Source organism: Syntrophobacterales bacterium (genome assembly GCA_031274925.1).
GTDB lineage: Bacteria > Desulfobacterota > Syntrophorhabdia > Syntrophorhabdales > Syntrophorhabdaceae > PNOM01.
On the sequence record JAISPL010000014.1, the window covers coordinates 1 to 57,183 of the forward strand.

61 protein-coding genes, 1 other RNA gene and 1 pseudogene (1 of these 63 only partly in view) are annotated in these 57,183 nt (G+C 48.5%); 33 read left to right on the top strand and 30 right to left on the bottom strand.

Features of this window, described 5'->3' with window-relative positions; translation table 11 throughout:
* Positions 1-402 precede the first annotated feature (402 nt).
* The 25 genes from LBQ00_02325 to LBQ00_02445 all read left to right on the top strand — a co-directional run bounded on the left by LBQ00_02325 (position 403) and on the right by LBQ00_02445 (position 18,107).
* Positions 403-1,125 carry a UPF0280 family protein gene (locus LBQ00_02325; GenBank protein MDR2017702.1) on the top strand — a complete coding sequence of 241 codons (723 nt, stop codon included), beginning with the start codon at positions 403-405 and terminating at the stop codon, positions 1,123-1,125.
* Positions 1,126-1,171: 46 nt separating this feature from the next.
* Positions 1,172-1,579 carry a 4Fe-4S binding protein gene (locus LBQ00_02330; protein MDR2017703.1) on the top strand — a complete coding sequence of 136 codons (408 nt, stop codon included), beginning with the start codon at positions 1,172-1,174 and terminating at the stop codon, positions 1,577-1,579.
* Positions 1,580-2,038: 459 nt separating this feature from the next.
* On the top strand, positions 2,039-2,242 hold the full coding sequence (locus tag LBQ00_02335) for an aminotransferase class V-fold PLP-dependent enzyme (GenBank protein MDR2017704.1): 204 nt from the start codon (positions 2,039-2,041) through the stop codon (positions 2,240-2,242).
* Between the two features lie 108 nt (positions 2,243-2,350).
* A complete protein-coding gene (locus LBQ00_02340; GenBank protein ID MDR2017705.1) occupies positions 2,351-2,746 on the top strand; it encodes a hypothetical protein in 396 nt (131 codons plus the stop codon).
* Positions 2,743-4,017, top strand: a complete 1,275-nt coding sequence (locus tag LBQ00_02345) for a MiaB/RimO family radical SAM methylthiotransferase (GenBank protein MDR2017706.1) — start codon at positions 2,743-2,745, stop codon at positions 4,015-4,017. The genes LBQ00_02340 and LBQ00_02345 overlap by 4 nt, the downstream gene beginning before the upstream one ends.
* A gap of 47 nt (positions 4,018-4,064) precedes the next feature.
* Complete coding sequence (locus LBQ00_02350; protein ID MDR2017707.1) at positions 4,065-4,364, top strand: YggT family protein; 300 nt, start codon at positions 4,065-4,067, stop codon at positions 4,362-4,364.
* 44 nt (positions 4,365-4,408) lie between these two features.
* Complete coding sequence (locus LBQ00_02355) at positions 4,409-4,675, top strand: DUF167 domain-containing protein (GenBank protein MDR2017708.1); 267 nt, start codon at positions 4,409-4,411, stop codon at positions 4,673-4,675.
* A gap of 130 nt (positions 4,676-4,805) precedes the next feature.
* Positions 4,806-5,324: a DUF177 domain-containing protein gene (locus tag LBQ00_02360; GenBank protein ID MDR2017709.1), complete on the top strand. Its 519-nt coding sequence runs from the start codon at positions 4,806-4,808 to the stop codon at positions 5,322-5,324.
* A 13-nt stretch (positions 5,325-5,337) separates the two neighbouring features.
* Positions 5,338-5,520 (top strand): 50S ribosomal protein L32, encoded by a 183-nt coding sequence (gene rpmF, locus LBQ00_02365; GenBank protein MDR2017710.1) that lies wholly within the window; start codon positions 5,338-5,340, stop codon positions 5,518-5,520.
* 3 nt (positions 5,521-5,523) lie between these two features.
* Positions 5,524-6,531, top strand: coding sequence for a phosphate acyltransferase PlsX (gene plsX, locus LBQ00_02370; protein MDR2017711.1), 1,008 nt, complete (start codon positions 5,524-5,526; stop codon positions 6,529-6,531).
* Between the two features lies 1 nt (position 6,532).
* Positions 6,533-7,696, top strand: a complete 1,164-nt coding sequence (locus LBQ00_02375) for an acyl-CoA dehydrogenase family protein (GenBank protein ID MDR2017712.1) — start codon at positions 6,533-6,535, stop codon at positions 7,694-7,696.
* Positions 7,696-8,634 carry an ACP S-malonyltransferase gene (gene fabD, locus LBQ00_02380; GenBank protein ID MDR2017713.1) on the top strand — a complete coding sequence of 313 codons (939 nt, stop codon included), beginning with the start codon at positions 7,696-7,698 and terminating at the stop codon, positions 8,632-8,634. Before LBQ00_02375 ends, fabD begins: the two co-directional genes overlap by 1 nt.
* A 28-nt stretch (positions 8,635-8,662) precedes the next feature.
* On the top strand, positions 8,663-9,388 hold the full coding sequence (gene fabG / locus LBQ00_02385) for a 3-oxoacyl-[acyl-carrier-protein] reductase (GenBank protein ID MDR2017714.1): 726 nt from the start codon (positions 8,663-8,665) through the stop codon (positions 9,386-9,388).
* A 42-nt stretch (positions 9,389-9,430) separates the two neighbouring features.
* Entirely contained in the window at positions 9,431-9,670 is a 240-nt protein-coding gene (locus tag LBQ00_02390) for an acyl carrier protein (GenBank protein MDR2017715.1), read from the top strand.
* 16 nt (positions 9,671-9,686) lie between these two features.
* The gene (gene fabF, locus LBQ00_02395; GenBank protein ID MDR2017716.1) at positions 9,687-10,928 is read left to right on the top strand and encodes a beta-ketoacyl-ACP synthase II; all 1,242 of its coding nucleotides are present in this window, start codon (positions 9,687-9,689) and stop codon (positions 10,926-10,928) included.
* Entirely contained in the window at positions 10,925-11,380 is a 456-nt protein-coding gene (gene rpiB / locus LBQ00_02400; protein MDR2017717.1) for a ribose 5-phosphate isomerase B, read from the top strand. The genes fabF and rpiB overlap by 4 nt, the downstream gene beginning before the upstream one ends.
* Positions 11,381-11,382: 2 nt before the next feature.
* Complete coding sequence (locus LBQ00_02405; GenBank protein MDR2017718.1) at positions 11,383-12,633, top strand: serine hydroxymethyltransferase; 1,251 nt, start codon at positions 11,383-11,385, stop codon at positions 12,631-12,633.
* 32 nt (positions 12,634-12,665) lie between these two features.
* Positions 12,666-13,109 (top strand): cytidine/deoxycytidylate deaminase family protein, encoded by a 444-nt coding sequence (locus LBQ00_02410; protein MDR2017719.1) that lies wholly within the window; start codon positions 12,666-12,668, stop codon positions 13,107-13,109.
* Entirely contained in the window at positions 13,106-13,570 is a 465-nt protein-coding gene (gene nrdR / locus LBQ00_02415; GenBank protein MDR2017720.1) for a transcriptional regulator NrdR, read from the top strand. The genes LBQ00_02410 and nrdR overlap by 4 nt, the downstream gene beginning before the upstream one ends.
* A 57-nt stretch (positions 13,571-13,627) precedes the next feature.
* Positions 13,628-14,731 (top strand): bifunctional diaminohydroxyphosphoribosylaminopyrimidine deaminase/5-amino-6-(5-phosphoribosylamino)uracil reductase RibD, encoded by a 1,104-nt coding sequence (ribD, locus tag LBQ00_02420; protein ID MDR2017721.1) that lies wholly within the window; start codon positions 13,628-13,630, stop codon positions 14,729-14,731.
* Positions 14,712-15,359 (top strand): riboflavin synthase, encoded by a 648-nt coding sequence (locus LBQ00_02425; GenBank protein ID MDR2017722.1) that lies wholly within the window; start codon positions 14,712-14,714, stop codon positions 15,357-15,359. Before ribD ends, LBQ00_02425 begins: the two co-directional genes overlap by 20 nt.
* A gap of 1 nt (position 15,360) precedes the next feature.
* Entirely contained in the window at positions 15,361-16,566 is a 1,206-nt protein-coding gene (locus LBQ00_02430; protein ID MDR2017723.1) for a bifunctional 3,4-dihydroxy-2-butanone-4-phosphate synthase/GTP cyclohydrolase II, read from the top strand.
* Between the two features lie 13 nt (positions 16,567-16,579).
* Positions 16,580-17,038 (top strand): 6,7-dimethyl-8-ribityllumazine synthase, encoded by a 459-nt coding sequence (ribE, locus tag LBQ00_02435; GenBank protein ID MDR2017724.1) that lies wholly within the window; start codon positions 16,580-16,582, stop codon positions 17,036-17,038.
* Between the two features lies 1 nt (position 17,039).
* Positions 17,040-17,480, top strand: a complete 441-nt coding sequence (gene nusB / locus LBQ00_02440; GenBank protein MDR2017725.1) for a transcription antitermination factor NusB — start codon at positions 17,040-17,042, stop codon at positions 17,478-17,480.
* 117 nt (positions 17,481-17,597) lie between these two features.
* Entirely contained in the window at positions 17,598-18,107 is a 510-nt protein-coding gene (locus LBQ00_02445; protein ID MDR2017726.1) for an NYN domain-containing protein, read from the top strand.
* Positions 18,108-18,592: 485 nt separating this feature from the next.
* Here LBQ00_02445 and LBQ00_02450 read toward each other — a convergent pair whose 3' ends face one another.
* From LBQ00_02450 to LBQ00_02485, 8 genes are all read right to left on the bottom strand, one after another.
* Entirely contained in the window at positions 18,593-19,618 is a 1,026-nt protein-coding gene (locus LBQ00_02450; GenBank protein ID MDR2017727.1) for a VacJ family lipoprotein, read from the bottom strand.
* On the bottom strand, positions 19,615-20,208 hold the full coding sequence (locus LBQ00_02455; protein MDR2017728.1) for an ABC transporter substrate-binding protein: 594 nt from the start codon (positions 20,206-20,208) through the stop codon (positions 19,615-19,617). Before LBQ00_02455 ends, LBQ00_02450 begins: the two co-directional genes overlap by 4 nt.
* A 19-nt stretch (positions 20,209-20,227) precedes the next feature.
* Positions 20,228-20,719: an outer membrane lipid asymmetry maintenance protein MlaD gene (gene mlaD, locus LBQ00_02460; GenBank protein MDR2017729.1), complete on the bottom strand. Its 492-nt coding sequence runs from the start codon at positions 20,717-20,719 to the stop codon at positions 20,228-20,230.
* Positions 20,716-21,966: an ATP-binding cassette domain-containing protein gene (locus tag LBQ00_02465; GenBank protein ID MDR2017730.1), complete on the bottom strand. Its 1,251-nt coding sequence runs from the start codon at positions 21,964-21,966 to the stop codon at positions 20,716-20,718. The genes mlaD and LBQ00_02465 overlap by 4 nt, the downstream gene beginning before the upstream one ends.
* An 8-nt stretch (positions 21,967-21,974) precedes the next feature.
* Positions 21,975-22,793: an ABC transporter permease gene (locus LBQ00_02470; protein ID MDR2017731.1), complete on the bottom strand. Its 819-nt coding sequence runs from the start codon at positions 22,791-22,793 to the stop codon at positions 21,975-21,977.
* 209 nt (positions 22,794-23,002) lie between these two features.
* On the bottom strand, positions 23,003-23,419 hold the full coding sequence (locus tag LBQ00_02475) for a secondary thiamine-phosphate synthase enzyme YjbQ (GenBank protein ID MDR2017732.1): 417 nt from the start codon (positions 23,417-23,419) through the stop codon (positions 23,003-23,005).
* Positions 23,420-23,680: 261 nt separating this feature from the next.
* Positions 23,681-24,436, bottom strand: a complete 756-nt coding sequence (locus LBQ00_02480) for an enoyl-CoA hydratase/isomerase family protein (protein MDR2017733.1) — start codon at positions 24,434-24,436, stop codon at positions 23,681-23,683.
* 194 nt (positions 24,437-24,630) lie between these two features.
* Positions 24,631-24,945 (bottom strand): MTH1187 family thiamine-binding protein, encoded by a 315-nt coding sequence (locus LBQ00_02485; protein ID MDR2017734.1) that lies wholly within the window; start codon positions 24,943-24,945, stop codon positions 24,631-24,633.
* A gap of 452 nt (positions 24,946-25,397) precedes the next feature.
* Here LBQ00_02485 and LBQ00_02490 point away from each other — a divergent pair, with 452 nt between their 5' ends.
* The 6 genes from LBQ00_02490 to LBQ00_02515 all read left to right on the top strand — a co-directional run bounded on the left by LBQ00_02490 (position 25,398) and on the right by LBQ00_02515 (position 31,065).
* Positions 25,398-26,000, top strand: a complete 603-nt coding sequence (locus tag LBQ00_02490; GenBank protein ID MDR2017735.1) for a recombinase family protein — start codon at positions 25,398-25,400, stop codon at positions 25,998-26,000.
* Positions 26,001-26,335: 335 nt separating this feature from the next.
* The gene (locus LBQ00_02495; protein MDR2017736.1) at positions 26,336-27,349 is read left to right on the top strand and encodes a hypothetical protein; all 1,014 of its coding nucleotides are present in this window, start codon (positions 26,336-26,338) and stop codon (positions 27,347-27,349) included.
* Positions 27,350-27,447: 98 nt separating this feature from the next.
* Entirely contained in the window at positions 27,448-27,687 is a 240-nt protein-coding gene (locus tag LBQ00_02500; GenBank protein ID MDR2017737.1) for a hypothetical protein, read from the top strand.
* 85 nt (positions 27,688-27,772) lie between these two features.
* On the top strand, positions 27,773-28,339 hold the full coding sequence (locus LBQ00_02505) for a hypothetical protein (GenBank protein ID MDR2017738.1): 567 nt from the start codon (positions 27,773-27,775) through the stop codon (positions 28,337-28,339).
* 695 nt (positions 28,340-29,034) lie between these two features.
* Entirely contained in the window at positions 29,035-29,199 is a 165-nt protein-coding gene (locus LBQ00_02510; GenBank protein MDR2017739.1) for a hypothetical protein, read from the top strand.
* 198 nt (positions 29,200-29,397) lie between these two features.
* The gene (locus tag LBQ00_02515; protein MDR2017740.1) at positions 29,398-31,065 is read left to right on the top strand and encodes a glycosyltransferase family 39 protein; all 1,668 of its coding nucleotides are present in this window, start codon (positions 29,398-29,400) and stop codon (positions 31,063-31,065) included.
* 38 nt (positions 31,066-31,103) lie between these two features.
* On the opposite strand, the gene LBQ00_02520 is transcribed toward LBQ00_02515, so the two are convergent.
* From LBQ00_02520 to LBQ00_02535, 4 genes are read right to left on the bottom strand one after another with little or no spacing between them, the layout of a single operon-like run.
* A complete protein-coding gene (locus tag LBQ00_02520; GenBank protein ID MDR2017741.1) occupies positions 31,104-31,994 on the bottom strand; it encodes a metal ABC transporter permease in 891 nt (296 codons plus the stop codon).
* 1 nt (position 31,995) lies between these two features.
* Positions 31,996-32,712, bottom strand: a complete 717-nt coding sequence (locus LBQ00_02525) for a metal ABC transporter ATP-binding protein (protein ID MDR2017742.1) — start codon at positions 32,710-32,712, stop codon at positions 31,996-31,998.
* Complete coding sequence (locus LBQ00_02530) at positions 32,709-33,662, bottom strand: metal ABC transporter substrate-binding protein (GenBank protein MDR2017743.1); 954 nt, start codon at positions 33,660-33,662, stop codon at positions 32,709-32,711. Before LBQ00_02530 ends, LBQ00_02525 begins: the two co-directional genes overlap by 4 nt.
* Positions 33,663-33,679: 17 nt before the next feature.
* Positions 33,680-35,116 carry a SlyX family protein gene (locus LBQ00_02535; GenBank protein ID MDR2017744.1) on the bottom strand — a complete coding sequence of 479 codons (1,437 nt, stop codon included), beginning with the start codon at positions 35,114-35,116 and terminating at the stop codon, positions 33,680-33,682.
* 690 nt (positions 35,117-35,806) lie between these two features.
* On the opposite strand from LBQ00_02535, the gene cysS reads away from it, so the two are divergent.
* Together cysS and LBQ00_02545 are read left to right on the top strand one after the other, a co-directional pair.
* Positions 35,807-37,270 (top strand): cysteine--tRNA ligase, encoded by a 1,464-nt coding sequence (gene cysS / locus LBQ00_02540; protein MDR2017745.1) that lies wholly within the window; start codon positions 35,807-35,809, stop codon positions 37,268-37,270.
* Complete coding sequence (locus LBQ00_02545) at positions 37,267-37,815, top strand: 2-oxoacid:acceptor oxidoreductase family protein (protein ID MDR2017746.1); 549 nt, start codon at positions 37,267-37,269, stop codon at positions 37,813-37,815. The genes cysS and LBQ00_02545 overlap by 4 nt, the downstream gene beginning before the upstream one ends.
* 460 nt (positions 37,816-38,275) lie before the next feature.
* On the opposite strand, the gene LBQ00_02550 is transcribed toward LBQ00_02545, so the two are convergent.
* From LBQ00_02550 to aspS, 18 genes and pseudogenes are all read right to left on the bottom strand, one after another.
* Positions 38,276-38,941: an ABC-type transport auxiliary lipoprotein family protein gene (locus tag LBQ00_02550; protein ID MDR2017747.1), complete on the bottom strand. Its 666-nt coding sequence runs from the start codon at positions 38,939-38,941 to the stop codon at positions 38,276-38,278.
* The gene (locus LBQ00_02555) at positions 38,938-39,870 is read right to left on the bottom strand and encodes an MlaD family protein (GenBank protein ID MDR2017748.1); all 933 of its coding nucleotides are present in this window, start codon (positions 39,868-39,870) and stop codon (positions 38,938-38,940) included. The genes LBQ00_02550 and LBQ00_02555 overlap by 4 nt, the downstream gene beginning before the upstream one ends.
* Before the next feature lie 25 nt (positions 39,871-39,895).
* Positions 39,896-40,654 (bottom strand): ATP-binding cassette domain-containing protein, encoded by a 759-nt coding sequence (locus tag LBQ00_02560; protein MDR2017749.1) that lies wholly within the window; start codon positions 40,652-40,654, stop codon positions 39,896-39,898.
* 31 nt (positions 40,655-40,685) lie between these two features.
* A complete protein-coding gene (locus LBQ00_02565) occupies positions 40,686-41,816 on the bottom strand; it encodes an MlaE family lipid ABC transporter permease subunit (GenBank protein MDR2017750.1) in 1,131 nt (376 codons plus the stop codon).
* 164 nt (positions 41,817-41,980) lie between these two features.
* The gene (locus LBQ00_02570) at positions 41,981-43,333 is read right to left on the bottom strand and encodes a sigma-54 dependent transcriptional regulator (protein ID MDR2017751.1); all 1,353 of its coding nucleotides are present in this window, start codon (positions 43,331-43,333) and stop codon (positions 41,981-41,983) included.
* A 123-nt stretch (positions 43,334-43,456) separates the two neighbouring features.
* Positions 43,457-45,076: a hypothetical protein gene (locus LBQ00_02575; GenBank protein MDR2017752.1), complete on the bottom strand. Its 1,620-nt coding sequence runs from the start codon at positions 45,074-45,076 to the stop codon at positions 43,457-43,459.
* A 1,087-nt stretch (positions 45,077-46,163) separates the two neighbouring features.
* Complete coding sequence (gene tyrS / locus LBQ00_02580; protein ID MDR2017753.1) at positions 46,164-47,372, bottom strand: tyrosine--tRNA ligase; 1,209 nt, start codon at positions 47,370-47,372, stop codon at positions 46,164-46,166.
* 21 nt (positions 47,373-47,393) lie between these two features.
* A complete protein-coding gene (locus LBQ00_02585; GenBank protein ID MDR2017754.1) occupies positions 47,394-48,167 on the bottom strand; it encodes a TIGR00282 family metallophosphoesterase in 774 nt (257 codons plus the stop codon).
* Positions 48,157-49,713 (bottom strand): ribonuclease Y, encoded by a 1,557-nt coding sequence (gene rny, locus LBQ00_02590; GenBank protein MDR2017755.1) that lies wholly within the window; start codon positions 49,711-49,713, stop codon positions 48,157-48,159. The genes LBQ00_02585 and rny overlap by 11 nt, the downstream gene beginning before the upstream one ends.
* Positions 49,714-49,876: 163 nt before the next feature.
* Positions 49,877-50,054: non-coding RNA, 6S RNA (ssrS, locus tag LBQ00_02595), on the bottom strand.
* Between the two features lie 29 nt (positions 50,055-50,083).
* Positions 50,084-50,314 (bottom strand): annotated as a pseudogene (locus LBQ00_02600) (cell division protein ZapA).
* 19 nt (positions 50,315-50,333) lie between these two features.
* Entirely contained in the window at positions 50,334-50,567 is a 234-nt protein-coding gene (locus tag LBQ00_02605) for a hypothetical protein (GenBank protein ID MDR2017756.1), read from the bottom strand.
* A gap of 3 nt (positions 50,568-50,570) precedes the next feature.
* Positions 50,571-51,699 (bottom strand): peptide chain release factor 2 gene (gene prfB, locus LBQ00_02610; GenBank protein ID MDR2017757.1). Its coding sequence is split into 2 segments (ribosomal slippage): positions 50,571-51,620 and positions 51,622-51,699, totalling 1,128 coding nucleotides; the frame shifts between segments, so codons are not numbered across the junction.
* A gap of 95 nt (positions 51,700-51,794) precedes the next feature.
* Entirely contained in the window at positions 51,795-52,946 is a 1,152-nt protein-coding gene (locus LBQ00_02615; GenBank protein MDR2017758.1) for an NADP-dependent isocitrate dehydrogenase, read from the bottom strand.
* Entirely contained in the window at positions 52,943-53,440 is a 498-nt protein-coding gene (locus LBQ00_02620; GenBank protein ID MDR2017759.1) for a 3-isopropylmalate dehydratase small subunit, read from the bottom strand. The genes LBQ00_02615 and LBQ00_02620 overlap by 4 nt, the downstream gene beginning before the upstream one ends.
* The gene (locus LBQ00_02625) at positions 53,406-54,698 is read right to left on the bottom strand and encodes a 3-isopropylmalate dehydratase large subunit (protein MDR2017760.1); all 1,293 of its coding nucleotides are present in this window, start codon (positions 54,696-54,698) and stop codon (positions 53,406-53,408) included. The genes LBQ00_02620 and LBQ00_02625 overlap by 35 nt, the downstream gene beginning before the upstream one ends.
* Positions 54,699-54,700: 2 nt before the next feature.
* On the bottom strand, positions 54,701-56,509 hold the full coding sequence (locus LBQ00_02630; GenBank protein ID MDR2017761.1) for a histone-lysine N-methyltransferase: 1,809 nt from the start codon (positions 56,507-56,509) through the stop codon (positions 54,701-54,703).
* Between the two features lies 1 nt (position 56,510).
* Positions 56,511-57,183, bottom strand: partial view of an aspartate--tRNA ligase gene (gene aspS / locus LBQ00_02635; protein MDR2017762.1) — the end only. It continues 1,088 nt past the right edge of the window; only the last 673 of its 1,761 coding nucleotides appear in the window; the start codon falls outside the window, past its right edge — the gene reads right to left on this strand; it ends in the stop codon at positions 56,511-56,513.

Below are 57,183 nucleotides of genomic sequence, written 5' to 3' on the forward strand. Positions count from 1 at the left end.
CTTATATCTGCAGGTCTCCTGTGTTTTGGAAAACGGCTTGATATCAGTTCATATTGAGCTTCGTTAATTTCCATATAGTATAGTAGGTATATTTCGTCTTATGGTGATAAAGCCCTAGCTTGATCTCATGTCGACACTATCTAAATCATGTTGGTTTTATTTTAGAGGGAAAGGTCAAGTCTTCATCATTATGTTAGCAGGGGAAAGGTCAGTTCTCATAAATCAGATTGCCGGTCCCGCGTTGGAGGAGCCATTTATTTGACTAATAGGATTCTGGTTGATATATTTAAGTCCGCATGTTCTATAGGATTAATGAGGGGAACCGGCGGTTCCAGGTGGTTATAGTGCCTCAAACAGGGGAATGATCGTATGGAAAGCTGGTGCTGAGGAAACGGTTGCCCCATGTATGAGGAAAGATTTTACCGCGGCATAGCGAAGCCCCCTGACCTTGCCTGCTACGAGGTGAAGATCAAGGAGACAGACCTACTCTGTTGTACCGCGGTGAACATAGAGGGCTTCATAAAAGAAAGAGTGCTCTTTTACCGAAATCAACTGGAAGAGTATATTCGAATCAAACCAGCGTTTAAAGATAGCCTTGTCCCAGTCGGGCATGACCTTTTTGCCCCCATCATGGTCCGAAAGATGATTGAGACATCCCAAGCTCTCGGCATTGGACCGATGGCCACCGTGGCAGGCGCCATGGCTGAATTCGTTGGAAACGATATTGCTCACCTTTCGAATGAATATGTGATAGAAAACGGAGGTGACATTTCCCTGTTCACGGAACGGACGAGGCTTGTTATGGTTTACGCCAAGGATTCCCCCTTCAGTGGGCGCATCGCAATCAGGATCAGACCTGATGATGAACCTTATGGAGTCTGTACGTCTTCAGGGACAGTGGGTCCGTCCATGAGCTTTGGTATGGCGGACGCAGTATGCATCCTCGGGCGTTCCGCGCTTTTTGCGGATGGACTTGCCACGAAGGTGGGAAACGCTGTGAAAAAGAAAGAAGATATACCGCAGGCAATCGACGAGGGAAAAGTATTTCCGGGCGTCATCGGCATACTTGTCATATTTGGTGATCACATCGGGTTGTGGGGCGATATGGAAATTACCGGATTGTAATACGGGGGTCTTTAAGCAGTGGACAGATTATAAGAGAGGGAATGTGATGAAGAAAAGAATCATCCTTAGGTTCAAGAGAAATACGATAAATAAGCCCATAGTCTACAGATTGGCGCGGGACTATGATCTGGTATTCAATATCCTGAGGGCGAATGTGTCGCCAAGGGCGGAATCTATGATGGTGTTGGAAATCGAGGGAACGGAGGAGAATTTCGACAAAGGCATGGGGTATTTGAAGAGCCTGAATATTGATGCTGAACCGATAGAGCAAGATATTCGGAGAAACGAGATGAAGTGTGTTCACTGTGGGGTATGTACTAGCGTATGTGCGCCGGAGGCTCTCTATGTGGATCGGAAGGACATGACGGTGGCAATTGATTACGAGAAGTGCGTTGCTTGTGAACTTTGTGTGAGGGTGTGTCCTGTAAAAGCGATGAATGTATGTTTTGATTGAGGGTGAAGAAATGTGAAGAGGATCTACTTTGACTACAACGCCACAACGTCGGTTGATCCCGTAGTAACTTCTCTGGCACAGCTTTTTCGAAGAACTGTTCGGAAACCTCTCAAATGTGCGCTATGCAGGCAAGGCGGTGAGGGGTTATTGCGAGAACGTGAGAGAGCAGGCAGCCGAATTTATTTGCAGTGATCCCAAGAGATCGTGTTTACGAACTGTGGGTAGGAAGGCGATAACTACTCCATAAAAGGGGGCTGCTTACTCAAGAAGGGACAGAGCAACTATATAATTCTACATCCGTTGAGTATCTCGCTGCGCTGAGTACATGCAGATATCTGGAAATCAAAGGTTTCGAAGTCACATACTTGCATGTTGACGACTACGGTTGGATTGAGTCTTGGGATGCGAAAGGGACAATAAGGGGCGACACTATACTCATTACGGTGATGTCCGCAAATAATGAGATCGGCACATGGTTCCGGTGAAACAGGTCGGCGTTGTTGCAAGAGAACACGGTGTTCTGTTGCACCAGGATATGTCCAGGCCTTGGGCAAGGTACCCATCAACGTGAATGAGCTTAATGTGGATCTTGCCAGTTTTTCGGGTCACAAGGTATGTACCCCGAAAGAGGTGGAGGTTCTCTTTATCAAGGAAAGAGATTGAGATAGAAATTTTCATCATGGAGGGAGTCAGGAGTTGTCCCGCAGGGTGGGCTGAGAATATGATCGGAATAACGCCTTCAGCAAGGCATGCGAAATTGCACGGTTCCACATGGAAGAACGAAATGCGACAATGGAGTCCCTCCGGCAGAAACTGTTTGAAGAGATTATGAACAGTATAAAGAATATGAAACTGAACGGAGATCCGGCGAGGAGGTTGCCAAATACGCTCAATCTAAGCTTTTACGGCGTGGAGGGAGAGCCTCTCGCCATCGTCGCCCTTGATTTGAACGGAATAGCAGTCTCATCGGATTCGGCGCGCTACAGAGCCCTCTTGTGTTCTCGCGGCCATGGGAATACTCTGCAAGGACGCTGTCCGCTTGAGCTTGGGCAAAGACAACAAAGAGGAAGATATGGAATATGCAATTTCGGTCTTTCCAGGAGTTGTAAACAGATTGATAGAGATGTTTTCCTGTTGCAAGCCGGACTTCCACTAAGACACTTATGAAATTCTTTGTCCATACTACGGGCTGCAAAGCGAACCAGTGGGATTCACATGTAATCATGAACAGACTCCAGGAAGCTGGTTTATCTCCCGACTCGCTTGCCGAAGCTGATGTAATTGTGGTGAACGCATGCGCATTGACGGAAGGTGCCGAGCGTGACACAAGAAGGTTCATTGGAGGGCTGAGAGAGAAGAACGGTACGGCCCGCATCATTCTTACCGGGTGTCATGGCCAGATATACCCCGAGAACTCGTTCGGAGCCGATACGGTCCTGGGCCAGGGGGAGAAATTCAAGATCGGAGAGTATCTCTACAAGAAGGGCAGGTTTGTCGCTGAAGCGACGGCCATCCCCATGGATGCTTTTGGAGTCCCGGAGCCCAGAGCGGATAAGACCCGATTTTTCTTCAAGATTCAGGACGGGTGCGACCATTTCTGCTCTTACTGTGTGGTTCCGTCAGCAAGAGGGAAGCCTAGAAGCAGACCCTTGCCGGAGGTGATGGAGGCGCTCAAGATTCTCAGAAAACGGGGTGTTAAGGAAGTTGTCCTTACCGGTATAGAGGTCTCTTCCTACCTTGATCAGACAACCGGAACGGACTTTAAGGGACTGCTCAGACTGATCGACGAAATAGAAACCCCCCCTCGAATCCGGCTAAGTTCCGTTGATCCGCTCTATTTGGATGATGAGTTTGCGGAGATTCTCGCTGGGTCTGCAAAGATAGCCAAGAGTCTGCATATCCCCCTGCAGAGCGGGTCTGACAAGGTACTGAGAGAGATGGGGAGAAATTACACCGCCGGGTATATAAGGACGGTAGTGGAGTTGCTGCTCGCAGCTGTCGATGGCATCGGCATAGGCATGGACGTAATTGCCGGTTTTCCAGGAGAAGGAGAACAGGAGTTTGCTGATACCGTGAGGCTTATAGAGACTCTTGACGTATATTACCTGCACGTGTTTCCTTTTTCTGCCAGACTTGGTACCCGCGCTTTCGCCATGGAATGTAAGGTGCCGACGGAAGTGAAGAAAAGAAGAGTATCTGTTTTGAAAAAACTTGATGCTGCGAAAAGGAGGAGATTCTGCCTGCGTTTTATCGGAAGCGAGGCGTGGATAATACCAGAAGGGAAGATCTATAAAGGAAATTTTATGAGGGGATATACGGACAATTACCTTCCCGTTTACCTGCGATGGAATAAAAATATTGAAAATAGTTTGATCAGAGTTAAAATAAGAGAGATACAGGGGGATATGCTGATAGGTGAAGTGGTTGGAAACCCATGATCTAAAAATTGTCGTTCCGTTTCCAAAATTTTGACTGTGGAGAAGTTATGTTTGTTTTTGGTAATCTTTTAAGTGGAATAGCGTATATAGTTAATCTACTGTTTGAGATATATTTGTGGATGGTAATTATAAGGACGATCCTTTCCTGGATCCGGCCAAACCCATACCATCCCTTGGTCAGGATTATTTATGGGGCCGTGGATCCTGTGACATACCGAATTTCAAAACTTCTTCCCATGAGGGCAGGCATGTTCGATATGGCGCCCTTTGTAGTCATACTGATCATCATTTTTCTCCAGCATTTTCTGGTAAGAAGTCTTTACGACCTGGCCGCCAGGCTGGGATAGGGAAACCCTTCGTTGTCCATGATGACGTTGGGTTTGCGTGTGATATGAACATAGAAATAAGGGTGGTGACAAGAGCAAAGAGGCAGGCGATCACGAGAGAAGGAACCTCCCTGAAAGTCAAGCTGACCTCGCCTCCAAGAGACGGCAAAGCAAACGAGGAACTCATCGGAAACCTCGCGACTTTCTTTGGTATCAGGAGGTCCGATATAGTAATTGTGAGAGGAGAAAAGGATAGGCGCAAGGTTGTCTCAGTCCCTCTGACTGAAGATGAGTTTATGGTAAAGATGGCGGGAATATCGGAGGGTAAATGAGCATGCCCTGTGAAAATACCATGGCCTCCCAAGAGGGCAAATATGGGAAAAAGGCAACGGTTACAACGAGTTAATTTGCTTGACAACCAAGTTTAAACCCATTATATTATCTAACTTTTAGAGAAGGTTAATGGTTATCAGAGTCTCTGAGATAGAAGGAGAAGTAAGAATAAAGGGTGCCGTGGAGGGTTTGAAAACTCCTGGCGCAGAAGAGGGCGCTGATGTAGTATTCCATACCCCGGTTGAATATGAGCTTCTGGTCAGAAGGAGTGGAGACATCATGCGTGTCAAAGGATCGGTAGGCTGTACTCTTACGTTGACATGCAGCAAGTGCATGGATGAGTTTGCCTTTCCGGTTGACGCGGAGTTGGATATAGAACTTGCACCGAAAACGCTGATGCTGTCGGCGTCGGAATTGGAACTTAAAGGTGAGGACCTTGATGTGTATTACTATGATGGGGATGAGATTGAGTTTGATCCTTTCATATACGACGAAATAATGCTCAACGTGCCAATCAAGCCTGTCTGCGGAGAGGATTGTAAAGGGTTGTGTGAGGTATGCGGAGCTAACAGGAATCATGAAGAGTGCCGTTGCGCTGTGACAGCGGGCACATTGTTTGGCGAGAAATTAAAATTTTTTTTAAATTAGCGAGGAGAGTGTCATGGCTGTTCCAAAGAGGAAGACGTCACAATCAAAAAGGGATAAAAGAAGAACCCATTATAAGGCCACCCCGGTGACGGTGGTTGCTTGCCCGAGCTGTAAAGAGCCTAAGCTTCCACATATGATCTGTCCCAAATGCGGGATGTATAAAGGGAAGAAATACCTGGAAGTAAAGGAAGCATAGTTAATGGTGAGGATTGCAGTAGATGGCATGGGGGGGGATTTTGCGCCTCATGCGGTTATAAGAGGGGCCGAGGCGGTACACAGCGCGAGGATCGCAGATGTAGTCCTTGTCGGCGATGAAGCGAGGCTCAGCCCCTTGGTACACGATTCGACCATCCAGATTGCCCATACCCCAGTTGAAGTGGGAATGGATGAATCACCCTCGAACGCCCTGAGAAAGAAAAGAGACTGTTCCATGAACGTAGCCTTGGAGCTTATGAAGGAAGGGACTGTCCAAGGAGTGGTAACAGCCGGAAACTCGGGGGCGGCAATGGGTTTTTCTATTTTTACTCTGGGGAGATTGTCCGGTGTTGACAGACCCGCCATTGCCACGCTGCACCCGAACGCAAAAGGTGGCACCACGGTGCTCATAGATTCGGGCGGCAATGTGGACTGTAAGGCAGGCCATATCGTTCAATTTGCCATAATGGGTGATATTTTCGCCCGATGCGCTTTTGGCTTTGCGGCCCCGAAAGTAGGATTGCTGAGCAATGCCACGGAGGAGACGAAAGGCAATGAACTTACCCGTGAGGCAAACAGCATTCTTAAGACCATGGACCTTAATTATCTCGGATACGTGGAAGGGACCGATATACACAACGGAAATACGGATGTAGTGGTGACCGACGGATTTGTCGGAAACGTGGCTCTCAAGATTACCGAAGGGATAGCCGAGATGCTGATGCTCTCCCTGAAGGAACAGGCAAGAGACAGAGCCAACGATAAGACCGGTCAGGCTGTACTCGAAGAAACAATGAAGCGGGTTAATCGGAGGTTTGATTACACCAACATCGGGGGAGCGCCCCTTTTGGGTGTCGACGGAATCTCCATTATTTGTCATGGCAGATCAAGCCATCATGCGATACGAAGTGCCATCATTATGGCAAAAAACTTTGTGGATAAGAATCTGAACCAGTCAATCAAAGAAACAATGCGGAATTACGAGTCGCTTCAGAAGATAAAGGAGAGATAGGATGGATTATTTCCTCACAGAAGACCAGAAACATATTCGTTCTCTGGCTCGCAGAATCGCGGAAGAAAAAATTGTGCCGATTAGAGCTGAGCTGGATGAAAAAGAGGAGTTTCCTTGGAGTACGATGAAAGTATGCGCCGAAACAGGCCTTTTTGGCGTGAGTATCCCGATAGAATATGGCGGATTAGGCGGTGGGTGTCTCGAAAACTGCATTGTTGTCGAAGAATTGAGTAAGGCATGTCTTGGCGTTTCGGTAAGCTATGCGGCGAGTCTGCTCGGTGCATACCCGATCCTGATCGGCGGATCTGAGGAACAGAAGAAAAAGTACTTGAGCCAGATCGCCTCGGGCAAGAAGCTAGGAGCTTTCGGCCTCACCGAGTCGGGTGCGGGGAGCGACGCCCAGGGTATCAGAACCGAAGCAAAAAAAGTGGGAGACTACTATATTCTTAATGGCACGAAGCAGTGGATTACAAATGGAGGGGAAGCAGACATTTACACGGTCGTAGCAAAAACCGATAAGACTAGAGGCGGAAGGGGTGCTACGGCCTTTATCGTGGAAAAAGGTATGGAAGGCTTCTCTTTTGGCAAGAAGGAAAACAAACTTGGCATCCGGGCATCAGCAACCCGTGAGCTCGTATTTCAGGATTGCAAAATTCCCAAAGAAAATGTTATAGGTAGAGAAGGAATGGGATTTATTTATGCTATGCGGACCTTTGATAAGACAAGGCCTGGCATTGGCGCCCAAGCTGTAGGGATAGCCCACGCTGCACTTGATGCCGCCGTGCACTATGCAAAGGAGCGGGAGCAGTTTGACAGGAAGATAGCATCCTTCCAGGCTATCCAGCATATGCTCGCCGACATGGCGACGCAGGTTGAAGCTGCCCGCGCTCTGGTATATTCAGTGGCGCGCTTTATAGATAGCAACCCGAAGGATACTTCGAAAGTTTCTGCCATGAGTAAAGTGTTTCCAAGCGATGTGGCGATGAAAGTCGTTGTGGACGCAGTGCAGATCTTCGGTGGTTACGGATATATGAAGGAATATCCCGTCGAAAAAATGATGAGGGATGCAAAAATATTACAGATTTATGAAGGGACGAACCAGATACAGAGAAATGTGATAGGGCTTGAGCTTATCAAGGAAGCGGCCCAGAAGAGAAGCAAATAATGAAAAAGGTAGGTATTGTATTTCCAGGTCAAGGCTCGCAGTATGTGGGTATGGGGAAAGAACTGTACGATCAGTTTGAGGATGTACGGACCCTGTACAAGACAGCGGATGCAGCCTTGGATTTCCCGATAACGGACCTCTGTTTCAACGGGCCAGAAGAGGAATTGAGACAGACGTACAACACTCAGCCTGCGTTACTCCTTACGAGTTATGCCGTGTGGCAGGTATTAAGGAAGGAGACTGGGATTGCCCCGCATATGCTGGCAGGACACAGTCTTGGAGAATATACGGCGATGCTCGCGGGCGGCTTCTTTACTTTTGAGGATGCTCTGAAGATAACGAAGAAAAGAGGTCTTCTTATGGAGGAGTCGTGTCCAAAAGGGAAGGGCGGTATGGTGGCGCTCATAGGGGCGGATATGGGGAAGGTTGAACCTGCACTCCAAGAAATTTCTCATGGAGACTATGTGGCTGTCCCGGCCAATCTTAACTCTGCCGATCAGGTGGTCCTTTCCGGCGACATTGATGCATTGAAAGAGAGTGTCGAGAAATTGAAGGGCATTGGATTCAAGAAGGCCGTTTTTCTGAATGTGTCCGGGCCTTTTCACAGCCCCCTTATGAAAAAGGGTGCGGATAGGCTCAGGGAAGAGCTTAATGCCCTGCAAAAATATGACACTATATATCCGGTTATTTGCAACGTGGATGCCTCACCTGAGCAAAGCGGTAACGCTATTGTGGAAAAGCTTTACAGGCAGATGTTCTCTCCTGTTCGCTGGGAGCAGAGTGTCCGGAGAATGGCGCAGGAAGGTGTTGAAATTTTCGTCGAGGTAGGACCTCAAAAGGTGCTTGCCAATTTGATCAAGAGAATTGAACCAGTCGTTCCCTGCTATAGCGTTGAGGGGATGAATGATATGGAAGTTCTGAAGAGAGCGCTTGCATGACACAAAAGCCCACAAGGAGTATTTCCCGATGAAAAATACGGTTACGATTGTTACGGGAGCCGCGCAGGGCATAGGGAGAGAAGTCGCCTCGTTTCTTGCCGAAAAAGGCGGAGATATCGCCATATTTGATATTGCGGATGCAGCGGAGACGGTGGAGAGGGTGAGGGTGCAGGGTCGCAAAGCCGAATTCTACCATGTGGATGTGACTGATTTTCGTGCGGTGGAGGTGGCGGTTGGCGAGGTTCAGAAAACCTTTGGCAAGATAAATGGTCTTGTCAACAATGCTGGTATCACTAACGACAAGCTTCTCATACGCATGAAAGAAGAAGATTGGGACAGAATCATCAATGTGAATCTGAAGAGCGCTTTCAATTGCACCAGGGCGGTGGTCAAATCCATGCTGAAAACAGGTGGGGCTATAGTGAATATCACCTCTGTCGTGGGCGTGATGGGGAACCCTGGCCAGGCCAATTACGCAGCCAGCAAAGCGGGGCTCATAGGGTTCACAAAGAGTGTGGCGAAGGAATATGGAGAGAGGGACATCAGGGTTAACGCGGTCGCGCCGGGTTATATAAGAACCAAGATGACGGACGAACTGACTGAGAGACAAAGGGACGAGATGCTAAGGGCAATTCCCTTGGGCAGGCTCGGAAAGACCACAGATGTTGCACGTATTGTTTATTTTCTTCTCTCGGAAAGTGGCGGTTACATTACCGGAGAAGTAATAAACGTAAACGGTGGTTTACATATGTAGTGGGAAATTTTTCCCCCTACTTATCATTGAGGAGGTGATTCGATGACAGTATCAGAAAAAGTAAAGAAAATGATAGTGGATCAGCTTGGAGTGAATGAGTCCGAGGTAATTCCCGAGGCAAAGTTTATCGACGATCTCGGAGCGGATTCTCTTGATATTGTTGAGTTGATCATGGCGTTGGAAGATGAGTACGGTATTGAGATACCCGATGAAGATGCGGAGAAGATAGAAACGGTAGGAGATGCAATCAGATACATTGAGGAGCATATGACGGAAAAATAACGAGGGGTGGACGGCATTGAAGAGGAGAGTAGTTGTCACAGGAGTAGGTCTGGTAACACCCTTGGGTAGCGCAAACGAGAGTGTCTGGAACCGAATACTGAAGGGTGAGTCGGGCGTGTCAACCATTACTAGGTTTGACACGTCCCGCTTTGACACGAAGATTGCGGGAGAGATCAAGGACTTTAGTCCGGAAGATCACATATCCCACAAAGAGATCAAGAAAATGGATCTTTTTATCCAGTATGTTCTGGTCGCAGCAAGGGCTGCCATAGGCGATGCAAAACTTGATATGAAGTCTGAAGATGCGACCAGAGTGGGAGTTGTTGTCGGCACAGGTCTCGGAGGTCTTCCAACCTTAGAAAAGTACCACACCATTCTTCTTGAGCGAGGCCCCAGCAGAATATCGCCCTTTTTCATTCCCATGTTAATTGCGAACGAGGCGCCAGGGCATATTGCCATTGAGCACGGAATCAAGGGTCCCAATCTTTGCGTGGTGACAGCCTGTGCGACGGGCGCTCATTCCATCGGTGATGCGTTCCGGATCATTCAATATGGAGATGCGGACGTCATGGTTGCAGGTGGTACGGAAGCCAACATCACCCCCCTTACTGTGGGCGGCTTTAACGCAATGAAGGCCCTTTCAAGAAGGAACGATGAGCCGGCCAAAGCTTCAAGGCCGTTTGAGCGAGACCGGGATGGATTTGTCGTGGCGGAGGGCGCAGGTGTTTTGGTTCTGGAGGAACTTGAGCACGCAGTGAAAAGAGGCGCGAAGATATATGCAGAGCTTGCCGGTTATGGCTATAATGGCGATGCGTACCACATTACCGCACCGCACCCTGATGGGGAAGGGTTTGTAAGATGCATGAAAATGGCTTTAAAGGATGCAGCAGCATCCGTAGAAGATGTGGATTATATTAATGCTCATGGGACTTCCACCGACATGAATGATCAAATTGAGACGATGGCGATCAAGGAAGTCTTTAAAGACTTTGCTTATAGGATACCCGTGAGTTCCACAAAATCAATGACGGGCCATCTGCTTGGCGCTGCCGGTGCCGTAGAAGGTGTTTTTACAGTTCTCGCCATAAGGGATCAAGTGTGCCCGCCCACCATTAACTATGAGAATCCGGACCCTAAATGTGATCTTGATTATGTGCCTAATATGGCAAGAAGCCATAAAATAGAATTGGCGATGTCAAATTCCTTCGGTTTTGGCGGGACTAACTGTACGCTCGTTTTTCGGAGATTCAAGGCGTGAAGGTAGCCATAGGTTCAGATCATGCGGGATACGAGTTAAAGGAATACCTGAAGAATATCTTGAAGTTGGGGGGCTACGAGTGTACCGATGTGGGAACAGACACGGAGGTGTCGGTGGACTACCCGGATTTCGGTCTGAAAGTGGCCGGACTTGTATCGTCCGGTGAGGTAGAAAAGGGTATTCTGGTTTGCGGTACCGGTGTCGGGATGAGCGTTGTGGCTAATAAAGTAAAAGGAATCAGGGCTGCACTCGCCCAAGACCTTTACGCTGCCATACAGAGCAGACGGCATCTAGACACAAATATCCTGGTTCTCGGGGGCCGTGTGATCGGCAAAGGCCTTGCAGAGGAGATCGTCAAGGTATGGTTCGATACTCCTTTCGAAGGTGGGAGGCACGGCAAGAGAATCGACAAAATTTTGGTATGGGAAGATAAACACCTCTTAAGGTCATAATAATGAAGAAAGAAGATTGCAAGGACCAGCAGATTTATGAGCTTGTAAGGCGTGAAATTGAGCGCGAAGAGCACAGTTTAATACTTATAGCTTCGGAAAATTACGTGGACGAGGAGATCTTGGATATCCAGGGCTGTGTATTGACGAACAAGTACGCTGAAGGGTATCCGAGCAAAAGATACTACAGCGGTTGCCGGTTCTTGGACGAGATTGAAGCCATTGCGATCAATCGGGCCAAAACACTGTTTCAGGCAGAACATGTGAATGTTCAGCCCCACTCAGGTTCGTCTGCGAACATGGCGGTTTTTTATGCGGTTCTGGCTCCTGGAGACAAGATTCTTGGCATGGATATTGCTCATGGAGGTCATCTTACTCATGGTGCCCGTGCCAGTTTTTCCGGCAAATATTATAACGCCATAGGATACAAGGTCTCATCAACGGATGAGATGCTTGACTATGACGAAATCCGCGCCATTGCCCTCAGAGAAAAACCGAAAATGATCATTGCGGGCGCAAGCGCCTATCCCAGGATTATAGACTTCAGGAAATTCAGAGAGATCGCCGACGAGGTTGGGGCATATTTGACGGTCGACATGGCCCATATCGCCGGACTCGTGGCGGTGGGTTGCCATCCAAGTCCTATGGAACATGCGCATTTTGTGACCACCACCACCCACAAGACGTTAAGGGGCCCCAGAGGAGGGTTGGTCTTCTGCAAGAAGGAATTTGCAAAGGCGATTGATTCAGCTGTTTTTCCTGGTCTGCAGGGGGGTCCTCTCATGCACGTCATTGCAGCAAAGGCGGTCGCGTTTCAACAGGCAATGACACCGGAATTCACGCAGTACCAGAAACAGGTTATAGCCAACGCAAGGCGTTTGTGCGGCAACATGGAAAAGAGAGGATACAGGATAGTATCTGGTGGTACGGACACACACCTGTTCCTTGTTGACCTCTCGGGCAAAGGAATTACCGGAAAAGAGGCTCAGGAGTATCTTGAGTCCAGCGGCATCATGATCAATAAGAACCTTATCCCCTTTGATTCAAAGGGGCCTAATATTACGAGCGGAGTTAGGATTGGGACTCCTGCAGTTACGACAAGAGGAATGAAGGAAGAGGAAATGGACGTGATCGCGGAGTTGATGGACAAAACCTTGACGAATCTTAACAACGAAGCGATCTACAGTGAAATAAGAGGCCAAGTGAAGGCCTTATGCGAGAGATTTCCTTTCTACTCCCGTATGCGTATGGTATGAGTATTTCCCGTCCTGGCTGGGATTCTTACTTCATGGAGATAGCGAGAATCGTCTCGAAAAGGTCTACATGTAAAAGAAGAAGCGTTGGGGCGTTGATCGTAAAGGATAAGAGAATTCTTTCCAGTGGATACAATGGTGCACCTATGGGGCTTGCTCATTGTTCTGACAGGCAGTGTCTCAGAGAGATACTCAAAGTTGCACCTGGGGAGAGACACGAGTTGTGCCGTGGTCTGCACGCCGAACAGAATGCGATCATCCAAGCTGCATATCATGGTGTCTCCATAAATGAAGCCCAGTTGTACACAACCCATTTACCCTGCTCAATATGTATAAAAATGGTTATGAATGCTGGCATCTCAACGGTTCTCTACATTGACGGGTACCCTGACGAGCTTGCCTCTGAGTTGATGAACGAATCGGCAATGATCATACGAAAAGTCAAGATGGCAGGAAGGGCCACCAAATTGCGGACATGAAATGTCCGTTTTGCAGTCACATTGAGAGTAAGGTGCTTGACTCAAGACTAAGCAAAGAAATGGATACCATAAGGAGACGGCGCGAGTGTCTCAAGTGTGGAAAGCGGTTCAGTACGGCTGAAAGACTTGAAGAAGGTTTGCCTCTCGTAGTTAAGAAGGACGGCAGGAGGGAGATTTTCGACAGGATTAAGATACTTGGCGGATTGAAGAAAGCCTGCGAGAAGAGACCGGTAAGCATTACAAATCTTGAAAAGATAGTTTTAAGAATAGAACACAATTTGCTCGAAAAAGGCGAAAAGGAAATCAAGGCGTCCGAAATAGGGGAGATGGTCATGGCTGAATTGAGGAAACTTGATGAGATCGCGTACGTCAGGTTTGCCTCCGTTTACAGGCAGTTCAGAGATATCAGTGAATTTATGGAAGAGTTAACGGATCTCGTGCTCCACAAGGGCGACAGTTAAACAGAGCAGAGTGTGCGGAGGGGTTGTGAAGCCGCATACCTCTTTAGAGGACCTACCGTGAAAGAAGAAGATTACATGCGCATGGCGCTTTCTCTAGGGAAGAGAGGGCTTGGCAGTGCGTCACCCAACCCCATGGTTGGCGCGGTTCTGGTGAAGGGGAAACATATTGTAGGAAAAGGGTATCACAAAAAGGCGGGACTTTTTCATGCCGAGATCGTTGCAATTAACGAGGCGAAGGAAGAAGCCCGTGGCGCCACACTTTTTGTGAATCTTGAGCCTTGTGCTCACGTGGGTAAGACGCCGCCATGCGTCGAGGCGGTGGTCAGGGCGGGAATAAAAAAAGTTGTGGTATCCATGCTTGACCCTAATCCTCGGGTGAATGGTAAAGGCGTTGAGGCGCTTAGGAACGCTGGAATAGATGTTAAAGTAGGTCTTTTGGAGGAAGAGGCTAAAAAGCTGAACGAAGCTTTTATGGTGAACATGGAAAAAAAGAGGCCCTTTTTTATCATGAAAGCCGCAGTGAGTCTCGACGGAAAGATAGCGACCAAGACTTGCGACTCGAAGTGGATATCAAACGAACAATCGAGACGCCATGTAAATCAACTCAGGTCGGTGATGGATGGGGTAATGGTGGGCATCAACACCGTGATATCGGATAACCCTCTGCTTGTTCCGAAAGTGGCGAAACCAAAAAAGATACCCATACGGATAATTCTTGATTCAAAGCTCCGGATTCCCCTCTCCTGCGACGTGGTAAAGACAGCCGAAAAATACCCTACCTGGATTTTTGCTTCCGAAGATTCCCGTCACGACAAAGAAATACGCCTGAAGTCGCTCGGACTTGACGTGATAAGAGTACCAAAAGATGACAATGGACGGGTCTCTTTGAAGCATGTATGCGATAATCTCCACCAGAGAGAGATGCAGAGCGTGCTCGTGGAAGGGGGAGGTGAGCTTAACAGCGGTCTCCTTAAAGAAGGGCTTCTGGATAAAATCCTTCTTTTTTATGCACCGATCCTGATCGGAGGCAAGAACGCTCTGAATCTCATAGGAGGAAAGGGGATAGATTTTCTGCGTGACGCCCATAAACTTGATGTTGTAACCGTGAAGCGGTTTAAGGAAGATATCTACGTAGAGGCCTATGTTCACAGGGATTATTGAGGATGTAGCAAGAATATCGGATATCAGGAAACTGACGGGTAAGTGGGAAATTTACATTCATACGAACCTGAATCCTCATGGCATCCGGGAAGGAGACAGTATCGCGATTGATGGTGTATGTCTCACGGCCGCTGTGGTTACAAAGGACGGGTTCCGTGCCGACGCATCTCTTGAGACCCTTCGTGTGACGACCCTGATGGAAAAGAAATCAGGAGATTTTGCTAATATGGAAAGGGCTATGGCTTCGGACGGCAGGTTCGGCGGGCACATCGTGATGGGCCATGTGGATGGGGTTGGTTTTATCAGGGACATAAGTGAATCAGGCGATTCGTTACGATTTGACATTGAGACGAGTCCCAATGTTGCCCGCTATATCGTGAGGAAAGGGTCGGTTACCCTGGACGGAGTGAGCTTGACAGTAAATGAACGAAATGATACCTTATTTACGGTTAACATAATCCCGTACACCGCATCAAAGACTGCAATAGGCGGCAAGAAACTGCGGGACAAAATGAATATAGAGACCGATATTATCGGTAAATATATAGAGAGTCTCATGAAGGAAGGCAAGGGTGGGGGCGTTGACATGCGCTTCCTTTATGAGCACGGATATATAAAAGGGGATTGATATGGCAGTGTCGAGTATCGAAAGTGTAATTGAGGATGTTAGAAAAGGGAAAATGATCATCATAGTCGATGACGAAGACCGGGAAAATGAAGGAGATGTCATGGTGGCGGCGGAAAAAGCCACCCCTGAGATGATCACTTTTATGGCCCGGTATGCCTGCGGCCTTATTTGTCTGTCCCTCACGGAAGAGCGGGTCAAAGGCCTTGATCTTCCTTTGATGGTACGGGAAAATACGTCGCCTCATAATACAGCCTTTACAGTATCCATAGAAGCAAGAAGAGGGGTGACAACTGGTATTTCGGCGCCTGACAGGGCTAAGACTATCCAGGTAGCCATCGACCAGGAGTCGAGACCGGATGATCTCGCGAAGCCAGGTCACGTATTCCCGTTAATGGCACGAAACGGTGGGGTACTGGTACGGGTTGGTCATACCGAGGCTTCAGTTGATCTGGCGAGGCTTGCGGGCCTGAAACCAGCAGGCGTCATCTGCGAGATTATGAAAGAGGACGGCACCATGGCGAGAATGGCGGACCTTGAGCGGTTTGCTGGGCAACATGACCTGAAGATCGTTACGGTGGCAGACCTGATCAAGTACAGGACCAAGAACGAAAAGCTGGTGAGAAGAGCCACGGAGACTAGGATTCCCACAAAGTACGGCGGAGAGTTTATGCTGGTGGGATACGAGAATGATGTCGACAAAGAGACCCATCTGGCCCTCGTGAAAGGTGATATCGGGCCTGATGACGTGGTCTTGGTGCGGGTCCACTCGGAATGTTTTACCGGAGATGTGCTCGGGTCCGTGAGGTGTGACTGCGGTGAGCAACTCCAGTCCGCCCTCAATATGATAGATAAAGAAAAGAAGGGCGTGTTCGTATACATGAGGCAGGAAGGGAGAGGAATAGGGCTCATCAATAAGCTCAAGGCATACAACCTTCAGGATAGCGGGCATGATACCGTGGAAGCAAATATTGCCCTCGGTTTTTCCCCCGACCTGAGGGATTATGGCATTGGCGCACAGATTCTCAATGACGTGGGTGTGCGAAAGATGAGACTTCTCACCAACAATCCCAAAAAAATAAAAGGGCTGGAAGGGTACGGTCTGACAGTGGTGGAAAGGGTGCCTCTGGAGATGTCCCCTACAAAAGACAACGTTGCGTATCTGAAAACCAAGCAAGAGAAACTTGGTCATATTCTGAACAATATATAAGGAAGGAGCCTGTATGGTATACGAGGGGAAACTGGATGCGAAGGGTCTCAGGCTTGCGATTATTGTCAGTCGGTTTAATAGTTTTATCACTGAGAGGCTCCTTGAAGGAGCGATGGATGCCCTGAAAAGACATGGGGCCAAAGATGGGCAGATAGACATCTATAAAGTCCCTGGCGCCTTTGAGATACCTCTTATGGCCAAGCGACTTGCGAAGGAGCCTGAGTTGGACGGCATCATATGTCTTGGAGCGGTCATAAAAGGCGCGACTGCACATTTTCATTACGTCGCCTCAGAGGTGGCTAAAGGCATAGCTCACGTTTCCTTGGAGAGTGAAAAACCGATCTCCTTCGGCGTGATCACCAGCGAGAATATTGAACAGGCAATCGAGAGGGCGGGGACAAAGTCGGGAAATAAAGGGTTTGATGCCGCCATGTCAATCATAGAAATGGCAAATCTTTTAAAAATGAGGTAATGTGCGCAGACGTAAAGCCAGGGAATTAGCGCTCAGAATGCTTTATCAGCTGGAAACAAATGGCAATGATCTTGAACAGGCCCTTCTGGCATATTGCGAGTCTTTTCCCTATCAGCAGGATATAGTGGAGTATGCACGGACGATTCTTTCCGGGATAAAGAGAGAGAAAGAAAAGATTGATGTATACATTGGACAGGCATGTGAAAACTGGAGGATGGACCGCATTACTCACGTAGATAAAGGGATTATGAGGCTGGGTGTCCACGAGATGTTGTTTTCTACCGATGTACCGCCGAAAGTCGCCATAGATGAGGCGATAGAACTGGCCAAGAAATACGGAAGCGAGGACTCCAGGGAATTTGTAAACGGAGTGCTTGACAGAATTATGAGAGAACATTACCGAGACCGGGAACCATCTGTGATCACCGGTACGCGCCCCTGACCGGGCATCCTCCCCTTAATTTTATCCACAAGAGGAACCGCACATAGCCGTTTTGTGGGAAGAAGTGCCTGCGGCAGGTGGAGCGGTCAGTATGAGGTTTAAGGAAGAAAGAGTCTTATGGTACATATTGTCATTGATGGATACAACTACATGATGAGGACTGTAGCCTCAAGGGTACAGAATGGCGCAAACCTGGATGTGTTGAGGCGAGGTGTGCTTGAAAAACTTTCCCGCTATAAGAGGCGTAAGGGTTCCAAGGTGACGATCGTTTTTGATGCGTATAACAGTATGTCCCCGGGAAGGCAAAGAGAGAGCTATCTTGGTGTTGACGTGGTCTATTCCAAGGAGAACGAGACAGCGGATGACGTTATTATCGGCTGGATCAGGGAGCGCCGGGCCGGCATGGTTGTGGTTACCTCCGACCGCGCGATAATAGATGAAGCGAAAAGAGCGGGCGTTGCATTTATCACTCCTAAAGCACTAGAAGAGATGATTGCGGACGGGATGACCGGCAAAGACGAGGGGTCCGACGACGAAGAAGAGATCTCCCCAAGAAAAAAGGGGAATCCGAGAAAGCTCCCAAAGAAACTGAGAAAAGCGACCAAGGCCATACTTAAAATCAGTTGACCCACCCCATCGGCGTTGTAACGCTGCCCGGTAGAGGCGGGCATAGACCTCACTTTAGAGCTGGTTCCATTCACCGTATTGTATGGTCACGCCATACCACATAAGCCAAGCGTCTTTAATCCCTGCTGGGAGGCGGGGCGCAAAAAGACATAAGACGAGCCCTACCCATTTTCTTATATGCGTTAATTCTTGTCCGCCCTTCAGGGCAAACTCTTGTTGCGCTTTGAATATCTGGTGTATGCTGCCATTAAAAAAAAGTACGTCCTTTGATAGCAGCATATTTTCCATAAAGATAGGGCACGATCAAAACCTGATTTGTTGTGAATGTTCTGGCATTATTAATCTCTACAGGTCTAATTCCCCGCCCCTTGGGACGCGCTTGCCTAATAGTCAGTTCGTAAACCCTTGGATTCCCCGCCGCTTATGGCGGGGAGGTTCATCTGTTAATCTGCCTTCACTCACCGTTGATGCCGATAAATTCTCCCTTATTCCTTGGTCATATTCTTCCGGTACTGGGCATAAAAATCCCGCATCGCCACGTAAGGGTCAATCGCGGCCATTTTCAACGCCTCGTAATCCCCGATATGAAACGATGTGTAGTTGACCTTGTTATGAGTAAAGAGTATGACGCTTAAGGGATTGATGAGTTCGTCTCTTGCACTGGACGGCCAGATGACATACGTCGTGGGTGTCAATAGCCAATCTCCGGCGAAACCGGCGGAATCGCGGATGCTTGATGGTCCTATGAAAGGCCATACGATATAAATCCCGAAACCAAGGCCGTATCTTCCAAGGGTCTGTCCGAAATCAGCCTCGCGCCCGGTTATCCCGAAACATTCTTTCGCACAGTCTCTGAGGCCTGCAACGCCGACGGTAGAGTTGATAAGGAGGCGCGTAAATTCGCGTCCCGCATCACCGGGTTTGCCTTGAAGGAGATTGTTTACGATGCGAATAGGGGCTTTGATGTTCTGGTAGAAGTTGCCGACCAGCGCTCTGATGTCTTCGGGGAGAATGTAGCCATATCCTTTAGCAATTGGTTTCAGGGCCCAGAAATAGAGCTTGTCATTAAAATGATACATGGCCCTGTTCCACGGTTCAATGGGGTCGTAAATCTGTACCTCGTCGCCGGTCTCCTGGCCCTCGGCGACATTTCCATACTCGTCAAGCGTTTTACCTTTGAGCTCTTCTTCGTCGACATCACCGTACTCGTCGGAAGATTTACATACACCCCCTTCTTTCATGGCGCAGGGTTTCTCCGATACATTCTGCTCTTGCACGTTACCATACCCATCGTACGGCTTTACGTTACCTGGTTGAGAATCGGGTTTTCCCTCTCCGGCGTTCCTTGCTGCCTGCGGCAAATCAGCGATACCGGGAACCTGTGCTGAAGGATCTTCTGCCCCATGAACATGGCAGGACCATGAACATATGACGACCATGACAATGAAGCACGCTGCTGCCAGGTGATGATGTACTTTTTTCCGTAAAGCCGCCTGGTCAATGCGTTTCATTTCTTGTCGGTTTTTTTGCGCAAGGAATCAAGCAGTGCCTCCGGAGGGTTATTTCCAAGAATATCCCTGAACTGGGTACGATAGTTGTTGATAAGGCTTACACCCTCAATAACCACATCGTACACCTTCCATTCGCCACCTTTATTGATAACCCTATAATAGATGGACACATTCCCCTTATTTCCAGTTACCACGCTCTGAACCTCCGCCATGTTGTCGGAAATGGGGATTTCCTTTGTGAAATCGACTTGCTCATTTGTATATGCCGTAATTTTATCGACATATGCGTCCTTGAGGATTGTTCTGTACAGGCTTACAAATTCCTTTCGTTGTTCCTGAGAGAATTTGTTCCAGTTTATCCCCAGCGTTCTTTTTGAGAGCTCAACGAAGTCAAAAAGCTTGTCCGCAGCGGCCCAGATTCGCTGCCCTTTTACTTTCTTACCTGACTCTCCCTTGAGCTTGGGGTCCGTGAGAATATCTAGCACGCTATTCACATTTGTCTTCACCGTATCAAGGGGAGCGGCCGAGAATGCGAAGGAACAAGAGATCAATGAAATTATCAATGTTGATGCGATCAGCCATTTTTTCATAGACATCCTCTTTTTATTTTTATTGGTTATCCTGTTGTGTGGGTTTTTTGGGAGCAGGTTCATTTTTGACTTCCCCGAAGGCCACTTTACCAATCAGATCTTCAATATCAGCCGGTACGGAGGTTTGAGTGATCAATCCCCCGGTCTTCAGAATTTCTCCGGCTCCGCCTGGATCTATTTTCACATACCTGTCGCCGATAAGACCTTGGGACTTTACCGTCGCGGATGCATCGTCGTATATCTCCATACCTTTTTTCACATTCATTTTGACAAGCGCCATCTGCCGCTCCGCATCTATGGTCAATCCAGTGATGTGTCCCACCTCAATACCGTAAACATCCACGGAGCTGCCTACCCTGAGTCCGGAGACCGAGGTAAACCTAGCATAAAGCGGGTAGGTGTCTTCGCCGAAGAGGTTAACTTTACCCAGTTTCATCGCCATGTAGCCTACGCAGATGATCCCGAACACAATAAAAATACCTACTATCGTTTCCATGGAATACTTCTTCATTGTACGTTACCTCCAGATTCGCATAGGTACGTTGCGACCGCTTCCTGCGTCTTTTTGGCTTTCTCGATGATCAGTTCAATCTCGTCTAACGGAGAGACTTCAGTGAACCCGGCAAATATGTAAATATTAACGCATGCTCCAGGGCCCAAATTTGCCAGAGCAATACCCTCAATACGGGCAAACACCTTCTCGTGCAAGGCCTCCGCAAAACCCGCAACAAGTCGCCGCGCCTCGTCGAGGCTTGTGTGCGGGAATATGGTCAGAATCTCGTCCCTCTTGTGCCTGGCGGAAAATCCTCCTATGGAGGTGAAGTGCCTGTTGGCATATTCACCCAGTGCTTTCAATATCTCGACAGCCGCTTGTGGTCCCATAGCCTCATGAAGCACATTTAGCCGGATGGAAAAGAGGGCGGCTGAGACCGTCGGCGGTTTCGCGATGTTTCCCAGCATGGCCGAATAATGCACCCGGAACGCCTCCCTCGAAAGCAGACCTGTAAGCTCGTCCTGGAAGCCCTCAAGGCTCCGAAGGAACTCATCAATGAGAGGAATCTTCCGCTTGGTCGCTTGTTCGTAGGTACCTTCGAAACCGATTGATCCTTCCCAGAGAATAACGAGCCGGTCGGAGACAAAGAAGATATCGGGAATATCGTGGCTTATCATCACAACGGTGAAACCGAATTTTCTCCTGGCGTGAGCTATCATGCTCAGGATCATGTTCTTCCTGATAGGGTCCTGGCCGGTAGTCGGCTCATCAAAAAGAACTATCTTGGGGTCTGTCACAAGGGCGCGGGCGAGGGCTACCCGTTTCTGCATTCCCCCTGAGAGCTCGGAAGGATATTTGTAAATGGCCTCGGTAAGCTCCAGTTCCTCAATTCTCTTCAACACCTTTTTTTCTATCTCTTGTTTATGAAGATTAGTTATCTGCCGGAGAGGCAGGGCCACATTTTCAAAAACCGACATGGAGTCAAGGAGCGCATTGTTTTGGAAGAGATAGGCGATATTGCTTCTATATTCTTCCCATTCTTTCCTTTTCATCTTGTTGATCGGTTTTCCCTGAAAAAGAATCTCGCCTTTCTCCGGCTTCAGGAGTCCTATAATATGTTTAAGGAGTACGCTCTTTCCGGTGCCGCTCTTTCCGATGATCGTCGTGATCTGGTTTTCGTATATCTTGAGATTCACATCATTGAGGATGGTTTTTTGGCCGAATCGCTTCGTGACGTTCCGAAACTCTACAAGAGGTGTCTCCATGCTCATTCTCACATAAGAAATGAAGTTATTACATAATCGGAAATAAGGATTATGACACAGGAAAGGACGACGGCCGAGATGGTCGCGAGCCCCACCGCTTTTGCTCCATAACCGTCAGGCCGCATGTGGCAGAAGTAACCCTGAAAACAGCAGATGCAGGATACTATAGCCGCGAAGACCAATGCTTTTATGAATCCGCCCCGGACATCTACCATGGCTACGGATGATTGAACGCGATACCAGTACGTGCCTCCGTTGGTACCGAGCATGAGCGCGCCGGTGATGTAACCTCCCAAGATTCCGATCAGATCGAAAAACGCGGTGAGAAAAGGAAAGCTAATGATTGAGGCGGCGACCCTGGGGCTTATAAGATATCTGATCGGATCAATCCTCATGGTGTACAGTGCGTCTATCTGGTCGGAGATGCGGAGAATCCCTATTTCGGCAGTCATGGCTGAGCCTGCTCTCGCGGTGATCATGATTGCGGTCAGGACCGGCCCCAGTTCTCTGATTAGCGCCAGGGATATGGCGGACCCGAGCGCTCCCACGGAACCGAACTTTACTAGAGTGTAAAAAAGTTGCAGTCCCAGCACCATGCCGGTGAAAAGGCCTACAAGAAGGACTATGAGGGACGATCTGGCTCCAATGTGGAACACCTGGTTTACAATCTCAAAAAGTTGTCTTCTCCTGAAGATATTAATGAAGGCCATAAAAAAGAATACGGCCATAGCGCCAAGGCTCCCTATCAGGCGTAACGCCTCTTTGCCTATGGACGGAAAAAAAAGTGCGAGAGGATTACTTCGAGACGTCGATTCAATCTCTTTCACGCTTTCTCCTTCTTGGTAATCTCAAAGATATAGCCTCTGACACCATATATTGTAGTATTTTTAGCCTTATCGGTCCTTTTAGTCAAGTCAAAAGAGTTGCTCTGCCGCCGCAAAACAATCTCCCGTTACACCTATTGGCGCTCCATCAGGATACACCCGTCTTCTTCCCATGGCCTACACTCCCTTCTTGGACAAAAAGCATAAGGGACTCACTCTCCTATTATTTTGACAAGCACTCTCTTTTTTCTTCTCCCGTCGAATTCACCATAAAAGATTTGTTCCCATGGCCCGAAGTCCAGCCTCCCTCCGGTAATCGCTACTACAACTTCCCTCCCCATTACTGAACGTTTCAGATGGCCATCCGCATTATCCTCTCCCACGTTGTGGCGGTAACGGGAAACCGGTTCATGAGGAGCCAATTTTTCGAGCCATACGTCGAAATCGTGATGAAGTCCTGATTCATCATCATTGATAAATACGGATGCCGTGATGTGCATGGCATTTACCAGAACCAATCCTTCCGTTATGCCGCTCTCTCCGAGGCACCTCTCTACTTGGTCTGTGATGTTTATGAACGCTCGGCGCGTCGGTATATGGAGCCATAATTCTTTCCGATAGCTCTTCATTGGGTCGCCTCCACCATGATTGTGCTTAAGTTTACCGCCTGCCTTGCAGGTAATGTTCACAAATAGACCGAACACCATATATTATGTCCGGTTTTGCAATCCCCGCCCGGGACCCCTGGGGTGGGGGGGTGGGTAAAAAAAGGGTGGGTAAAGGGCGCTATCCGTGAATATGTGCGCCCTGCCGGCGGTGGATTATGCCGTCTATTATCTTAATAATGTACCCAATATGTACCCTCCGGCCGCCTGCCCCTTTATCCTTTTTTACTTTTTGCTGAAAAACTGGTCAAGCCTTTCTTTGAATTGAGGTTTTCCTCCAAGTTCAGAGACGTAAAACCTTTCTTTGTCGAGATGGATGTCGAGACCCGTGTAGACCGAATGATTCACAAGATCCTTGAAATACGGTATGGTCTCCATGGGCAGGGCCGTCAGATCGGCAATCATTTTTTGAAGTCTTTCCTCGAAACTTTCTTCATCCCACACAAAATTTACAAGGCCCAGGTCAAGCGCTTCATTCATAGTAATGTTGCGGGAGAAGAGATAGAGTTCGCTGAACTTTTTTGCGCCTACGATCCTGGATAGAAAGATGCTGCCGCCGCCGTCGGGGGTGAGTCCTATTTTTCTGTAGCCCATATTCATGACCGTGTTCCGAGCGGCCACCGTGATATCACAGGCCAAGGCAAGGCCAAGCCCGGCCCCCACCGCAACCCCCTCAACGGCAGCCACAACAATAGCGCCCATTTTCCTGATAAGCAGTATACTTTTGTGAAGCTCATCCGCCATGAAATCAATCCTTGAGGCGGTATCTTCGCTCTGCCTGAATTCCACAATATCGCCACCGGCGCAAAACGCCTTTCCGGAGCCTCGGATAATGACGACCTGGCTCTTCGCTGCTTCCGCGTTCTGCAGAGCCTGATAGAGAGCAGGAAGAAGCTCTGAATCCATGGCGTTTTTCTTGTTAGGTCTGTTGAGTGTGAGTGTACAAATACCATCTTTGTAATCTTCTTTTACCGCATCCATTTAAACCTCCTCCTTCAAATCATAGTTTTTCCGACTTTGTCATGACCCAAAAAATCGTCGCCGGCCGACTATATCGCCTTCCGCCAACGCCTTTGTGTCTCCCTTTTCCATGCCTTCCATAACACTTACCGCGGGAACAGCGGTCTTTGTGAGCATAGCCGTTCCTTATTTTATTAAAAATGGTCCATTCTATCTTATTGCTTAACCTTTTTGCCGATCTTTTTCTCTACGGATTCAATTTTTTGTTGCAGCCTTCCATCTTTCCCTTTCCTTATGTCCAACTTGATGGAAGAGTAGACCCGGGCGCAATCCGGTTCCAGTTCCGAATATGAGCTGTCGATAATGGCGAGGGCTTCGGCAATGGTTTCCACTTCAGCAATCGTTCCCATCGGCGTCAGCTTATATGAGACCCCGCTTTCGTCTATTGCCTTTATTATTCTTCCCACATATTTGCTTACACTCTCGCCTTTATCGGTAGGAAACATGGCAAACTCCAACATAACGGACATGGACGCCTCCTTCGGATAGTTTTTTTAAGATTATACGCCCATGGTTTTCCCATTTCAATACAAGGACAGGATTGATTTCAAAAGACGGAATGGGTGCGGGGATACGACTGTTGCCCTTTAAAAACTCATTGTTGGAACAATACACCTTTTCCAATATGGCTTATTGTTATAATGACGGTTTCGCAGGCGGCAGATCCTGCCGGAGAAAACTGATTGGAGGCGGCAGCAAAGAGCAATGCCGGCAGTAATATTGAAAGATATGGCGAGCATCGGGTTTCTATGCTGAAGTCTTTTTTAGAAAAGAATATGTTCGTTATGTTGCTATAGCGAATAGTATTTGGAAGTTGAAACAAAGATGATGGTGTCTGAAGATCGAAAGATACAGGAGACCGGATTAATTACGGCGGGCGCGAATATGACCCTCCGTTTCGTGAAAGGAGATGATTTTATTGATGACCTACGGCTATGTACGGGTATCAGGCATTGATCAGAACGAGGACAGGCAAATGCTTGCCATGAACCGTCTTAACATACCAAAAGAGCGGATATACGCGGACAAAATGTCGGGCAAGGATTTTGAGCGTCCGGCCTACAAAGCGCTCGCCGAAATACTAAACCCAGGCGACCTTATCTATATCAAGAGTATAGACAGGCTGGGCCGCGATTATGACGAAATACAAAACCAGTGGCGCGTACTCACGAAAGAACGCGGTGTAGATATTTCCGTGATTGATATGCCTCTCCTTGACACGCGTAGCGGCAAAGACTTGATGGGTACGTTCCTCGCCGACATAGTCCTGCAAGTTCTGTCTTTTATAGCTCAAAATGAGCGGGAGACAATACGAAAACGGCAGGCAGAGGGTATAGCGGCAGCGCGAGCGCGGGCCATAATGTTTGGACGGCCCGTCAAAAGGCCGCCCCGCAGTTTTGAAGATTTGGTAATACAGTGGGAATGCGGGACGCTGACGATTGAGAAAGTCTTGAAGCAGACAGGCTTAAAAGAAGCCACGTTTTACAGGCGATTAAGGGAATACAGGCTTAAAAAAGACAAATAAACTTACTATCAAAAAGTACACATTTTGATAGTTCATTATTTTTTAAATTTTACACTAAAATTCCGCGCAGTCAAGTTCTATTTGTAAATTTTTTGGCATATTTTATGTGTTTTTTACTGTCAATCCACCCTTACACCCTGCAAATTGGCAACTATCAAAATGTGTACTTTTTGATAGTTGCTTCTAAGGGTAAATACTTAGATATTTAAGCGAGTTACATGAAAGGAAAGGAGGAGATGGGTTTTGTATAAAAACGGTGAGCCGTATATCCAGATGTAGACCGTTGCAAATGTGAAACAACACAGGGATTCACTTCCAGAAATAAGGAGATCATCATGATGAAAAACAGAAGAAACATGTGTTTGGGAATCATACTCTTATCAACAATGCTCATGCTCACCATAACGCCATTTATGGTGAGTGCGGATATGAGGGTGGTGGAGCTTGCGCAGAATATGGCGACGCAAATTACGCTTAACTATGCCTCTGTCACGGCTGACCTCCAGCAGGTGAAGGGTGCAGGCGGTATGGGTTCTTTATCCAACGCCAAGGCCATTGCCGCAGGAGGTGGTCATTCCCTCGCTCTTAAAGAGGACGGAACTGTATGGGCGTGGGGATGGAATGATAGGGGTCAGCTTGGCGACGGGACTACTACTAATCGCTCCACCCCCGTGCAGATACAGGGTTTATCCGATGTTAAGGCCATTGTTGCGGGATACAATCATTCCCTCGCACTCAAAGACAACGGCACGGTATGGGCGTGGGGAAGGAATGATAGCGGTCAGCTTGGCGACAGGACTACTACTAATCGCTCCACCCCCGTGCAGGTGAAGGGTGCAGGTGGTATGGATTTTTTATCCAACGCCAAGGCCATTGCTGCGGGACAAGTTTATTCCCTTGTGCTTAGAAATGACGGTATGGTGTGGGCGTGGGGATGGAATGATAGGGGTCAGCTTGGCGACGGGACTACTACTAATCGCTCCACCCCCGTGCAGGTGAAGGCCAAAGTTGTTGGAACGTTTATGGATCTAGCCGGTATTACAGCCATTGCTGGGGGAGACGCTCACTCTCTGGCCTTAGGAACCGGCTGGAAGGTATTTGCGTGGGGATATAATGCTTCCCCTTCCCACTGTAGCTCGAAGCGGATAATCGGTGGAAACACAGATCCCCTCACCTCCGCCGTGCAGGTGAAGGGTGCACTTGGTATGGATTTTTTATCCAACGCCAAGGCCATTGCCGCGGGAAACGGTCACTCTCTCGTCCTTAAAAATGACGGTACAGTGTGGGCGTGGGGATGGAATGGAGAGGGTCAGTTAGGCAATAACACTAATGACTCGTGTATCTACTAATTAAGACGTCCGTCAGGGCTTATTTAGTCCTGACGGACTTTACAAAAAAACAAAATACACAATATACGGAACTTACCTCCAGAAATAAGGAGATCATCATGATGAAAAACAGAAGAAACATGTGTTTGGGAATCATACTCTTATCAGCAATGCTTATGCTCACCATAACGCCATTTATGGTGACTTATGCGTCTGCCACGACAATTACGGCGGGAGGTATCCATTCCCTCGCACTTAAAGACAACGGCGATGTATATGCGTGGGGAGAGAATTCTAAAGGTCAGCTCGGCACCGGATATAGCGATAATAACCCCCCCACCATTTCCCTGTACAAGTGAGAGACGCGAACGGCGTGAGCTTTTTATCCAATGTTACGGCCATCGCTGCGGGATGGGGGTACTCCCTCGCCCTAAAAATGACGGTATGGTATGGGCGTGGGGGTCGAATTGGTTCGGCCAGCTCGGCGATTCCAAGACCGATGGTAACAATACCCCTGTACAAGTGAAAGGCGTGAACGGTGTGGATTTTTTATCCCATGTTAAGGCCATTGCTGCGGGAGGTATCCATTCCCTCGCACTTAAAGACAACGGCGATGTATATGCGTGGGGATGGAATAGTAGCGGTGCGTTAGGCAACGGAACCTTGGTTAATTATAAAAGTACTCCCGCTAAGGTAGTGAATCTATCCGGTGTGACGGCCATCGCCGCGGGACAAGGGCATTCCCTCGCACTCACAAGCAACGGCACGGAATGGGCATGGGGAAGTAATGTTAGCGAAGAGCTCGGCGATAATACCACTACAAGCAACTTAACTCCCCAGAAGGTGACGGGTTCATCCAATGTGACGGCCATCGCCGCGGGACAAGGGCATTCCCTCGCACTCACAAGCAACGGCTACGCATGGGCGTGTGGAGATAATAAATACGGTCAACTCGGCGATAATACCACTATTAATAGACCCACCTCCGTGCCGATAGTTGCGCCTTTTTGAATAATAAGGTTGGTTACCGCCATATCCCTGTCAAGTAGCTATTACAGCCTTTAAAGGGCATCCGAAGGCAGGCACCAAGCCACTGAGCCCGTCAGGTTTAGTCCTGGCGGGCTTCAGCCTTTTAAAAAGTCACACCGAAGAAAAGGCAGAGGAAGTGATCCGTCGAGTCAAAAGCAGACTCTTAGATGGACGCCAAGATTGACCTGGCTTAATCCAAATGGCATTTGTTGACACGACTGTTGGTCCTACACGGGTTAGAGGATGATCCATGCAAAGCCGAGGGAGGCTTTTTATCCTCCCCATGACACAAAAATTACAATGCCGCACAAAGAGCATTTCACCCCTTGGTAAGCGATGTTTTAGATGCATCATTTGATCCACTTCCATTCAGGAAATCCCATATAGCGGAAGCGAGGTTTGTACCCTTGCCATGCCATGGGGAGGCACATTATCTATACATGCGGCAACGCTCATGCTGGTTGCGGGATAGGGTCATTCTCTCGCACTGAAGAAAAACGGTACAGTTTGAGAATTAGGGGGGGGATAATTGGGCTGGCCAATTGCTCGGCGATGGGATTGGGTTTAGTGTTGATAAATATACCCCCGTGCAGGTGAAGGGCAGTGGCGGCAAAGGTTATTTAGTTCTGAAGTAATCCGCCTCTATATATGTCAAGAATGGCTGATGAGGTATACTTTTGGCGGCGGACTACAACAATGACATAGACGATGAGCAAAAGACTGTCGCGGCAGCGAGCTCGCCCGTTTCACAGGTGAAGGTTAGAGATATTTATTCGCTTGTGGAGGGTTGGCAATATATGGTCGGCTCGTGCATGCCGGTGAAGTCAAGGAAGACGGAATAAACTGAATAAGTCGCAACTCTCCGCGGGGCTGAAATATCAATCCCGCGGGGGCTTTTGTTTCCTGAAAGCTTAAGAGCTTCTCTTGACCAACTCTCCCTAAATATAGGCTGGACTCAAAAACTGTCCGGCAGGATGCTAACCACATGAAGGGCGTTACCCTTGCCACGAAGCCTATGTTTGTTGTAGAATAGGGGTCCTATGAACGAAAAAACACGTCAGACCGCGATGTACGGAATATTGCTTCTGGTTCTCCTTCTGCCCCTTTTCTGTCTTGGTGTAAGCAATCACGGACTGTGGACCGCAGATGAGCCCAGGGTTGCCGAGATCGGACGGGAGATGGCATTAACAGGAAACTGGGTAGTCCCTGCATTAAACCAACGCCCTTTTCTGGAAGAGCCGCCTCTCTATTATGCGTCGGTCGCCGCGGTTTTCAGGATTTTAGGGGGTGCGTCCGACAGGACTGCGCGGGTGCCTTCCGTGCTGTTTGCTCTGGGCGGATGTATTGCCCTCTTTTTTCTCGGTACGTTTCTTTTTACCCCCCGCATAGGCTTTCTCTCCTCCCTGATACTTGCTACTGGTTTTGAATACTTTCGGGTGGCCCACTGGCTTGTGGTGGACAGTGCACTCACATGTTTTATAATCACGGCCATGATGTTTTTCATAATGGGGTATATGGCGGAAAACAAGAGGAAGAAACTCCTTTTTTATATCCTTTTCTATATCTGCTGTACAGGCGCCTTCTTTACGAAGGGTTTCATAGGGCTGGCCGTTCCTGGTCTTGCGATCCTCGCGTTTCTGCTGCTTAAGCGCAACCTGAAAGAACTGTTAAGAATGCATGTGCCACTTGGGATCGTTGTCTTTCTTGCCCTCTCGCTGCCATGGTTCTTTGGCCTTTGGAGTCATGGGGGAGCCGAGTACCTTAAGGTCTTTCTAATCAAAAATCATATTCAGAGATTTCTTCCCGGCGGGTCTTCGGGCCACCACCAACCGTTTTATTACTATCTCTTTGGATTCCCGGAGGGTTTTCTTCCCTGGAGTATCCTCCTGATACCGGTCCTCATCTACAGCTTCAGAAAATCTGACGATTCCCTGCCACCACCGCAGAAGTCCGGGATTACCTGGCTTAAATGCTGGTTTATACTCGGCATAGTCTTCTTAAGCGTTGCGTCCACCAAGAGGATACTCTACCTTATGCCCGTATTCCCTCCCTTTGCCCTGCTTGCCGCCCGGTATGTGGACTCCACCTTCCTGACACGGTTATTTACAAAGACGGAAAAGGCGTTCCTCGCTATATTTGCCGGATTTCCTCTTATTCTTGGGGCCGCAATGACCCCCGTCTACCTCCTGGCGTCCGGGAAGTACCCTTTTATTGCGTCTCACTCTCTTTTTTTCACAGTGATAGCTGCCTCCGGGCTTGTTTTTGGACTCTCGCTCGTGTCTCTGAAATACTTCTTCGAAAAAAGAATGGACCGTTTCTGGATATCAAGCGGCGGAGCGTTATATGCCGTCATGATTTTTTCGCTGGTTGCCGTCATGCCTGTGCTCGACAATTTTAAGAGTTTTGTCCCTTTTACCGACCAAGTAAAATCAATTGTCACCGCTGACCATGATCTCTATGCCTACACTCCCGATGAGACGTTGAGAGCTATCATACCATTTTATACAAGTTTTTATCTGAAAGAGACGGACAACAAGGATTATCTTGCTGCACGCGTCGCCAAGGGAGACCGGATTTTTGTCGCCATCAGGGATAAGAAGGGCCGGTTTGAAGATGAACTGGTTTCCACCGGACTTTTTTCGGTCGTCGTCCGGCACGGTGCCAAAGAAGACAGGTCGTCCGTCCTTTTGTCGAATAGAGAGCGATGAAAATCTGATACGCGGCTATTTCGTATTTTGGATCCCCTTTATGTTCCGTTAAAACGTTTCGTGCGGCTGGATAGAAGCCTGGTAAGGAGCCAGACCGTCCCATAGAGTGAACTTAAGAGGCAGACATCTGTCGGACCGACAGGCAGATCCCACTTATAAGCTATCCAGAAGCCTAAGAACGCCGCTCCGCCTCCGATTAATGAGGCTAAGATCGTCAACTGTTTCATGGTACGGGCAAGAAGGTGAGCAGTGAGCGCCGGCAGAAGGAGGAAGCCGAATGTGATCAAAGGGCCGACACTGAGCACTGCCGTTGAAACAGTAAGGCCTATCATCAAATAGAGTAAAATGTCCCAGAAAATAACGTTTTTTCGAAGTGTAATCGCCATTTCTCGGTCGAAACAGACGAGAAGCAGTTCTTTGCGGCAGACTGCCAGCCCAATGAGGACGAGTGCGAGAGCTGCCGCCGTCACCACAAGATCGAGATTGGAGATGGTGACCACTTCCCCTTTTAGCAAGCCGAGCCACCCGATTTCACCGTAAGGATTTTTTGACAGGATTAGGATGCTGAGCGCCGCCGCCGTTACATATGCCGTCCCGATCCTGCCTTCCGGTTGCCCCTTGCCTCGCCGCTCCAGAAACGCCAGGACCATAATCGCGCCGAGAGAGAAGGTTGTGGCTCCCGCAAAGGCTAGGGCGTGCGGGCTTAGGGAGCCTTGGTTCGCCACATGAAATCCTAACCACAAGGGAAGGGAGAGGGCGACGGCGATGCCCGTCGAGGATATCTGCGGCAAAGCCACACCCATAAACACGAGCCGCCGCATTACGAGAAACACGCCCACAATGGGGCACGCGAACCCGATGAGCATGCTGGCATAGATGGAATTGCGCAACAGGAAGCCAGGCGAGAGAATCTGAAGAAGCGCATCCATATCAGCCGACCTGCATTTCAAGAGTATGTATCATCCGGTCAGGCGTAAGAATATCATCAACAGTACCATAGAGGATATTCTTATTGCGGAGCCATACGACATGCCCGGCGTATCGGCGAGCCGCCGCAAAATCGTGGGTGACGAGCAGTACGGCAAGCTTCCTTTCTCTGCGGATCATTGAAATGAATTCAAGCACTTCGTAGGCTGCTTCGTGGTCAACCCCGGCAGTGGGTTCATCAAGTGCGAGGATGTCGGGACGGGCAGCAAGGGCGCGCGCGATGAGAACACGCTGCTTCTGTCCCCAGGATAGTTCCGAAAACCGTCTCAGGGCAAACTGCTCCGCACCCGCTGCCCTGAGACACTCCCTGGTGAAAACGCGTTCGGCAGATGGGACAGCGCGGCCGGGCCTGATACGTCCGTACGTGCCCATAAGCGCCACGTCAAACGCGGTGAGCAAATAGACCGGATCGAAATGAATGGACTGAGGGACATAACCGAACATGAGGGTTGAGCCTTCCTGTGCCCTAATGTCGATACGACCACCGATGGGGGGAATGAGTCCGAGGATGGTCTTAAGGAGCGTTGATTTGCCTGAACCGTTTGCCCCCAGGATGGCAGTGAAACTGTCCACTGCTATGGAGAGCGATATTCCGGACAGCACAGACTGGTTATCATAGCCTACGCTCAGGTTGTCAAAGGTGATGAGCGGCTGGTTCATGGTTGTGTTCCGCCTTTTTCAGTATTTTTTACTGTTGCCGCAGAAACCATGGTTTTGATCAGGTAGTCCATCATCTTGATGTACGTCTCTGTGTTTGGGACACCGCCGGGCATGATCGGAAGCGTCACCATGGTGGCGCCGGTCTGTTCGGCGATACTTTTTGGGACCTTTTCAGGAAACTGCGGCTCACGCACGACGATGGATACATTTTCAGCCTTCATTGTTCTGATAATTTCCTCAATGTGACGGGCTGTGGGATCAATACCGGGTTTTAGCTCTATCATTCCGAAATAGACCATACCGAATCGCTCCGCGAAGTATGGCCAATGCCCGTGATAGGAGACGAACTTCACACCCTTGAGCGGTTTTGCCTCTTTCTCCAGCGCAGAGATCGTGGCACTCAGTTTTGCAAGATAGGTATCACGATTACGGGTAAATTCCGCCCGATGCTCTGGGGCAAAGGCCGCCAAGGAGGTGAAAATGTTTCCGATAGCGATCTTTGCCAGATTCGGATTGAGCATATAGTGCGGGTTGCCGTAAGGGTGAACGTCACCTGACGAGCGCTCGGTCGACAAGGGCATTTCCCGTGGAGTGATACCTTTCGAGCAGTCCACATAGCCCTGCTTGTCTTTTTGTATCCGGGGATTCTTGCTTGCCTCCAGCAGTGCAGGCAGAAAGGCGTGCTCGCAGTCAAACCCTACCAGCATCAGGAGATCTGCCCGGTTCATTATGGGAACGAAACTTGGCTTCATTGGTACTCCGTGCGTGCCTTCCACGCCGATGGCCAGGCTCCGGACTTCAACCAAATCTCCTCCGATGGCTCGGGTAAAGTCGGCCAGATCGGTGAGAGTTGTGACAACCCGGATCTTGGTCGCGCGGGCAGGCGCCGCGGCGAATAAGACCGCGAGAAGCGTGATTAGTATGATAAGGCTTAATGATTTCGATTTCATATATAGTTTCCTCTGTATTAGCGCTGCTGCCATCCGTGAGCATGGGAGCCGATAATCCAGGTCCATTGGAGATATATGGCGTTATTTGGACTAAGAAACGATGCGCTGTTGTGTTCGGTGCGTGTGAATTGCAGCCGCAGCCGATTCCAGTGGCTTAAGGACCAGGTAATATTTGCGGAATATGCGGCGGCAGTGTCCTGCTTACTCTCGGGATTTTGCAGCCACTCGTACTGTATGCCGGTTGTCCATTGCCGTTGGAACTTGTACGTGAGGTAGGAATAGAGGCCATATACCCCTACGGCCCTGTTCATCGTCCCTGACGGGGAAACCACATCGTAGCGGTTGTCGCTATATAATACCTCCGTACCCCAGGTGAGGGCTTGGAACTGGTTGTTTCTGAGAGGACGATAACTGACCACAAAGTCTGCCCCAAAGAGGCGGCGTTCCCGTTCTCTGTATAAGCTGTCATTTAATGCGAGGAAGACGCCGCCGCGATCAAATGTGTTCGGATTCCATAGACCGGAGATGCCCGGTTCAATGGAGATATCGGGTGTGAGGTCGAAATACGTGGATGCGCGGCCGAAAAAGTTGAGATTATTGAAAGAGCGGTACGAACCGACATTGTTCGGTATATCGCCGAACTGAGTCCCTGCTCCTGCGGTAAGGCTTACATAATGGGAGACGGGCAGCAGATAGTTGATCTGCACGCCGTCAGTTTTGGACTCTCCTCCTACATATTTATCAAGCACCAGCGGACGGTTCACGAAGGGCAGTTCGTGATCGTGGACATATGAGAGCCGGCCGAACTCACCGAAGAATCTTCCCGCCTTCATTGTCAGGTTCCACGGTAACGATGTAGTCTGGATCGCGGCCTCTGCGACAGAGACGTCAGTCTCTCCGGTGGCAAGGTTGACAGAGGCGTCGAAGACGGCATAGCCGCGGGCAAATGGATCTATCGACGCGGCTATATTGAGTTCAATGGATCGGAGGAGCGCATTGTAGCCACCGGGCTGGACACTCCCCGTCTGTGCCGACTTCCTGTTGTTATAGCTGAAAATGGTGTCGCTTACGAGTCCTATGGAAGGGTTGAAGACGCTTGCCACATCTTTCTTTTGAGCCTCCACCGCCTGCTCCACTTTTTCCTTAAGTTCCTTTATTTCCTGCTTGATTTCTCCGGAAGTTTCCTGCTCATTTCCTGTGATATTCATGAGGGGAGGAGGTTCTGATTTCTTCATTTGTGCTTTCAGCTCCTCAATCACATTTTGTTGCTCCCGTATCATTCGTTCCTGCTTCATCAACGTATCCCGGAGGGAATTGAGCGCCTCTATAGTCGCTTCCTGCTTTTTGAGCATTCCTTCAAGGCTTCTCAGCCGTTCCTCCATGGTCTGTGCCCCAGCATTTAGTGAAAATGACAGAAGCATACTCAAAAAGACAAATGTAGCCGTACTTTTCACGACAAGCACCTCCGTTCAGTCACTTCCTGATTGGAATTTTTTTGTTTTTCTCTGGTTAGGTGTGCGTCTTGACGGGCGGCGCTCTGTTCAAATAAGGAGTGCGGCATTGTCCGGAAAAACATACCCCGTTCTTTTCCGGAAAAATAAACAGGGCGTCAGAGGCAGGCGGACGGAGTTCCGGAGAAACCTGCAAAAGAGAATGTGAATAGCGGGAGACACAGGAACAGATAGAACAGTTCTCACGTGAGCCGCTGTCTCCATGATGATGGCATCCAAGAGCCAAAACGGCGAAAGAGATGAAAACAAGCAGGATTAATACATATTTTCTAGTCATCTATTATAATGTTAAAATATATTTTGGGAAAAGTAAATGAAAATCAATCCCATTTGGAAGTCAGGAGAAATGGGCGTCTCCTTAATTATTTATAAAAGATTCCGGTTTGCCGGATTGAACCAGTTTTTTGCTTAAGGATATTAGGATGAGATAAAAGGCGCTTGTCGAGCCCGTGCATACGGATGTCAACCCAAAACAGAACTTGCAGAAAAAAGGGGAGGGTACATAAGGGTCTAAGGGGTCCAGAAGATCTGGGCGGTCATACCTCTTGGAGGAAATGACAAGGTACGTGCGTGATATATGTCAAAAGATAAGTTTTGACAACAGACCGCGCGGTGTGATAAAAATACCAAGATATGTCTATAAAACTGTACAATACATTTACCGGAGCGAAGGAGGAATTTAAGCCTCTAAATGCGGGTCAGGTGAAACTTTATGTCTGCGGAGTGACCGTCTATGATCATTGTCATATAGGCCACGCGCGAAGTGCCATTGTGTTTGACGTGATCCACCGGCACTTGAAAACCAGAGGCTTTGATGTTGTCTTCGCGAAAAATTTTACCGATATTGACGACAAGATACTCAGAAAAGCGAATACAGAGGGCATTCCCTGGAAGGAAGTCGGTGAAAAGTATATAGGGTCGTATAAAGAGGACATGAAGGACTTGAACATACTGCCCCCTACGTTTGAACCGAAGGCAACGGACCACATTGATGACATGATACGTCTTGTGGAGAGCCTTCTCGAGAAAGGCCATGCATACCGAGTTGATGACGATGTCTATTTTTCGGTGAACAGTTTTCCCGGCTATGGCAGATTGTCCAACCGGAGCCTCGACGAGATGATGGCGGGAGCAAGGGTTGATGTCGATGAGAGAAAAAAGAATCCTCTTGATTTTGCCTTGTGGAAAGGTTCAAAGGAAGGAGAGCCTTTCTGGGATGCGCCCTTCGGCAAAGGGCGACCTGGCTGGCATATTGAATGCTCCGTGATGAGCGCGAAATATCTTGGCGTTCCTTTTGACATACACGGGGGAGGCAAGGATCTGGTATTTCCGCACCACGAAAACGAGCGGGCCCAGAGCGAGGCAGCCGATGGCCGACGGTTTGTCAATTACTGGATTCATAATGGATTTGTCAACATAGAGAAAGAGAAGATGTCGAAATCTCTTGGAAATTTTCTGCTTATAAAAGATTTTCTGAAGGATTATCACCCGGAAGTCTTGAGGTTGTTCTTTCTTGCGACTCAGTACCGGAATCCGGTAGACTATACGGATAAATCAATAGAAGATACGAATAGTGCGCTTCAGAGGCTCTATTATACGCTGACGAGGACTTACGAGATGGAGAAAGACAGGGGTATTGCGGCGAAGCAATTTCCTGAGGTTGCCGATCTCGAAAAGAAATACTACGATGCTATGGACGACGATTTTAATACGGCCTTGGCCTTGACCTCCGTGTTTGAGTTGTCTAAGATGATTAACAGGATGCTTGATGAGCATGATGAAAGCGGCTATCCTTCCGCACTCTACGCACGGGATACGCTTCTCTCTCTCGCACAGGGTATCGGGCTGTTGCACGACGATCTGACCGCATTTTCCGAGAAGGAAAAGACCAGGCATCTCGTCCTGGTGGACCTCAACGTGCCTGCTATTGAACGGATGATTGAGGAAAGGGTTCAGGCACGAAAGAATAAAGATTACACGAGGTCGGATGAAATCAGGGATTTACTCGCCAGAAAAGGTGTGCTGCTAAATGACACACCAGCAGGCACCGACTGGAGAATCAAGAGCGTGGTCATGGCAAAAGGAGAGAACAGATGATAGAGGTGAGGTTTCATGGAAGGGGCGGCCAGGGAGCCGTGACTTCAGCAGAAATAATCGCGCAGGCAGCGATTGCGCAAGGTAAATTTGCCCAAGCGTTCCCGAGCTTCGGTCCTGAACGCAGAGGGGCGCCTGTCCTTGCCTTCCTGAGGGTTTCCGACAAACCAATCAGACTCAGATCCAGAGTTTACAAACCCGATGCGGTAATTATCCTAGACTCTACATTGCTTGGGACAGTCAATCCCGCCGAGGGTCTGAAAGATGGTTTTGTCATCATAAACACCCACAAGCCTGCGGAGGATCTAATGATGTCTTTTCCCGGGCACAATATTGCCTATGTAGATGCATCTAAGATTGCCAATGAAGAACTTGGAGTGCCTATTACAAACACTACCATGCTTGGGACGCTCGTAAAAGTAACGAATGTGGTGGATTTAAAGGCCCTCGAAGAGCCTGTAAGAAACCGGTTCGGTATAAACGCTCAGAAAAACATCAATGCCTATACCAGGGCATACAATGAGACGGTGGTTTTGAAGGCGGGTTGAGTATATCCAGGCCACCGAAAAGAACGTCGGTAAGCGGTCGGCCGAACGAATGAATATGAGTTTCGTATAGTACGTGTATTTCTGGCAATATAGTCCAATGCGCTGAAGCCTGATATCTACCCATAGACTACGGAACGAGATCAAAATTCTATGCTAGTTCCTCCTAATTCACGAGTCTTGCCGTAATACTTGGAACCGTTATAGACTGGTCGCTTGACCCCGATGTCCGGTCCTTACGAGATTGCCAACCGCGCTTTCCTCTCTTTTTAGCGGGGGTATCTGCATAAGTTCCCGTAAAATGGTCTTGGTTTGCTTGAATCCCTCTTTGGCTGTGGGGGCACGAGGCCCGAAAGGTCCTTTTGATTTCTTATGACGCGGCAGGGAATGAATTCTCGCCGCCTCGCCATTACTAACTTTTTCTCATAGAAAAACTTTATCGCATGTTATGATGCAATACAATTCATTTACTCAGACGATGTATGGATGCGTAGATATCCCGCATGATCTCATCCGATAGTCTCTTCATTGAAGCCGACATACCTTGCGTAAGAGAAACCGGTGTCTGCTCTTTAATGGGTTCCTCGTGGCGGTACTTTTTTTGGAAGATGAGCCTCTTGGTGATCTCTGTCTGCGTGGTGTCAATTAGTGCTACATTGAGACAGAGCACGGCCCTCCCTTCTCTCTGTTCATCAACCTCGAGAAACTCCTCCACCCCACCTTCAAGGACAAATCTTGTGCTTTCCGACTCACGATAGGAAAAGACCCCGGCGAACATGCCCGAGTTTCTAAGGTCGCGTACGAAATGGTCGGTAACCATATCTCCCGGCATGACCCTCCAGCGATGGTAATCGTAGGAAGCAAGCTTGTAGGGCTCTGGTCTGTATGTCATGGACTGGTTGTTGTACGCCTGTGCTGCGGAAAACCGCTCAATCCTTATGGTGTACGGGAGCGGTGTACCGTTGTTGTATACTGCTGGCGGTGCGTACTCAATGGCATACTGCTCTGTGAGCTGCGGAGGCTTGTTTCCAGGGAGGCAGCCGAAGAGGCAGAGGATACCCAGAAAAAGAATTTGTGCCAGCACTGGGGCCACACGGCGGTTTGCTTTTGTCATATGATAGTTCCTCATCGTGGTCTCCCAGATGAATTTGGCGGTGAGCTGAAGATAAGCTCTGAGGGGTTCGCTTTTAGCCTTTCCAGGAGACTGTCAAGGGTCTCAGAAGAGTTGCGAAGATTTTCCATGGTAATCTGTGCTTCCGTTGCGACTGCGTGTGTCTTTTTCGTAATATTATCAAGGAACAGGTTGGTTCTTTTGGTTGTTTCAATCAAATCAATGGAATCAAGCTGCGTCTTGACGTTCCCTACGACCGCCCTTGCGTCTCTTACCGTCTCTCTTGCTTCAGAGATAACATCCTCCACCGCGCCGTCCTGTATTGCTTTGTTGATCTTGGAGGCCGAGCCGGCTAGATTGGTTGTAACTGTTTCGAGGTTGAGGATGATCCTTTTTGCGGAGGCTCCCCCGATAACTGTCTCCAGCGATTTGGTAGTGTTTACCAATTGGCTCGAAATGGCTTCAAAGTCAACTTTCTTGATCTTACCGACAATTTCATTTATGCCGGACGAAATCTGTTGTATATCGGACGGATGGGAGGGTATTACCGGGTATTGGGTCGGAAATGTGATCCTTGGTGCCATGGTGACCTCCTCAACCCGTCTCTGGTCCAGGTCGACAAAAACTATGCCTGTGATGCCAGCCATTTGAAGTTTGGCCACAGTATCCCGCATTACGTCACCTTTGAAGTCGATTTTCATAACCACCTCAATAAGCCTGTAATCAGGCGCTACCGCAATCCTTTCAACTCTTCCCACGTCGACCCCGCGGTACTTGACAATTGAATCGACCTGTAATCCCTGAACCGATTCGTCGAAATAAGTGACGAAGGAAGCACCTTTCTTGAAGTACTTGGCTGTACTTACCCATACAATCGCCGCAGACCCCAGAAGGATTCCGATGATCACGAAAAGGCCGACGGTAAAATATGTCTGTCTTTTAAGCATGGTATAACCTTTCGCCTCCGTTACATTACGCCGACTGTCGGTTAAAGAAATTTTTTACCATAGGATCGGTTGACTTCTCCTTGAGTTCCAATGGATTACCCACGGCGATAACACCTTTTTTACTCTTATCGAGCATGACGATCCTCTGGGCCACGGCGAAGATTGATTGCAACTCATGGGTGACGATCACCATTGTCGTTCCCATACCCCGATTCAGACTTTTTATGAGGTTATCAATTCCTGCCGCAGTAATCGGATCCAAACCTGCCGAAGGCTCATCAAAAAAGAGAATACGAGGGTCCATCGCCATGGCTCTTGCAATACCGGCCCTCTTCTGCATACCTCCAGAGAGTTCGGCCGGGAAGTGGTTTTCATATCCCGCCAAACCGACCATGCCTAGTTTCATCTTTGTGATAAGCTCTATCGTCTCAGCCGAAAGGTCAGTAAAGGTTGCAAGAGAAAGAGAGATGTTTTCGGCTATTGTCATTGAGCCGAAAAGGGCGCTTGATTGAAAGAGCATGCCGATTTCCTTCCGCAAGTCTTTTAACTTATCATAGGTCGCTGTAGTAATGTCAATACCGTTAATCACGACCCTGCCTCCGGAAGGTTTTGACAAGCCTATTATGTGTTTCAGCAGGGTCGATTTGCCGCACCCGCTACCGCCTGCAATGATAAGAATCTCCCCTCTGTGTACCTGGAGGCTTACATTATCGAGAATAGTATTCTCTCCGTAGCGAACCGTGAGCCCTTCTACCGATATGACGATGTCGCTATCACTGTTCATAGTATGCATATATCATTTTCACTTTAGCGCCTCATCGTATGTAATTGAGTATTATGGCAAACATTGAGTCTGTCACAATGATCAGAAACAGGGACGAAACAACGGCGGAGGTGGTCGCATTTCCGACGGCCTCTGCACTGCCCCTTACCTCAAAACCCCTCTGGCAGCCGATGCCAGCAATCAATATGGCGAACACGATGGACTTTACCGTTCCAGCCACTATGTCGAAGCTATCGAATGATTTTGCCGTCTGATGCAGGTAAGTATAAGGGGTGATCTCCAATCCCAGGACTCCCACGAGCAGGCCGCCGAATATTGCGAAAAGGTCGGAGAAGAGAGTGAGGATCGGAACAACGATCATGGCAGCAAAGACCTTTGGTATGGCGAGGAATCTCACGGGATCAAACCCCATGATCACCAGTGCGTCGACCTCCTCGTTTACTTTCATTGTGCCGATCTCGGCGGCAAACGCAGAACCAGATCTTCCCGCTACAAGGATTGAAGTTATAATGGGGCCCAACTCCCTGACCATGGCAAGGCCGACGAGGGATGCGACGTATATGTTTGCACCGAACTGTTTGAGTTGAAGGGAGGACATGAAGGCCATGATAAGGCCCAGGAGAAAACTAATGAGACCTAAAATGGGAAGACAGTCAACGCCGGCTTTCTTCATATAGTTCAGTACGGCCCCCCACCTGACAGTGGACGGTCTCAAGAGAGAAGTAAATATCTCGGAGATGAGCGTCCCGAAAAATGTGATGGACCTCGCAATATCTCCGAGAATGTCAAGGCTTCTCTCTCCTACCTGTTCCAGCAGAAGCATGCGTTTCTCAGGAAGATTGAGAGGAGGGGCGGTAAGCGCTTGCCTGTTGACAAGTTTCAGAATATTCCGCGCCTTCTCGGACATCTGCTCTATGGAAAAAGGAATCGCCTTTTGCGCCGCATCATCCTCAATTCTTAAGAGGAGAAGGGCTCCGGCGCTGTCCATGTATTCAATCCCCGCAAGGTCTACAATAACCCTGGTCGGCAGGAATTCATCAAAGACAGACAGAATCTGGGGCATCATTGTATCAATGCTTTCCAAGGTCATGGAACCCGATATGCTGAGTGTTATGGGACCTCGCTTATCTCCTTTGATGGAAAGATTATGGTTTCGTGCCATGCCTTGCATACCGGATTTGGACAAACGTGTTAGCCCCTTGACAGGGATCTGCTAATCGCCCTCTATAGGACCCTTTATATATAGGATATATCATAACAGGGTCCATGGAAAAAGTAACGAAAAAATACACTCCCGTAACACGCCGGAGAAGCATGAAGGTGGAATTACTGTTCTCTCGCGATACCGTACTTCTTCATTTTGTAGCGAAGCATTCTCTCGCTTATGCCGAGTTGCGATGCTGCTTTGATTTGGACCCACTCATTGAGCGTGAGGGCGTCTATAAGCATGCTTTTCTCGAGGGACTCCACTACTTCGTTCATGCTGCCTTTTATGGGAGCCTGGATTTTTCCCGAAACCGACGGAAGATCCTCAATGGAGATGTAATCGCCCCTCGTAAGGACTATTGCGCGTTCCACTATATTCTCGAGCTCCCTGACGTTTCCGGGATAATCATATTTGAGTAGTATATCCCTCGCCTCCCTCGTTACCCCTCGGATGTTCCGTTTATGTTTGTCGTTAAATTTCTTTGTGAAGTATTCGATGAGAAGAGGAATATCCTCCTTTCTATCCCTAAGGGGAGGCACAAGGATGCGTACTACATTCAACCTGTAATATAGATCTTCCCTAAAAGCCCCTTTTCCGACTTCCTCTTCAAGGCGCTTATTCGTGGCAGTGATGATCCTTGCGTCCACCTGTATCGTATGGAGTCCGCCAAGTCTTTCGATCTCTCTCTCCTGTATAACCCTCAGTAGTTTTGATTGAAGGATAGGGGGGATATCCCCGATTTCATCCAAAAAGATCGTCCCTTTATTAGCCAGTTCGAATTTTCCTATCTTTCTTTGATATGCTCCGGTAAACGCTCCCCTTTCGTACCCGAACAACTCGCTTTCAAGGAGAGTCTCCGGTATTGCCGCGCAGTTGACCTTGACAAGGGGGGCACTCTTCCTTCCACTTAGCTCGTGGATAAGGTTTACCACCACTTCCTTGCCGACACCGCTTTCACCCTCTATAATACAAGTGGAATCCGTTCGGGCGACCCTTACGATGAGACTTGCCACTTCATGCATCTTTTCGCCAGAGTATATGAAAGATTCAGATTTGAAGCGATCCTTCAGGGTCTCCTTCAGGACTCTGTTTTCACGTACCAGATGGGTCTTCTCTTCTATGCGTTTGATCTTGAAAAGAAGATCATCAAGCTCAATCGGTTTTGTCAGGTACTCCGAGGCTCCTGTTTTCAAAGCCTCTACGGCATTCTCGATACTGCCGAAGGCAGTGATCATGACCACCTCAACATCAGGATTTATTTCCTTCATTCTCTTGAGGAGAGAAAGTCCGTCGGTATCGGGCAGTTTATAGTCAAGCAGGGCTATTTCGATAGGAATATCCTTGAATGTGTTAATGGCTGTGGCTCCGTCGGGTGCTTCGTAGACCGAATATCCCTCCTTTCTCAGGAGGCCGGCGAGGAGCGATCTTTGAGTCTCTTCGTCTTCGACTATAAGTATACTTAATTTATCCATTGATCTCCCTCAGTGATTGCCCCATTTCAATTGGACGATTTATCATTTTACGGCAAAGTCGCTTCATTGTCCAGCCTGACCTTACGGCGCTTAAGCTGGATAGGTAGAATTGCAGCCTCCGGGCTACTTTTGAATCCCTTCCGGCATGGCCTCTCTGCGCGGTGTGGCAGAATCACCCGAAGGTGTGTGGGAGAGGGGAAGGGTGACTACGAAGGTGGCGCCGCTTCCTTCTTCGCTTATGGCCTTTATGTCGCCCCCGTGATCCTTGATGATCATATATGATATTGGAAGGCCTAGGCCCATCCCCTTATCCTTAGTGGTATAATAGTACTCAAATATGGAACGGAGATCTTCGGCCTTGATCCCCGGCCCCGAATCTTTTATGGTGAGGTCAATAACTTTGCCTTTTATATCGGCGGACAGTTCGATCTTTCCATTACTCCTGATTGCCTCTATGCCATTCAGGATAAGATTGTAAAGGGCCTGCTTCAACCGTTCTTTCTGACATTCGAGGGTGGTGGCGGGATTTATCCCGTTGATAAGCTGAATGTTCTGGGTGCGGGCCTTCTCCGAAATCATCGCAATCAATTCTTCGACGATGGTATGAAGATTTTCCTGAACAAACGGAACGTGAGACCTGGTGGAGAGAAGAAAGTCTTCAACGATTCTGTCTACCCGCAGAAGCTCTCCCCTCATAATATCGATAAACCTGTAATATTCTTCCTTGTCTTTTTCAGGGGTGAACTCTCTCTTCAACCTTTGTGCCGATATGCTGATGGCGTTAAGTGGGTTCCTTATCTCGTGGGCCATTCCTGACGCGACTCTGCCCAGCGAGACAAGCCTTTCTTTCAATTCCATCTCTTTCTGGATCTTTTTCATTTTCTTGGCGTGTTTTCGCTCCAGAAGAAATATAGCGTATGTGCTTGCCGCACCTGAAAAGGCGAGAAGGAGAAGCATGACGACAAAACTGATAGCGGTCTTCTTAAGGGTGTCTTCGGCCGGTTCTCTCGATATCAGGACCTCAACGGTTGCTCCCGGGAAGAACTTCGAGTCGAGCGGTTTGCGCAGTACAAAAACCCTGCCTTTCCTTTGGCCGACCGTAATATAAGGCGTTCCGGCAGGATCGTATATTGTGGTTCCTACGATGTTGAAACTCTTCTCTTCTTTCTCCACTATATCCTTCACAATTGACTTTTGCCTGAAGTGTTTCAACTCACTTTCTTCAAGGGCAAGGAATATAATGATGTCTTTTATTCTGAATCCCATGAGAAGAGAGTTTTCCTTGCTGGTGGGCATCCTAACCACCGTTGCCTCCTTGCCTGAAAGGAGTCTACTTTTAAACGCATGAGGCGCTGTGACCGAGCCTTTCTTAAAGACTATTCTCCCTTGATAATCGGTCACAAGAAGGTTGGGAAAAGGGATCTGCCGAAGTTGCTGTGGTGAAGAATCGGGCATACTGTGGATTAGTGTGTAAATATCTTCAGCTATCGCTTCGTCATAAGCCATGAGATTTACGATATTGGGTGTTATCAGGGCGGGTGACTTTCCCAGAAGCTCAAGGTATTCGAGGTTTATATCAATCTCCCGCTTCACGTGTTTTAAGAGTATTTCACCTTCACCTATCAAGAGGTCCTTGATGTTTGTCTGAGTCACTCTTATCTGCATGTAGCCGGTGATGGCAATATGGAGGAACAGAATGGAAAAGAGCAAGGATTGATAGACGATGGTGCGTTTATCTTCCATATCCTCTTGGCATGGGCTGGATTGAATGGCGGTTCGGAGGGCCCATCGGCCGGGTCAAAGGCGGTCCCACCGGCCGGTACATGGATGAAGGAGGAGCTCCGACGACTCTATTCTGGTGAGGATAAAACGGTTGATGTGAGGAGAAGGGTCTTTGATACCTGTACGAGGGTGGAAACGCGGAACGATTCATAGGAGGGTAACCCGGACGATTTGTCGCCATTTTTCTCTCGGAATCAACATAACTGTTATACCTGTTCCTTTGATTCTGATTGAGAGACCTGGAAAGATTGGCCCGATAATAATTGTACAGGTTATGTTTGGAATTTTCAATTACCCTCAATTCCCTCTGTAACCTTTCCCGTCTTTCCGGACTGGCGAACTGATTTCTGTTCAGCTCCCTGAGTTCAAGCCGCTTATTGATGGCTTTCTGGTTCAAATCCTGAAAATCATCCATATATTTTCTCTTTGTCTCTTCAATCTGCATTCTCTGCGATTCGGAAAGCTGTAGGTCTCTCTCCAATTCCGAATATCTGTCTTGAGCATACACGGGCAGTGCACTTACAAAGATAAAAATAAACAAATATACGATAATATATCCGTTCCTGTTCATAAGTTGTGCGTCTGTACCGGTCGGGATATTACCAGGGACAGTTCATGAGATGAAAGGCCAATTTCATCCATCTAAAGCAAACCTTATTGTTTAGTCTGGCTTGCGGTAAAGGTAGTGGCGTCAGTCGTAGACAGGATGCGCCGTCGTTTTCATTAAAACCTCTCCGGAATTTAAATTGCACAATTATTAAATTTTGCAATAGCGGTGCCAGAAGGTTACTGTCGTGCAACATGCTTAAATTGCATGAGTTATCTTGAGGTAGAGCCGCTATTACCCAGTCGACGGTACGGAAATAAATGTCGGCAGAATGGTCGGAGTTCGACAATACTGTCGAAAAAAGAGCTGCGGCCCGTTTTTCAAGGGAAGGGGAGATGACTCGCCGGAAGACGGTCAAAGAGGTGCGTTGAAAAACAATGGGTACCAAAGAGAGAACCTTAAATAGTTGCCTTTTTTACTTTTTAATACCCTGCAGGGTATTTATTCTTCTATGATCACCTTCTTGAAATTGCGTTTCCCCACCTTGATAATGAGTTCCTTATCAGGCGGGATGTTTTCCGTGGTTACCTTGACGCTGTTTATGGTCACTGCTCCTTGGGCGACCATCCGTTTTGCCTCGGAAGACGACGGAACCATATGTATTGTGGCGAGGAGTTTTGGGAGCCAGTCGCCCACATCTTCTTTCTTGATCTTCACCACCTCAATGCTCTCGGGGATCTCTTTATTTTTGAACACTTTCTCGAATCTCTCATGGGCGGCTTGAGCTTCCTTTCCGCCATGAAAACGGGTAATAATCTCCTTGGCAAAGGCTATTTTGGCATCTTTCGGATGGACCTCTCCTGTGGTTATGCCGTTCTTCAATGATTTTAATTCCTCAAGAGATATATCACTCATAAGCTCATAATACTTCAGCATGAGATCATCAGATATGGACATGAGCTTGCCGAATATTGTGTCGGGGGGCTCGTCTATTCCCACGTAATTTCCATAGGTTTTGCTCATCTTGTTTACCCCGTCCGTCCCTTCAAGAAGAGGAACGGTAAGAACGATTTGGGACTCCTGACCATAAACCTTCTGGATGTCCCTTCCTACGAGGAGGTTGAATATCTGATCGTGGCCGCCGAGCTCAACATCTGCCTTCAGAGCAACGGAATCGTAGGCCTGGACGAGAGGATAAAGAAACTCATGGATACTTATGGGCAGGTTATTCTGGAGCCTTTTCCTGAAATCGTCCCGCTCCAGTATGCGAGCCACCGTGTACTGTGCGCAAAGCCTTATCATATCCGCGGCGTTCATTGATTCCATCCACTCGCTGTTAAATCTTATCTCAGTTTTGTCGGGGTCAAGGATCTTGAACACCTGGTCTCTATAGGTCTGGGCATTGACCATCAGTTCCTCTTTGGTGAGGGTAGGTCTTGTCTCAATTCTACCCGTGGGGTCTCCTATAAGTCCCGTAAAATCCCCTATAAGAAAAACCGCCGTATGACCCAGTTCCTGGAATTGTTTCAGCTTCTGTATTACTACCGTATGGCCGAGATGAAGGTCCGGCGCGGTAGGGTCCATTCCCAGTTTTACCCTGAGAGGTTTCCCGGATGCGTGGGTCTTTGCAAGTTTTTGCCTGAGATCAGGTTCATTGATTACGTCAACCGCTCCCCTTTTCAGAATCTCTATCTCTCTCTCGATGTCCATGATCCGTCCTGCCACCTTTTTTTAAGCCTTCTGTTTAATCCTCTCTATGTCGACGCACCGATTTCCGGTGGCCTCTACAGTGAGTATAATGCCTTGTATCTCGACTTCATCCTTTCCAACTTCGAATTTTTGAGGTATCTGGGTGACAAATTTTTCCAAGATTCTTCCTTTTTCCATACCAATAACGGAGTCGGAGGGACCTGTCATGCCCACATCGGTAATATATCCGGTGCCCTTCGGCAGGATTCTATCATCGGCGGTCTGGACATGGGTATGGGTGCCGAACACGGCAGCCGCTTTACCGTCAAGGAACCAACCCATGGCTATCTTTTCTGAAGTGGCTTCGGCATGGAAATCGACAATGAGAGGAATTGTGCGGTCCATCCGGGAGACCAAATCTTCCATTGCCCGGAAGGGGCAATCAATAGGATTCATAAAGACACGACCCTCAATGTTCGCCACGCACAGGGATTTCTTGCCCTTCTGCACAATGGTGTAGCCGAACCCTGGGGTGCCTGGGGGATAGTTGAGCGGTCTAATAACTCTCCGTTCTTCCATGAGGTATGGGACAACATCTTTTTTCTTCCAGATGTGATTCCCGGTGGTGATAACATCTATGCCGTAAGAGAGCATCTCTGCGGCCAGAGAAGGGGTAATGCCTATGCCGCCCGCAAGATTCTCTCCGTTGATGATCTTGAAATCGGCTTCCACGGTTCTGATGAAATTCTGGACAGCAATTCGGCCCGGTTTTCCAATTACATCGCCGAGAAAAAGGACCCTTATTTCACTTGGCATATTCTACTGCTCTTGTCTCTCGTATTACAACTATCTTGATCTGTCCTGGATATGAGAGATCAGTTTCTATTTTTTTTGCAATGTCTTTCGACAGTGTATATGTCGTATCATCGGTAATGCGCTCGCTGTTAACCACGATCCTGATCTCTCTGCCTGCCTGGATTGCATAAGATTTTTCCACGCCGGCGAATCCGTTGGCGATTCGCTCAAGCTCGTCAAGTCTTTTTATGTAGGTCTCAAGCATCTCTCTTCTTGCACCTGGCCTTGCGCCTGACAAGGCGTCCGCAGCCTGTACGATCACATCAAGAAGGCCCGATGCAGGTACGTCTTCATGGTGGGCCATGATGGAATGGATAATTTCGTCGCTTTCGCCATACTTTTTCGCTAAGTCCGCTCCAATTGAAGTGTGTGAACCCTCTATCTCGTGGTCTACCGCTTTTCCGATATCATGGAGAAGCCCGGCTCTTTTTGCTTCTTTGACGTTTGCTTTCAACTCTGATGCGATGACACCACAGATAAATGCGACTTCCAGCGAGTGCTGATAAATATTCTGAGCGTAACTGCTTCTAAACTTAAGGCGTCCAAGGAGCTTAACGATCTCAGGATGGATATTGTGAACACCGAGGTCGAAGACCGCCTGCTCGCCGGCTTCCTTAATCTTGTTCTCCATATCTTCCGCGACCTTGGAGACGATCTCTTCAATCCGTGCCGGGTGGATTCTGCCGTCGCTTATGAGCCGTTCTATGGCAATCCGCGCTACTTCTCTTCGTATTGGGTTAAAACACGAGAGAATGACGGCTTCAGGGGTGTCGTCAATTATGATGTCGACGCCTGTGGACGCCTCCAGGGCTCTGATATTTCTTCCTTCCCTGCCGATTATCCTCCCTTTCATCTCTTCGTTGGGAAGGGTGACGGCGGAAACTGTATCCTCGCCCACATAGTCTCCCGCATACCTCTGAATAGCTAAGGCGATTATTTCTTTAGCTTTTCTGTCCGACCTTTCTTTAGCCTCCTCTTCGATCCTCTTGCAGATTTTCACAGCCTCGTATTTGGCTTCGTCCTCCATCATCTGCATCAGGACCTTTTTGGCTTCTTCGGCGGTGAGACCCGATACTTTTTCGAGTTGCTCCCTTCCTTTTACTAGGAGGTCGTCATATTCCTTGATTTTTGCGTCGTAATGACCCTGTTTCTGGATGAGATCCCGATCTTTCCTGGAGAGATCGTCTTCTTTCTTTTCTAGACTCTCCATTTTTTTGTCGAGGCTTGATTCTTTCTGAGACAGTCTCCTTTCGGAATTCTGCAACTCCTGCCTTCTTGCCTTTACTTCCTGTTCTATCTCGTTGTTTGCTTTTATTACGATGTCTTTGGCTTGAAGTGATGCCTCACGAGTGAGGACATCGGCCTCTTTTTTGGCATCATCAAGTATCTTCTTGCCTATTTTTTCATATTCGCCGATCTTTTGTTTCTGAACGAAACGGGCCAAGACAAATCCGACCGACAACCCGACAATTATACCGATTATGGATATCAATACATTTATATTCAAATTACCCCCTTTATGGATAACGAATAGGGGGGTTAATCTATGAGGAAAGAGTATTCTTTTTCTTTCTGTCTAAGCCATTCTTAAGGCTATTCTGTACCTCCAAATAACATTAAGGTATTTATTCGCAAGACCTCTATTTCCTCAACAGCTACCCCTGATCTATCAAAACCCCGCAATGCCGTGTAAACAACAAAATCTTGAACCTCTTGTGAGTGTGGGCGCCATTTCGCCGCTTAAGGCTTCTCGCCGAAACGAGCATGCACACCGCGTGCGGTATAAAGCTCCCGTTAAAGAGGTGTTGGTTCTAAGTTCATCATTTATCACGCGCATCGCAGGGAACCTCAAATCCTTCAACCTTTTTCAAGAGCCTCAACGTTCGGCCTTCAATTTTCTCTGCCTGTTCTTTCATGAGAAGATATTCATCGGAAAGTTCCATCATAGCCATGATGACTGCATTCAGGGTATTTACTATACCGTGGTTGCTGAGAACATATCCGATTCTCTCGGAAACAAACTCGGCAATCTCTTTAATTCTTTCGTCATCCTCGCCTATAAAGGTGAACGGTTGATTTAGTATCCTAACCTCAACCTTTTTTTTCATCTACACATTTACATATATATTATACTTCAACCTTTTCAACTTTCTCAAGCAGCTTCGTGACTTTGTCCATTATAAGTTCGCGCTCGGTTCTGTTGGAATTCACCTTTTCCTTCAGCTGGGCATTTTCAGTCTCCACTAACTGGAGTCTTGCCATGGTATCTTCATGTGCTTTTTTCATCGACAGATAACCGTTGATCAGGCCATCAATCTTTGTTTCCAGATCTTCAATCCTTGTTTCGCTAAACAGTTCCATACGTCATTTTATATTGTTTTTCTGTTCGAAAGTCAAGTACAAAAGGCACGTTTTGATGAAATGATCAATGTCTCCGTCTAGCACCGCTTCGGCATTGTGGTGCTCCGCTTTTGTGCGATGATCTTTGATCAGCTTATACGGGTGCAGGATATAGGAGCGGATTTGACTTCCCCACGATATATCTTTCTTCTCCTTGTTGAGGGAATTCATCTTCTCTTCCTGTTTTTTCTTCTCAAGTTCATAGATTCTCGACTTGAGTATGGCCATAGCTATGGCTCTGTTCTTATGCTGGGACCGCTCGTTCTGGCACTGAACCACGATGCCGGTCGGTAGGTGTGTGATCCTTATGGCGGATTCTGTTCTATTGACGTGCTGTCCGCCTGGTCCGCTTGACCGGAACGTGTCCACCCTCAGATCTTCTTCCCGTATATCGACAGGTATGTCTTCAGGGAGTTCAGGGTATGCATATATGGAGGCAAACGACGTGTGGCGCCTGTTGTTCGCGTCGAATGGGGAAACTCTCACGAGTCTGTGTATACCTACCTCGCATTTCATGTATCCATAGGCATAGGCTCCCTTCAACATAAACGTCACATTCTTTATCCCCGCTTCCTCGCCCGGAAGCATGTCGACCACCTGGGTCTCAAATCCTCTTCGCTCGGCCCACTTGAGATACATCCTGAGAAGCATTTCAGCCCAGTCCTGAGCCTCCGTGCCTCCGGCTCCCGCGTTTATATAAATGATGGCGTTTCTCTGGTCATTATCACCGCCGAGCATCCGCTCCATTTCATACATACCGAGGGACTCGTCGAGGGAGTTGAGAAGGGAGGTGAGTTCGTCCATATCCCGGGGATCATCTGTTTCCCGCGCTATGTCATTCATGATGAGGATTTCTTCAAGGTCTTTTTCTTTTTTCCCCCAACGTTCGATTTCTTCCTGGAGTTTTGATCTTTCACGGAGCGCTTGCTGCGCTTTTTCATGGTCGTCCCAGAATTCTTTGGCTCCGATAGCGGCGTCGAGTCTGCGGATTTGTTCCGTTATTGCAGATAGGTCAAAGATAACCTCTAAGAGATCTCATTCTTTCCGTCAACTCATCTATTTTGCTTTTGGTTTCATCTGTCATCATAATAATATATCCTTTCTTCTAAATGCTTTCCCTCGTGGAATGAGGTTGCCCCGGGCGGGAAAGGGATTTATATCAGTCAATAACTGTATAGCTGTGTGGGATCACTTGGCGGCCGTTATCCTTGAGGCCACCTCCGCGCCGAAGGCGCTGCATTTCACCGGGTGTACCCCCTCCATCTGTCTCGCGAGGTCGTATGTTACTACCCCCCTCCGGATTGTCTCCTGAACAGCGGTTTCGAGTGCGGTGGAAGCCGCTCCAAGGCCTATGTGGTGAAACATCATGGCTGCGGAAAGGAGAAAGGATGTAGGGTTAATCGTATCTTTGCCTGCGTATTTGGGGGCGCTTCCATGGGTCGGTTCGAAGATGGCGACCCGGTCACCTATATTTGCGCCCGGGGCCACACCAAGTCCGCCAATGAGTGCCGCACATGCGTCCGAAAGATAGTCACCGTTCAGGTTCGGACATAACAATATGTCGTAATCTTCCGGTCTTAATATGGCCTGCATGAACATGTTGTCCGCAATTCTGTCGTTAAGCGGGATCTTACCGACTTCATCTCCAGGAGTCACCGAATCAGAAAAGTCGCGGGCTATGTCATAGACCCACTCCCTGAAGGCTCCTTCCGTGAATTTCATGATGTTCCCCTTATGTACAACCGTGATTGACCTCCGGTTATTCTTAATGGCATATTCTATGACCCATTTCGCGAATTTTCTTGTAGCTCCAAGGCTAATTGGTTTTACGCCGACGCCGGTATCTTCTGGCAGGGATACTCCCATGGCCTCCTTAAGGAACCTGAGGATGGTGAAGGCTTCGTTGGTCCCCTCTTTCCATTCGATCCCCTTGTAGAGATCCTCCGTATTCTCTCTGAATATTATGAAGTCCACGTTTTCCGGTTTTTTGAGAGGACTCGGGAGGCCTTTGAAGTATTTTACTGGCCTCATGCATACATAAAGGTTAAAAATTTGTCTTAGGTAAACATTTACACTTCTGAAACCGCCACCCACTGGCGTAGTGAGAGGCCCCTTGAGTGCAACTCTTTTTCTTTTGATCTCTTCTATTGTGGCATCGGAAAGGAGCGTCCCATCTCGGTCAATGGCCTTTTGTCCTGCCTGAAAAACCGTCCAGACGAGCCGCTTTTCGCCTCCGTAGGCCTTTATTACGGCTTCTTCAATGACTTCTCGAGAAGAGCTCCAGATGTCTTCTCCGGCGCCGTCACCCTCAATGTAAGGAATCTCAATGGTCTCTCTCACAGTTTCAACTCCCCGTATTTTTTGATATAACCGTCGAGGCCGCCTTCGTTGAGTATAGCCCTCATTATTTTGGGAAGGGGTGCGAATCTCTTTTCTACCCCCTTTGTCTTATCTACAAGTATTCCGTCATCGAGTCTGAGTTCCAGGGTATCTCCTTCGTCGATGTCATCCACGTTGCAGATGATAGCTGCCAATCCTACGTTGATTGCATTTCTGTAAAATATGCGGGCGAAGGAGCGGGCAACGATTGCGTCTATTCCTGCCATGCTGATGATCACGGGCGCATGCTCTCTGCTCGACCCAAGCCCGAAGTTTGACCCGCCCACGATAATGTCGCCCTTCTTTGCTTTTTCGTGAAAGCCAGGGGCTATGTCTTCGAAAACGTGCTTTGCGAGGTCCTCAAGATTGGATCTCAGGTGATAAAACCTGCCCGGTGTTATGTGGTCGGTGGAAATATTATCACCGAACTTCCACGCCCTTCCTGCCAATATCATCAACAACCTCCCTGGGATCTGTAAGTTTTCCTTCAAGTGCAGCAGCAGCAGCGGTTGTCGGTGATGCGAGAATGATTCCGGAATCGGGGTTGCCCATCCTTCCCAGAAAGTTCCTGTTTGATGTGGAAACACACACCTCGCCGTCGCCGAGAACACCCTGGTGTAGTCCTATGCACGGCCCGCATCCTGGAGGGAGTATCGTGGCTCCAGCGTCGAAGAGGACCGCAATAATACCTTCGTCCAGCGCACGCCGGTAGACCGTACGTGAGCCTGGACAGACCAGCAGTCGCACGCCTTTTGCCTTGCAACGGCCTTGAAGCACCAGTGCCGCTGCTCTCAGGTCCTGAAATCTGCCGTTTGTGCACGAACCGATAAAAACCTGATCCACTTTAAGGCCTTTTACCCTGGTGTCCGTTATATCCACCGCATTATCCACCTGATGTGGCAGGCTTACCATGGGTGAAAGATCTCCGACATTGATATGAAATATCTTATCATACGTTGCATCCCTGTCGGGGGCGATCTCGACATAGGCTTTTTCTCTTCCCATCCGTGCAAGGTAACTTCGGGTCATCATATCCGACGGGAAGAGACCGCACTTCGCCCCCGCCTCTACCGCCATATTCGATATGGTCATCCTGTCTTCCACTTCCATGAGGGTCACAGTATCTCCCGCAAACTCCATCGATTTGTATGTCGCACCGTCAGCCGAGATCATACTGATTATCTTAATAATTAGGTCTTTTACGAAAACGCCCGAAGGAAAAACGCCGCTTATCTCAAACCTGAGGCTCTCCGGGACCCTTAGCCATGTTTTTCCAAGGCCCATTGCAGCCGCAATATCCGTGGAACCCATCCCGGTCGAAAAGGCGGAAAGGGCGCCTCCTGTGCATGTGTGCGAATCGGCGCCTATAAGGAGTTCACCCGGTGAAAGAGCTTGCTCTGCCATCAACTGGTGGCATATTCCGTCTCCTACTTCACTTGTCGACGCGCCGTATGAGGCGGCGAAGTCCCGTATTATCACCTGATCGTTCGAGAGCTCCATTCTTGGACTCGGAGAACCGTGATCGATAAAAAACGTAACCCGGCTTCCATCGAAAAGGGACTTGAAGCCCATGGCTTCGAATCGTTTTATTGCCAGGGGCGCAGTACCATCCTGGAGAAGAATTCTGTCTACGCCTACTATCGCGTAATCCCCCTGACTTACATCTGTTCCAGCCTTCATGGACAGTATCTTTTCGGCTATGGTTTTGCCCATATCTATTCCCCGGCTTTCGTGAGGTCTTCGAATTTGATGTCGAGTCCAAGCACGCCCACTATCTCGCCCACCTGGTCCCTGACGGGGCACGACACGGTGACACACAGGGCGCCGGTGAACTTGGAGGAATAGATATTCGTGACGCTGATCTTCCCTGACTTTATAGGGTTGATATACCATTCCCTGTCCGAGAAGTCCTCATTTAGACCAATCTTGTGGTACTTGGCCCTGTCGAAAACTTGATTGATATTTTTGGTGATCTTTATCCCCTCGCTGTTCACGATGTAGGCGAACTGAATGTAAGGATACTCTTCCACGATATTGCTAAGAACTTTCTCTTGCTTTTCCGGGACCATCGTCTTGATGTCCGGATCTTCGATATATTTCTCGATCAAATTAGCCGCCATGTCGTAGGCCCTCTTTTTTAGCAATTCGAACTCGGATACGAATATTTCAGGTACGTATCTCCTCACGAGGTGTTCTATCTCATTATCCGATATAACGGTTACACGGCCTTCATCGTATTGTTTGAGTATCCATTTATTGACCTTGGCTACCCCGGGATGTGTCCTTTCGATCCTGTCTTTTCCTAAAAGGGCGAAGTGAGAATTAATCCAGTGTGCGATACCAGAGAGTCCTGACTTGTCGGTAATATTTATAGTAAGCGGCCGATTCAGAATTCTGTCGGTGTCAAAGGGGATGTAGATCTCCTCATTTTTGACTATACCATCGATATGGACGCCGGCTGACGTGGTGTTAAAGTCGATCCCGATGAAAGGCTGACCTCTGGGGATCTGATGGCCGAGCTCTTTTTCGAAGTAATTGCGTGTTTCGGTGATGGTTTGCGTGTCTATTCCGTTTGTGTCGCCCATGAGACTGATGTATTCCATTATGAGCCCTTCAATAGGGGCGTTCCCGGTTCTTTCGCCGATACCGAGAAGCGTTCCATTTACATAAGTGCAACCGTAAAGCCAAGAGCTTACACTATTGACCACGACTTTGTTGAAATCATTATGGCCGTGCCATTCCAGACATTCAGAAGGAACGCCTGCATCGTCGATCATGACCCTCACCAGCTTTCCTATGGCTCTGGGCAACGCTGCCCCTGGGTACGTGACGCCTATGCCGAGGGTGTCGCACAACCTTATTTTAATCGGGACCTTCGCGTCCTCGGCAATATTCATCAGTGCCTGCGCGAAAGGTACGCAGAACCCGTATATATCTGCTCTTGTCACATCTTCAAGATGGCATCTCGGTATAATCCCATGTTCGAGCGTATCCTCCACGATCCTGATGTAGTCCTCGAATGCCTGCGACCTGGTCTTTTTCAACTTGAGAAATATATGATAATCTGAACAGCTTGTAAGGATTCCCGTCTCTTTAATGCCGAGGTCTCTTACGAGCTGTAAGTCATCTTTCTTTGCTCTTATCCAGCCGGTAATCTCGGGGTAACGATATCCTTTCGAACGGCACCTTTCAATGGCATCGCGGTCTTTATTGGTATAGAGGAAGAACTCACTCTGCCTGATAACCCCTTTGGGACCCGATAACCGATGGAGCAGATCAAACAGGTCCTCAATCTGCGCGGCGGTAAACGGCGGCCGGGATTGTTGGCCGTCCCGGAACGTGGTATCCGTGATATATATGTCCTCGGGTGGATCAATAAGCTCAATCTTGTGATCGAATTTTATCTTGCAGACTTCAGAGAATGGGAACATATCCCTGTAAAGTTCGGGTTCCTCTACGTCTATAAGCGGGTACTTCGCGCCCTTAGAAACATTTTTGAAAATGAAACCCGATTTCTTTCTCAATTTATCCTCCCGACGGGTCCACGACAGCCCGTATCTTAAGTTCGTTTAACTGTCTGGCCGATATCTTCGAAGGTGCGCCGGTCATAAGGCATGTGCCCCTTTGGGTTTTCGGGAAGGGTATGACGTCCCTGATACTTTCCAACCTGAGCAGCATCATGAGGAGCCGGTCAAATCCGAAGGCGATTCCACCGTGAGGCGGTGCACCCATCTCAAGGGCTTCGAGAAGAAATCCGAATTTTTCTGTTGCCTCCTCTTCTTTTATGTTGAGGAGTTTGAACATGGCCATCTGTTCGTCGGTTCTGTAAATCCTGATACTGCCTCCTCCTATTTCCACGCCGTTTAGGACAAGATCGTACGCTTTGGCTTTGATCGTATCATAGTCACCCTGAAAACTCCTCACGTTTTCCTTTGCCGAGGTAAAAGGGTGATGCCTGGCCATATACCGTTTTTCTTCTTCGCTGTACTCAAGAAGCGGGAAATCTACCACCCATAGAAACTTGAAAAGGTTTTTTGCAATAAGGTCGTATTTTTCTCCGAGATAAAGCCGAAACCTGCCCATTAGTTCGTTGGTCTTGTTTCTCGGTCCTGCCATAATGAAAAGGACATCGCCGTTTGCTAATCCCAGCCTATTGTCCATTTCAGTCTTTTCCTGATCTTTCAGATACTTGACGATG

Excerpts from the sequence above, each read along its gene's own strand:
- LBQ00_02625 (MDR2017760.1), bottom strand. The coding sequence starts at position 54,698 with ATGGGCAAAACCATAGCCGAAAAGATACTGTCCATGAAGGCTGGAACA.
- LBQ00_02485 (MDR2017734.1), bottom strand. The coding sequence starts at position 24,945 with ATGTCCGTTATGTTGGAGTTTGCCATGTTTCCTACCGATAAAGGCGAG.
- LBQ00_02560 (MDR2017749.1), bottom strand. The coding sequence starts at position 40,654 with ATGAACAGTGATAGCGACATCGTCATATCGGTAGAAGGGCTCACGGTT.
- rpmF (MDR2017710.1), top strand. The coding sequence starts at position 5,338 with ATGGCTGTTCCAAAGAGGAAGACGTCACAATCAAAAAGGGATAAAAGA.
- LBQ00_02585 (MDR2017754.1), bottom strand. The coding sequence starts at position 48,167 with ATGCCAAGTGAAATAAGGGTCCTTTTTCTCGGCGATGTAATTGGAAAA.
- LBQ00_02335 (MDR2017704.1), top strand. The coding sequence starts at position 2,039 with ATGAGATCGGCACATGGTTCCGGTGAAACAGGTCGGCGTTGTTGCAAG.
- LBQ00_02445 (MDR2017726.1), top strand. The coding sequence starts at position 17,598 with ATGGTACATATTGTCATTGATGGATACAACTACATGATGAGGACTGTA.
- mlaD (MDR2017729.1), bottom strand. The coding sequence starts at position 20,719 with ATGAAGAAGTATTCCATGGAAACGATAGTAGGTATTTTTATTGTGTTC.
- LBQ00_02545 (MDR2017746.1), top strand. The coding sequence starts at position 37,267 with ATGATAGAGGTGAGGTTTCATGGAAGGGGCGGCCAGGGAGCCGTGACT.
- LBQ00_02465 (MDR2017730.1), bottom strand. The coding sequence starts at position 21,966 with ATGGAGACACCTCTTGTAGAGTTTCGGAACGTCACGAAGCGATTCGGC.
- LBQ00_02405 (MDR2017718.1), top strand. The coding sequence starts at position 11,383 with ATGAAGAAAGAAGATTGCAAGGACCAGCAGATTTATGAGCTTGTAAGG.
- LBQ00_02390 (MDR2017715.1), top strand. The coding sequence starts at position 9,431 with ATGACAGTATCAGAAAAAGTAAAGAAAATGATAGTGGATCAGCTTGGA.
- LBQ00_02350 (MDR2017707.1), top strand. The coding sequence starts at position 4,065 with ATGTTTGTTTTTGGTAATCTTTTAAGTGGAATAGCGTATATAGTTAAT.
- LBQ00_02360 (MDR2017709.1), top strand. The coding sequence starts at position 4,806 with ATGGTTATCAGAGTCTCTGAGATAGAAGGAGAAGTAAGAATAAAGGGT.
- ribE (MDR2017724.1), top strand. The coding sequence starts at position 16,580 with ATGGTATACGAGGGGAAACTGGATGCGAAGGGTCTCAGGCTTGCGATT.
- LBQ00_02525 (MDR2017742.1), bottom strand. The coding sequence starts at position 32,712 with ATGAACCAGCCGCTCATCACCTTTGACAACCTGAGCGTAGGCTATGAT.
- LBQ00_02490 (MDR2017735.1), top strand. The coding sequence starts at position 25,398 with ATGACCTACGGCTATGTACGGGTATCAGGCATTGATCAGAACGAGGAC.
- LBQ00_02340 (MDR2017705.1), top strand. The coding sequence starts at position 2,351 with ATGGAAGAACGAAATGCGACAATGGAGTCCCTCCGGCAGAAACTGTTT.
- LBQ00_02450 (MDR2017727.1), bottom strand. The coding sequence starts at position 19,618 with ATGAAACGCATTGACCAGGCGGCTTTACGGAAAAAAGTACATCATCAC.
- LBQ00_02495 (MDR2017736.1), top strand. The coding sequence starts at position 26,336 with ATGATGAAAAACAGAAGAAACATGTGTTTGGGAATCATACTCTTATCA.
- LBQ00_02575 (MDR2017752.1), bottom strand. The coding sequence starts at position 45,076 with ATGGAAGATAAACGCACCATCGTCTATCAATCCTTGCTCTTTTCCATT.
- LBQ00_02425 (MDR2017722.1), top strand. The coding sequence starts at position 14,712 with ATGTTCACAGGGATTATTGAGGATGTAGCAAGAATATCGGATATCAGG.
- LBQ00_02455 (MDR2017728.1), bottom strand. The coding sequence starts at position 20,208 with ATGAAAAAATGGCTGATCGCATCAACATTGATAATTTCATTGATCTCT.
- LBQ00_02565 (MDR2017750.1), bottom strand. The coding sequence starts at position 41,816 with ATGGCACGAAACCATAATCTTTCCATCAAAGGAGATAAGCGAGGTCCC.
- plsX (MDR2017711.1), top strand. The coding sequence starts at position 5,524 with ATGGTGAGGATTGCAGTAGATGGCATGGGGGGGGATTTTGCGCCTCAT.
- nrdR (MDR2017720.1), top strand. The coding sequence starts at position 13,106 with ATGAAATGTCCGTTTTGCAGTCACATTGAGAGTAAGGTGCTTGACTCA.
- fabD (MDR2017713.1), top strand. The coding sequence starts at position 7,696 with ATGAAAAAGGTAGGTATTGTATTTCCAGGTCAAGGCTCGCAGTATGTG.
- LBQ00_02550 (MDR2017747.1), bottom strand. The coding sequence starts at position 38,941 with ATGAGGAACTATCATATGACAAAAGCAAACCGCCGTGTGGCCCCAGTG.
- LBQ00_02530 (MDR2017743.1), bottom strand. The coding sequence starts at position 33,662 with ATGAAATCGAAATCATTAAGCCTTATCATACTAATCACGCTTCTCGCG.
- tyrS (MDR2017753.1), bottom strand. The coding sequence starts at position 47,372 with ATGGACATCGAGAGAGAGATAGAGATTCTGAAAAGGGGAGCGGTTGAC.
- LBQ00_02330 (MDR2017703.1), top strand. The coding sequence starts at position 1,172 with ATGAAGAAAAGAATCATCCTTAGGTTCAAGAGAAATACGATAAATAAG.
- LBQ00_02515 (MDR2017740.1), top strand. The coding sequence starts at position 29,398 with ATGAACGAAAAAACACGTCAGACCGCGATGTACGGAATATTGCTTCTG.
- LBQ00_02505 (MDR2017738.1), top strand. The coding sequence starts at position 27,773 with ATGGTATGGGCGTGGGGGTCGAATTGGTTCGGCCAGCTCGGCGATTCC.
- cysS (MDR2017745.1), top strand. The coding sequence starts at position 35,807 with ATGTCTATAAAACTGTACAATACATTTACCGGAGCGAAGGAGGAATTT.
- LBQ00_02355 (MDR2017708.1), top strand. The coding sequence starts at position 4,409 with ATGAACATAGAAATAAGGGTGGTGACAAGAGCAAAGAGGCAGGCGATC.
- LBQ00_02475 (MDR2017732.1), bottom strand. The coding sequence starts at position 23,419 with ATGAAGAGCTATCGGAAAGAATTATGGCTCCATATACCGACGCGCCGA.
- LBQ00_02375 (MDR2017712.1), top strand. The coding sequence starts at position 6,533 with ATGGATTATTTCCTCACAGAAGACCAGAAACATATTCGTTCTCTGGCT.
- LBQ00_02520 (MDR2017741.1), bottom strand. The coding sequence starts at position 31,994 with ATGGATGCGCTTCTTCAGATTCTCTCGCCTGGCTTCCTGTTGCGCAAT.
- fabG (MDR2017714.1), top strand. The coding sequence starts at position 8,663 with ATGAAAAATACGGTTACGATTGTTACGGGAGCCGCGCAGGGCATAGGG.
- LBQ00_02480 (MDR2017733.1), bottom strand. The coding sequence starts at position 24,436 with ATGGATGCGGTAAAAGAAGATTACAAAGATGGTATTTGTACACTCACA.
- LBQ00_02605 (MDR2017756.1), bottom strand. The coding sequence starts at position 50,567 with ATGGAACTGTTTAGCGAAACAAGGATTGAAGATCTGGAAACAAAGATT.
- LBQ00_02325 (MDR2017702.1), top strand. The coding sequence starts at position 403 with ATGTATGAGGAAAGATTTTACCGCGGCATAGCGAAGCCCCCTGACCTT.
- LBQ00_02410 (MDR2017719.1), top strand. The coding sequence starts at position 12,666 with ATGGAGATAGCGAGAATCGTCTCGAAAAGGTCTACATGTAAAAGAAGA.
- LBQ00_02620 (MDR2017759.1), bottom strand. The coding sequence starts at position 53,440 with ATGATATTGGCAGGAAGGGCGTGGAAGTTCGGTGATAATATTTCCACC.
- LBQ00_02345 (MDR2017706.1), top strand. The coding sequence starts at position 2,743 with ATGAAATTCTTTGTCCATACTACGGGCTGCAAAGCGAACCAGTGGGAT.
- LBQ00_02500 (MDR2017737.1), top strand. The coding sequence starts at position 27,448 with ATGATGAAAAACAGAAGAAACATGTGTTTGGGAATCATACTCTTATCA.
- LBQ00_02430 (MDR2017723.1), top strand. The coding sequence starts at position 15,361 with ATGGCAGTGTCGAGTATCGAAAGTGTAATTGAGGATGTTAGAAAAGGG.
- LBQ00_02555 (MDR2017748.1), bottom strand. The coding sequence starts at position 39,870 with ATGCTTAAAAGACAGACATATTTTACCGTCGGCCTTTTCGTGATCATC.
- LBQ00_02570 (MDR2017751.1), bottom strand. The coding sequence starts at position 43,333 with ATGGATAAATTAAGTATACTTATAGTCGAAGACGAAGAGACTCAAAGA.